General features: G+C 60.5%; 43 protein-coding genes and 3 pseudogenes. 13 read left to right on the forward strand and 33 right to left on the reverse strand.

Annotated elements, in window-relative coordinates:
- The 14 genes from KQ661_RS21560 to KQ661_RS22985 all read right to left on the reverse strand — a co-directional run.
- Positions 1-1,586: lactonase family protein (locus KQ661_RS21560; protein WP_216728108.1), on the reverse strand; the 1,586-nt coding region annotated here is incomplete at its 3' end.
- A 307-nt stretch (positions 1,587-1,893) separates the two neighbouring features.
- On the reverse strand, positions 1,894-2,403 hold the full coding sequence (locus tag KQ661_RS21565) for a DDE-type integrase/transposase/recombinase (protein ID WP_216728140.1): 510 nt from the start codon (positions 2,401-2,403) through the stop codon (positions 1,894-1,896).
- 9 nt (positions 2,404-2,412) lie between these two features.
- The gene (locus KQ661_RS21570; protein ID WP_216728109.1) at positions 2,413-2,820 is read right to left on the reverse strand and encodes an IS3 family transposase; all 408 of its coding nucleotides are present in this window, start codon (positions 2,818-2,820) and stop codon (positions 2,413-2,415) included.
- Positions 2,821-2,849: 29 nt separating this feature from the next.
- A complete protein-coding gene (locus KQ661_RS22670; RefSeq protein ID WP_262898362.1) occupies positions 2,850-2,978 on the reverse strand; it encodes a hypothetical protein in 129 nt (42 codons plus the stop codon).
- Positions 2,979-2,996: 18 nt separating this feature from the next.
- Positions 2,997-3,143, reverse strand: a complete 147-nt coding sequence (locus KQ661_RS21575; RefSeq protein ID WP_216728110.1) for a transposase — start codon at positions 3,141-3,143, stop codon at positions 2,997-2,999.
- Positions 3,144-3,178: 35 nt separating this feature from the next.
- Positions 3,179-3,595 carry a transposase gene (locus KQ661_RS23240; protein ID WP_394369658.1) on the reverse strand — a complete coding sequence of 139 codons (417 nt, stop codon included), beginning with the start codon at positions 3,593-3,595 and terminating at the stop codon, positions 3,179-3,181.
- A gap of 504 nt (positions 3,596-4,099) precedes the next feature.
- Positions 4,100-5,407 (reverse strand): Zn-dependent hydrolase, encoded by a 1,308-nt coding sequence (locus tag KQ661_RS21585; RefSeq protein WP_317196169.1) that lies wholly within the window; start codon positions 5,405-5,407, stop codon positions 4,100-4,102.
- Positions 5,408-6,154: 747 nt separating this feature from the next.
- On the reverse strand, positions 6,155-7,432 hold the full coding sequence (locus KQ661_RS21590) for a dihydroorotase (protein WP_216691022.1): 1,278 nt from the start codon (positions 7,430-7,432) through the stop codon (positions 6,155-6,157).
- Between the two features lie 99 nt (positions 7,433-7,531).
- Positions 7,532-8,512, reverse strand: a complete 981-nt coding sequence (locus KQ661_RS21595) for an aspartate carbamoyltransferase catalytic subunit (protein ID WP_216691021.1) — start codon at positions 8,510-8,512, stop codon at positions 7,532-7,534.
- Between the two features lie 56 nt (positions 8,513-8,568).
- Positions 8,569-8,775, reverse strand: coding sequence for a hypothetical protein (locus KQ661_RS21600; protein ID WP_216691020.1), 207 nt, complete (start codon positions 8,773-8,775; stop codon positions 8,569-8,571).
- A 563-nt stretch (positions 8,776-9,338) separates the two neighbouring features.
- Entirely contained in the window at positions 9,339-10,373 is a 1,035-nt protein-coding gene (locus tag KQ661_RS21605) for a quinone-dependent dihydroorotate dehydrogenase (RefSeq protein ID WP_216691030.1), read from the reverse strand.
- A 464-nt stretch (positions 10,374-10,837) separates the two neighbouring features.
- Positions 10,838-11,713, reverse strand: coding sequence for an alpha/beta hydrolase family protein (locus KQ661_RS21610; protein ID WP_216727056.1), 876 nt, complete (start codon positions 11,711-11,713; stop codon positions 10,838-10,840).
- Between the two features lie 253 nt (positions 11,714-11,966).
- Positions 11,967-12,188 (reverse strand): Gfo/Idh/MocA family protein, encoded by a 222-nt coding sequence (locus tag KQ661_RS22980; RefSeq protein ID WP_317196170.1) that lies wholly within the window; start codon positions 12,186-12,188, stop codon positions 11,967-11,969.
- Between the two features lie 27 nt (positions 12,189-12,215).
- Entirely contained in the window at positions 12,216-12,635 is a 420-nt protein-coding gene (locus tag KQ661_RS22985; protein WP_317196171.1) for a Gfo/Idh/MocA family protein, read from the reverse strand.
- A 1,988-nt stretch (positions 12,636-14,623) separates the two neighbouring features.
- Between KQ661_RS22985 and phhA the strand changes: the two genes are divergently transcribed.
- A complete protein-coding gene (gene phhA / locus KQ661_RS21620) occupies positions 14,624-15,409 on the forward strand; it encodes a phenylalanine 4-monooxygenase (protein ID WP_216728113.1) in 786 nt (261 codons plus the stop codon).
- 511 nt (positions 15,410-15,920) lie between these two features.
- The gene (locus KQ661_RS21625) at positions 15,921-16,469 is read left to right on the forward strand and encodes a hypothetical protein (protein WP_216691017.1); all 549 of its coding nucleotides are present in this window, start codon (positions 15,921-15,923) and stop codon (positions 16,467-16,469) included.
- Between the two features lie 34 nt (positions 16,470-16,503).
- On the opposite strand, the gene KQ661_RS21630 is transcribed toward KQ661_RS21625, so the two are convergent.
- The gene (locus tag KQ661_RS21630) at positions 16,504-17,616 is read right to left on the reverse strand and encodes an IS4 family transposase (protein ID WP_216686426.1); all 1,113 of its coding nucleotides are present in this window, start codon (positions 17,614-17,616) and stop codon (positions 16,504-16,506) included.
- 887 nt (positions 17,617-18,503) lie between these two features.
- Between KQ661_RS21630 and KQ661_RS21635 the strand changes: the two genes are divergently transcribed.
- Together KQ661_RS21635 and KQ661_RS21640 are read left to right on the forward strand one after the other, a co-directional pair.
- Positions 18,504-20,606 (forward strand): M28 family peptidase, encoded by a 2,103-nt coding sequence (locus tag KQ661_RS21635; RefSeq protein ID WP_216728114.1) that lies wholly within the window; start codon positions 18,504-18,506, stop codon positions 20,604-20,606.
- Positions 20,607-21,087: 481 nt separating this feature from the next.
- Positions 21,088-21,648 (forward strand): cysteine hydrolase family protein, encoded by a 561-nt coding sequence (locus tag KQ661_RS21640; protein WP_216728115.1) that lies wholly within the window; start codon positions 21,088-21,090, stop codon positions 21,646-21,648.
- 121 nt (positions 21,649-21,769) lie between these two features.
- Here the strand turns inward: KQ661_RS21640 and KQ661_RS21645 are convergent, their stop codons facing one another.
- A complete protein-coding gene (locus KQ661_RS21645) occupies positions 21,770-22,108 on the reverse strand; it encodes a DUF3471 domain-containing protein (protein ID WP_216728116.1) in 339 nt (112 codons plus the stop codon).
- A 337-nt stretch (positions 22,109-22,445) separates the two neighbouring features.
- Here KQ661_RS21645 and KQ661_RS23245 point away from each other — a divergent pair, with 337 nt between their 5' ends.
- Together KQ661_RS23245 and KQ661_RS23250 are read left to right on the forward strand one after the other, a co-directional pair.
- Positions 22,446-22,865 carry an IS5 family transposase gene (locus KQ661_RS23245; RefSeq protein ID WP_216728117.1) on the forward strand — a complete coding sequence of 140 codons (420 nt, stop codon included), beginning with the start codon at positions 22,446-22,448 and terminating at the stop codon, positions 22,863-22,865.
- Positions 22,790-23,197, forward strand: a pseudogene (locus KQ661_RS23250) (IS5 family transposase). The gene KQ661_RS23245 and the pseudogene KQ661_RS23250 overlap by 76 nt, the downstream one beginning before the upstream one ends.
- Positions 23,198-23,322: 125 nt before the next feature.
- Here KQ661_RS23250 and KQ661_RS21665 read toward each other — a convergent pair.
- The 3 genes from KQ661_RS21665 to KQ661_RS21675 all read right to left on the reverse strand — a co-directional run bounded on the left by KQ661_RS21665 (position 23,323) and on the right by KQ661_RS21675 (position 25,985).
- Complete coding sequence (locus KQ661_RS21665; RefSeq protein WP_216728120.1) at positions 23,323-24,495, reverse strand: replication initiation protein; 1,173 nt, start codon at positions 24,493-24,495, stop codon at positions 23,323-23,325.
- A 370-nt stretch (positions 24,496-24,865) separates the two neighbouring features.
- Complete coding sequence (locus tag KQ661_RS21670; RefSeq protein WP_216691026.1) at positions 24,866-25,147, reverse strand: hypothetical protein; 282 nt, start codon at positions 25,145-25,147, stop codon at positions 24,866-24,868.
- Between the two features lie 46 nt (positions 25,148-25,193).
- A complete protein-coding gene (locus KQ661_RS21675) occupies positions 25,194-25,985 on the reverse strand; it encodes a ParA family protein (RefSeq protein WP_216691025.1) in 792 nt (263 codons plus the stop codon).
- A 922-nt stretch (positions 25,986-26,907) separates the two neighbouring features.
- On the opposite strand from KQ661_RS21675, the gene KQ661_RS21680 reads away from it, so the two are divergent.
- Positions 26,908-27,771, forward strand: a complete 864-nt coding sequence (locus KQ661_RS21680; protein WP_216727059.1) for a sigma-70 family RNA polymerase sigma factor — start codon at positions 26,908-26,910, stop codon at positions 27,769-27,771.
- Between the two features lie 159 nt (positions 27,772-27,930).
- Here the strand turns inward: KQ661_RS21680 and KQ661_RS21685 are convergent, their stop codons facing one another.
- Positions 27,931-28,317 carry a nuclear transport factor 2 family protein gene (locus tag KQ661_RS21685; protein ID WP_216727058.1) on the reverse strand — a complete coding sequence of 129 codons (387 nt, stop codon included), beginning with the start codon at positions 28,315-28,317 and terminating at the stop codon, positions 27,931-27,933.
- A gap of 374 nt (positions 28,318-28,691) precedes the next feature.
- On the opposite strand from KQ661_RS21685, the pseudogene KQ661_RS21690 reads away from it, so the two are divergent.
- Positions 28,692-29,290: pseudogene (locus tag KQ661_RS21690) on the forward strand (IS1595 family transposase).
- Here the strand turns inward: KQ661_RS21690 and KQ661_RS21695 are convergent.
- The gene (locus tag KQ661_RS21695; protein ID WP_216728121.1) at positions 29,278-29,475 is read right to left on the reverse strand and encodes a hypothetical protein; all 198 of its coding nucleotides are present in this window, start codon (positions 29,473-29,475) and stop codon (positions 29,278-29,280) included. The pseudogene KQ661_RS21690 and the gene KQ661_RS21695 sit on opposite strands and share 13 nt — an antisense overlap.
- A 122-nt stretch (positions 29,476-29,597) precedes the next feature.
- Here KQ661_RS21695 and KQ661_RS21700 point away from each other — a divergent pair, with 122 nt between their 5' ends.
- Positions 29,598-30,710, forward strand: coding sequence for an IS4 family transposase (locus KQ661_RS21700; protein WP_216728122.1), 1,113 nt, complete (start codon positions 29,598-29,600; stop codon positions 30,708-30,710).
- Between the two features lie 32 nt (positions 30,711-30,742).
- Here the strand turns inward: KQ661_RS21700 and KQ661_RS22460 are convergent.
- The 10 genes and pseudogenes from KQ661_RS22460 to KQ661_RS21765 form a co-directional block, all read right to left on the reverse strand.
- Positions 30,743-31,717: pseudogene (locus tag KQ661_RS22460) on the reverse strand (DUF4158 domain-containing protein); the annotation flags it as partial.
- A gap of 337 nt (positions 31,718-32,054) precedes the next feature.
- A complete protein-coding gene (locus KQ661_RS21725) occupies positions 32,055-33,500 on the reverse strand; it encodes an efflux transporter outer membrane subunit (RefSeq protein ID WP_216728126.1) in 1,446 nt (481 codons plus the stop codon).
- Between the two features lie 56 nt (positions 33,501-33,556).
- A complete protein-coding gene (locus tag KQ661_RS21730) occupies positions 33,557-36,754 on the reverse strand; it encodes an efflux RND transporter permease subunit (RefSeq protein WP_216728127.1) in 3,198 nt (1,065 codons plus the stop codon).
- 58 nt (positions 36,755-36,812) lie between these two features.
- Positions 36,813-37,964 (reverse strand): efflux RND transporter periplasmic adaptor subunit, encoded by a 1,152-nt coding sequence (locus tag KQ661_RS21735; protein WP_235727374.1) that lies wholly within the window; start codon positions 37,962-37,964, stop codon positions 36,813-36,815.
- Positions 37,965-38,192: 228 nt separating this feature from the next.
- Complete coding sequence (locus tag KQ661_RS21740; protein ID WP_216728128.1) at positions 38,193-38,708, reverse strand: hypothetical protein; 516 nt, start codon at positions 38,706-38,708, stop codon at positions 38,193-38,195.
- A 107-nt stretch (positions 38,709-38,815) separates the two neighbouring features.
- A complete protein-coding gene (locus tag KQ661_RS21745) occupies positions 38,816-39,352 on the reverse strand; it encodes a hypothetical protein (RefSeq protein WP_216728129.1) in 537 nt (178 codons plus the stop codon).
- Positions 39,353-39,444: 92 nt separating this feature from the next.
- Positions 39,445-39,759 carry a hypothetical protein gene (locus KQ661_RS21750; protein WP_216728130.1) on the reverse strand — a complete coding sequence of 105 codons (315 nt, stop codon included), beginning with the start codon at positions 39,757-39,759 and terminating at the stop codon, positions 39,445-39,447.
- Positions 39,760-39,805: 46 nt separating this feature from the next.
- Positions 39,806-40,330 carry a hypothetical protein gene (locus tag KQ661_RS21755; protein ID WP_216728131.1) on the reverse strand — a complete coding sequence of 175 codons (525 nt, stop codon included), beginning with the start codon at positions 40,328-40,330 and terminating at the stop codon, positions 39,806-39,808.
- A gap of 50 nt (positions 40,331-40,380) precedes the next feature.
- Entirely contained in the window at positions 40,381-40,881 is a 501-nt protein-coding gene (locus KQ661_RS21760) for a hypothetical protein (protein WP_216728132.1), read from the reverse strand.
- Between the two features lie 87 nt (positions 40,882-40,968).
- Positions 40,969-41,958 (reverse strand): prohibitin family protein, encoded by a 990-nt coding sequence (locus tag KQ661_RS21765; RefSeq protein ID WP_216728133.1) that lies wholly within the window; start codon positions 41,956-41,958, stop codon positions 40,969-40,971.
- A 291-nt stretch (positions 41,959-42,249) separates the two neighbouring features.
- Here KQ661_RS21765 and KQ661_RS21770 point away from each other — a divergent pair, with 291 nt between their 5' ends.
- The 3 genes from KQ661_RS21770 (at position 42,250) to KQ661_RS21780 (ending at position 44,807) form a co-directional block, all read left to right on the forward strand.
- Positions 42,250-43,734, forward strand: a complete 1,485-nt coding sequence (locus KQ661_RS21770) for an NADP-dependent isocitrate dehydrogenase (protein ID WP_216728134.1) — start codon at positions 42,250-42,252, stop codon at positions 43,732-43,734.
- Between the two features lie 77 nt (positions 43,735-43,811).
- Positions 43,812-44,486: a TetR/AcrR family transcriptional regulator gene (locus KQ661_RS21775; RefSeq protein ID WP_216728135.1), complete on the forward strand. Its 675-nt coding sequence runs from the start codon at positions 43,812-43,814 to the stop codon at positions 44,484-44,486.
- 87 nt (positions 44,487-44,573) lie between these two features.
- Positions 44,574-44,807 (forward strand): hypothetical protein, encoded by a 234-nt coding sequence (locus KQ661_RS21780; protein ID WP_216728136.1) that lies wholly within the window; start codon positions 44,574-44,576, stop codon positions 44,805-44,807.
- Positions 44,808-44,844: 37 nt separating this feature from the next.
- Here KQ661_RS21780 and KQ661_RS21785 read toward each other — a convergent pair whose 3' ends face one another.
- The gene (locus KQ661_RS21785; protein ID WP_216728137.1) at positions 44,845-45,456 is read right to left on the reverse strand and encodes a recombinase family protein; all 612 of its coding nucleotides are present in this window, start codon (positions 45,454-45,456) and stop codon (positions 44,845-44,847) included.
- A 376-nt stretch (positions 45,457-45,832) separates the two neighbouring features.
- On the opposite strand from KQ661_RS21785, the gene KQ661_RS21790 reads away from it, so the two are divergent.
- Entirely contained in the window at positions 45,833-45,997 is a 165-nt protein-coding gene (locus tag KQ661_RS21790; protein ID WP_216728138.1) for a Tn3 family transposase, read from the forward strand.
- A gap of 291 nt (positions 45,998-46,288) precedes the next feature.
- On the opposite strand, the gene KQ661_RS21795 is transcribed toward KQ661_RS21790, so the two are convergent.
- Positions 46,289-46,847: T9SS type B sorting domain-containing protein (locus KQ661_RS21795; protein WP_216728139.1), on the reverse strand; the 559-nt coding region annotated here is incomplete at its 5' end.

The raw sequence follows: 46,847 nt of genomic DNA on the forward strand, positions 1-46,847 counted from the left end.
CCGACCGCCGTGAGCACCACGGGCACCTCGCCGCAAGCCAACTGGCGGGCACTCGCTTGCACCTGAACCGTGGCCAGCGGCGGCACCTGCAGCTGCAAGCGCTGGGCCTGGCGCGTGCCGTCGGTGAAGGTGACGACGACGTAAACGGGCTGCGTTCCGGGCTGGCCGAACACCGGCGCCACCCGCTGCCCGGAAAGCAACACGGGGCTAGCGGCGTTGCCAATGGTCCAGTGCACCTGCTGAATGCCCTGCCGGCCGGGGTCACGAAGCTGGACCGCCAGCTGGGTGGGCTGGCCCGCACAGCCCGGGGTTGTCACGACCACAAAGCCTTCTTCGACGCTGCCGGTGCCGCCGGTCGACCGACCCGGGATGTTGGGCAAACAGTTTTGCGAGCTGGGCAGGCGGCCCACGGGCAAGACCGTACCCGCCAACGGCTGCGCGGCGAAGCGCACGTAAGCGGCGTTGACGCTGTTGCACGAGTCAATCACGGGCAAGGCCGTGGCACCCAACACGGCGATGTATATGCGCCCATTGGGCCCGCGCCGGTACGAGCCGGTAAGGCCGCGGAAGCTCGCCTCGGGCGCCAGCAGGCGTTTCGACCGCAGGAGCGCCGCCGGGCTACCGGCCAGCAAATCGTAGCGCACCAGGCTGCCCCGCTCGTCGGCGTACAGCAGGCTGCCATCGGCCGAAAAATCGGCCCCGAAAACACGGCCGGGAAACTGGCCCGCGGGCACGGCCGGGTGGGTGAACAGGTTAACGGCGTTGCTCACCCGCCCCACCAGCGGGTCGAAATCGAACACGTCCAGACCGCCGAGCAAGCGGGTGGCAACCAACTGCCGCCCCGACGGCGAAAAGCGAAACACCCCGGTCTCCGCCACGCCCAGGCCCGCAAATACCGGCCCCACGGCGCTCACCACCGGTTGAGCCGCCACGCCCGCCGGCGTGAAGGCGTAGGCATAGAAGCTGTTGTTGTCGAGGCCGTGGACCAGAATCCAGTAGTCGCGGCCGTTGGGCTGGCGAATGGCGGCCAAGTGCTCCGTGGCCAGCGTGTTGCCCGGAAGGGGAAGGGGCACATTGCGCTGGCGCACATCGCCGAGGCCGTTGCGCAGGCGCAGGTCCACCACGGAATAGCGCAGGCTGTTCTTTACGAAACTTTCCTTGGCGTCGGTCGTGAACAGGTACACCAGGTTCGGCTGGCCCGGCGCAAACAGGGCCACGGCTCCCTCGCTGGCCGATACATTGCCCCCCAGCGGGAAGCCACTGGGCATGAGTTGGTGCGTGCGGTCCCAGACCCGCTCGCCGTTGGAATACAGCAGCAGCGCCCCCGTGGTAGAGTCGGCCAAGCTGGTGCAGGACTCATACGAATCCATGACGCTGCTGGGCACCACTTGGGGCCAGTAGCGACCGGGCACAAACTGCAGCGCGCTGGCGGTGCCAAAGTACCACGCATCGTATTGGCGCTGCGCGTATCCGAGGCGTGGGCCGGCCAGCAACACCATCACCAGAAGCAGGAGCCAGCCCCAGTGCCGTGCGCCGGTACCGCACAAAAGCCGCCGGGTCGCCCAGCACGAAAGGGGGCTTTCCATGCGTTCCCGTTGGGGCAAACGGGTGCTGAAAAGGGCTTGTGACAGCGGGAGCATTCCCCCCAGATTGGCAGAACGCGAAGCGGATTTTAAGCCAGGTGGAGCCGTTTGCGCCAACGCCGGCGTCAGCGAGGCGCAGGAGGCAACGAAACAACCGACCGCCAAGAGTAGATTTTCTTTCATATAAAGAGGAAAGTAGATAAAAAAACTGTGGTAAAATGAAAGTACACGCTTCCAGCCAATAGGAAAGTAGAAAATAGCAAGGGGCGCGTAAGGGCACGGGAGCTGTTCTATCGTTGAGGTGGTCCAGTTACGCTGGACAGTTTAGGGCATTAAGTTGAAGAAGCTGCTGGTGAGTATGATAGGGCGTTTGGTAGTCAATTATGGAGTGCAGGCGTTCGTGATTATGGTAATCAAAATAGTCGGCGACGCTGCGCTGCGCATCCGCCAAATCGGCAAAAAGGGGCCGCTCGCGGACTTCGGGCACCTCCGTTTTGAGGCCCGACCCCCGGCTTTCGGCCTGGGCGTTGTCGTAGCAGTCGCTGCGGCGGCTTTGCGAGCGTATGGCTCCGTGGTCGTGCAGCAGTTGCCGGTAGGCGTTGCCGCAGTATTGCCCACCCCGGTCGGAATGCACGAGTAGGGCTGGAGCAGCCGGTTGGGACCAAAATGCCCGTTGTAAGGCATTGGTCACCAGTTCTTCGGGCATGGTGGCTCCAACTTGCCAGCCGACGACCTGTTTCCTGGCCATGTCCTGAAAAGCGCATAGGTAGGCCCTACCGGGTACGACCCAGTCGCCGTTGGCCAGCGGCAGGCAGGTGATGTCACTGACCTAGAACCGATTGGCCTGCGTGGGCTTGGGCTGGTCGAGCAGCCGGTTGGGCGTGCAGCGCCGCCCGTGGGTCGAATCGGTGGTGCGCGGCGTGAAGGCCTTGGGTTGCAGCGCGCGCAGGCCCCGGCGGCGCATGGCCGCCCGCAGGCGCTGACGGCCCACCCGGTGCCCCTTTTTTCGCAGCGCTACCGGGAGGCGGCGGGGGCCATAACAGCGTTTATGCACCCCAAACACCTTGACTAGCGCCGTTTCCCAAGCGGGCTCGCCTGGCACGACCCGTTGTTGCTGCGCTTGTTGCCACGCTTGTTGCCACGCGTAGTAACCGCTGGCCGGTACGCTGAGCAGCTGGCAAAGCCGCCGCACGGGGTAGTGGTCGCGCTGCGCTTTGATGAACCGGTAACAGCTCATTGGTCCGGTGTCTGCGAGAGCCTGCGCTTCTAGCAGGCGCTGGCGCTGGCTTTTTTTAAAATATCCAGCTCCTGCGCTTGCCGCCGGTTAGCCGCCCGCAACTGGCGCAACTCGGCGGTAGTGGCCGGGTCCAGTTCCGCCCCGCGAGCGGCTGCCACGGGGGCAAGCGCTTCTTTCTACCACTTGTAGAGGCGTTTGGGGTCAATGTTCAGGGCGCGGGCCGCGGTCTGGGGCGAGCGGCTTCCACCGGCCAGGCGAAGGGCCTCGACCCGGAAGGCGGCGTCATAGCGCCGACGTTTGCTGGGTGGGGGGCTGTCTTTCATGACATTGGAAAGATAAGACCCTATTCTGTCCAGATTTACCCGACCACCTCATAATGCACCGTGCTCCAGCACGGAAATTCGCCGGGTAAATCCCGCCAGCCGCACCCGTTTTTCAGCACGTACAGAATACCATTGACCTCGTCAAGCAACGGCCATTTACTTTTGCGGCGTACGATAATCAGGGGCTCGATTCGGGACCAGTCCCGAAGATGCAAATCAGATGCATATCTATTTATTCGAATAATACTTTTACAACAAGTAGTGCGCTGCAAATTTAACTTAAACACGATTCTTAGGGCCCCGCAGGGCCCGTTGGGGGAGGCGGCGCGGTTTGCGACAGGGTCTCCAGACGGGCCACTGGCACGGGCCGGTCCGCGAGGGCCATGGAAGCGTGCACCGAGCGGACGGCCAGGGCCTTGACGACGGCGGGGTACTGCAGGTGGGAATGGCATTCGCGGAGTTTCATGGCAAAGAGGGGACGTGCAAGGATAAAGATACGGCCCCTTCCCCTGCCCCGCCGCTGGTCCCGCAAGGCTGCTATTCTCCGCACCGTGGGCGGAGAATAGCCCACCTAATCTCCGCACCGTGGGGACTTAGGAAGGGGCCCCGGCCACCGGACTGGGCAGGGGGCGGGCGTGCAAGACCACGCCGCGGTGGTGCAGGTACTTGTAAAAGGTGGCCTTGCAGAGCATCAAAAAGTGTGGGGCAATTCTGTTTACGGCTGCTCTATGCGAAAACAGGGCTAATGGCCGCTTAACCCGTATCTGGACTGCCCCACACTTTTTGATGCTCTCCGGAGTTGAACCACGGCGGCTACCGCATGCGAAGAGAGAAGCTTTTTTTCATGGCCGTCCAGCGCCGGCTCTAGCGCCGGGCACAACCAGCAGGAAAAGCTACCCCGCCACCGGGTACCCGCACGAGTTGATTTGTGCCGCCGCGCCGGCCCCTGGGGCCGCTTATTGTGCTTTCGCCTTGTCAATCGACAGGACCGTTTGCAACAGCACGTTGGCGCCGTTGGCCAGGTCCCCCGGTTTGGTCAGTTCTTGGGGCGAATGGCTGATGCCCCCCACGCTGGGCACGAAAATCATGGCCACGGGGGCAATCGCGGCCATTTCCTGGGAGTCATGGCCGGCCCCGCTTTGCATCAGCTTGGTACTCAACCCCAAGGCCGTGGCCGCTGCCTGGACGGTTTGCTGCAACGCCTTGTCCGTGAGTGCTGGTTTTGAGGCGTTTGCTTGCCGGTCGAACCGGATGACGGTGTTACTGGTCACGGCAATGGCAGTTGCCCGGCGCTCAATTTCCCGAAAGAGCGTTTCGATTTTATCGGCAGCTAAATCCCGGATTTCCAACCCCAAGACCACTTTGCCGGGAATTACGTTGTACGCACTGGGGGTGACGGCCAGTTTGCCCACCGTGCCCACCTGGTTTCCTGGTACCGAGGTGATGACTTCGTTGACGGCGATGACCAGCCGGGACGCCGCCAGCAAGGCGTCTTGCCGCACGTTCATGGGGGTGGTGCCGGCGTGGTTGGCAAACCCTTCCACGGTGACTTCCCAATGCACAATGCCCACGATGCCTTCCACTACCCCAATCTGTACGTTTTCCCGCGCCAAAATCCCCCCTTGTTCGATGTGCAACTCCACCCAGGCGCGAAGGTCCCCCCTCTTCCGGACACTAGACTGAATGTTGTCGGGGTTGCCCCCAATGGCCTTGATGCCTTCCGCCATGGTGGGCCCGCTTTGGCTTTTTTGTTGCAACCCTGCGGGGGTTAAGTTGCCTGCCATGGCCATGCTGCCCACGGTGCCACCTTCCTCGTTAGAAAAAATGATGACTTCCAGCGGGTGCTCGGTGAGTATTTTGTGCTCGTTCAGCACGTCAATCACTTCCAGCGCGCCGAGGGACCCCAACGGGCCGTCGTAGTTTCCCCCATCGGGCACCATGTCAATGTGCGAGCCAAAGGCAATGGGTGGGAGCTTGGGGTTTTTCCCTTGTCGTTTGCCGATGATGTTGCCGGCCGCATCAATGACCGGGTCCAGCCCCGCCCGTTTCATTTGCGCGATAAACCACGCTCTTCCGTCGATATCTCCCTTGGTATAAGCTACTCGGTAGCCATGTCCCCGGTCGTCCCGGCCAAATTTGGCCAATTCGTCCAGGCGGGTCACGATGCGCGCTTCGTTTACCCGCAACGGGTTGCCCACCACCGCGCGTTGGCCATGAGCGCCCAGCAGGCCCAGGGTGCAGACGCTCAAAGCGGTGACAAACACGTTTTTGATAAAGGGTCTTCTTTTCACCATGGGTTTTTTAAATAAGTGGACGAGCCCCATTCCAAGCCCCCAATAGGTGCCTGAAAGATGGCCCTGGTTAAAATGAGGGTCTAAATATTACGTCAAAGCAACGGGATTTCCGATAACGTGGCGTATTTCCGCCCAAATTAGCTCCTGCGGCTAATGCCCAAACAACAGGAGTTGGAGAGCATCAAAAAGGGTGGGGCAGCTGAGACCACTAAGCTCTTGACCACTGCCGGCGGGATGCCTACCCATACCGTTTAACCCAACTGCCCCACTCTTTTTGATGCTCTCCTAATCTTGACTTTAGCCCTTTGAGTAAACGTATTTTTTGAGTACCTGATTACTCGCTTTGCTCTGGAGCCTGTACGGATGGTTTTGTCAGCGCTTGTTGCCGCTATGAAGCCGTGCAGTAACTCAGCAAGTGTTTTTGAGGGAGTCCTATCTGACTCGAACCTGTCAAAAGGGAATGGAAAAGGTCGCGTGTTTTCTCAAACGGTTAACACGCACTTTGTACGCCTAAGACACACATCCTGCTGTATGCCAAAAGGGCTAAAGTCAAGCTAATATGCTAGACGTAAATCATCTTAAATTAGACCACCGACCTATTACTTTATCCGTCAAGCACGCTATGTGGCCATCGTGAAACGGTTTGCCACTTCCCGGAGCCATCAATAAGCCTTAGACCGGACGTCTGCCCTGGGATAGGGCCCGCTCCACTACCTATCAGCGCTCCAGCAGGATTTCCGCCCCCAAAATTACCATATCTACCCGGCCTTTCAGCGTCTGGTCGATGAAGGGCGTGTTCTGGGATTTGGATTTCATAAATTCCTTCGTGAAGGTGGTTTCCGCTTCGGTATCGAACAAGAGGCACTCGGCTTTTTGGCCCACTTCGATGGCGGCTACCGGCAGGCCCATCAGGCGGCGTGGCTCCGCCGAATAGCGCTTCACCACTACGTCCCACCCGAATTTTCCGGGCTCGACGAAGTGGTGGTAGAGCGATACAAGAGCCGTATCCAAGCCGGTGATGCCATTGGGCGCGCTGAGGAAATCCTGGGCTTTTTCGAACGGCGTGTGCGGCGCATGGTCCGTAGCAATGATGTCGAATACGCCTTCGATGAGCCCTTCCAGCAGCGCATCACAATCGGCCTGCGTCCGCAACGGTGGGTTCATCTTATAGTTCGTGTCGTAGTCGCCGATGTGCTCGTCGGTGAACATCAGATGGTGCGGCATCACTTCGGCTGTCACCTTCACATCGCCGCGGGATTTCCACCAGCGGATGGTTTCCATGCCGAGCTTGCTGGACACGTGCTGGATGTGTACATGGGCACCCGCCGCGTGGGCCAGGCGAATGTCGCGGTCAATAATAATTTCCTCCGCGCAGGCCGGCGAGCCCTTGATACCGAGCCGGTAGCTCATCACCCCTTCGTTGAGGGCGCGCGGCCCGGCCAGTTCCAACACCTCGCAGTGGCTGGCGAAAAACATCCCAAACTCGGTGGCGTACTGCATCGCCCGGAGCAGCACCGCTGGGTCGGCGGTGGTATCCCCGTCGTCGGTGAGCATTTTCACGCCGAGTCCGCGCATGCCCTCGATTTCCGCCAGCTCCTTGCCCTCGCGGTTCTTGGTGACGCAGCCGGAGGTGTACACCGGAATGCGGGACCGGACCTTGGCATTTTCCAGCACGGTGGCCACCGCGGTGGCCGAGTCAAGGGCCGGGCGGGTATTGGGCATCATCACCACGCCGGTAACGCCGCCGTTGATGGCCGCTTCGCTGCCCGTGGTGATGGTTTCCTTGTTTTCAAACCCGGGGGCGCGGAAATGGACGTGGGCATCAAACATGCCGGGCATCAGCACCCGGCCGCGCGCGTCGATGACGCGGCCCCCCTCGGGGATGGCCAGTTTGGTGCCGATATTTTGAATGATTCCTTCGACAATCAGGACATCGCTCTCGACAAGCACGGGTGAATTTTCGGTGGCGATGCGGGCATTTTGAAGGAGAATCATGGAGGGAGGAGTGCTGTAAACCGGCAAGGGGTGTGATGGGGATATTCGGGCTGTTGGAGAAGAAAATACACGGGCGGAACCAGCCGCCGCGTCCGGCGTTTAGGGCAGAATGACCTTCGAGCCGGCGCGCGGTTGTGCGGCATACGCTTCCTGCTTCGGGAAGTCGCCGCCCGGCGTGAGCCAGTCGAGCACGGCCATGCGAACGGAGATGCCGTTTTCGACCTGGTTGGTGATGAGGCTACGTTCGTAGTCCATCACGGCGTCGCACAGCTCGACCCCCCGGTTCACGGGGCCGGGGTGCATGATGTAGAGGCCGAGGTCGCTGATTTCCGCCAGCCGGGTGTTGGTGATGCCGTACACCCGGTGGTATTCGCGCACGCTGGGGAAAAACTGCACGTCCTGGCGCTCCAGCTGCACGCGGAGCAGGTACACGACATCGGGCGTCCAGGCCATGGCCGCCTCATAGTCGGTGAAGCGGCGGATGCTTGCCGGCACATACTTAGGCACCAGCGAGCCCGGGCCGAGATAAGCGACCTCGACACCCAGCTTTTGCAGCAAAGTGCTGGTGGAGCGCGCAACGCGGGAGTGCAGAATATCGCCGATGATGAGGACTTTTTTGCCCCGGGGGTCAGGGAATTTTTCCTTGATGGTGAAGGCGTCCAGCAGGGCCTGGGTGGGGTGCTCGTGCGCCCCGTCGCCGGCATTGATGACCGAGGCCGTGGTTTGGCGGGCAATCATGCCGGGCAGGCCGGGGTGCCCATGGCGGACGACGATGTAGTCGGTGCGCATGGCCTGGAGCGTCTCGATGGTCTCGCGCACCGACTCGCCCTTGGTGATGGAGGAGTGGGCGACGTCGAAATTCGTTACCTCCGCCGAGAGGCGTTTCGCCGCGACCTCGAAGGAGGAGTGCGTCCGGGTGCTGGCCTCGTAGAACAGCATGAGCACGGACTTGCCCTCGAGGGCGGGAATTTTTTTCACCGAGCGGGTGAACAGTTTTTTAAAGGACGTGGATTGGTCGAGCAGGAACTCGATTTCCTCCCGGTGAAGGGATGCGATGTCGAGCAGGTCTTTACGTGCCATACTGGAATGGGAAAAAATAAGTACGAAGTCAGTACTTGCGAGTCGGCGGTTTTACCCTAGTTGTTTAACAATGCCCAACTCACTGGACATAAAAAAACCGTTTCGGAATCCGAAACGGTGGCGGGGCAACACGCAGAAAAAATAACGGAAATACCAAAGGCAAAATCGGAAGAACCGATGGTGGCGAAGACCTTCCGGTCCACTCGCGGGTCCCAGCCGAGCAGGGTCCCGCGCTTCATCAACAAGTTTTTTGGTTGAAGCATGATGCAAAATTACGGCATTATCACGCCCGGCAGTTCATCAGCAGTGTTAATTTTTTCGCACCGCTTTTCTCAAATTTTATTTTCGACCTAATGGGCTAAACGACGCGCTTTTTATCATTCATTTCGTCATCAAAAAAATAATGGCGCGCGTAACCAATTGCTTGGCCAGTACCATCCATCTTAACTTTGGCTCTTTATTCCGCAGCCTCCGCTGGCGGGCCGCCATTCTCCGGCGGCAAGCAGCCCATGAACTACTCGGTAGTTCATGGGCTGCTTCATTTTCGGCCGGCACCATGAGTATCGAGGTGGTCTGGTTTGGTCGAATCCGGGCGGGCTGTCATCTTTCGGTTACGGTTCAACCCTAGCAGCGCCCGTTGCCATGGATACCTTCTTGGCCCTCAACCGCTGCCCACACATCGTGGCCGGTTTGACTGGCTTTTTTGCGGCCCCGGCCGTGCGCAAAGGCGGGGTAGCACATCGGCGCTGGGGGGTAGCCTACAATTCTGGGCGTGCCGCTTACCCGCTATTGGCACCAGCGTGGGCGGGCGGGCGGGCGCAGCGCGTTAGCCCCGCACCAGGCTCCGGTTTATTCGGCTCACCAGCGCCGGCCCTTCGTAGATAAAGCCGGTATAAAGCTGAATCAGCGAAGCCCCGGCGGCCAGCTTCTCCTGCGCATCGGCCGCCGAATGGATGCCGCCAGCGCCAATAATCGGCAGCCCGCCGTCGGATTTCTGGTGCAGGTAGCGGATGACTTCGGTGGCCCGTGCCCGTAACGGCCGGCCGCTCAGACCGCCCGCGCCCAGCGAGGCCACATGGCCCGGCTCGGTACTCAGATTATCGCGGCTGATGGTGGTATTGGTGGCTACAAGGCCACTGAGCTGCGTTTCATGGGCTATTTCCAGAATGTCGTCGAGCTGCGAATCGGTGAGGTCTGGCGCGATTTTGAGGAGCAGGGGGCGTGGCACGGCGCGGGCCTGGTTGCGGGCCTGCACCTGCTGCAAGAGCTCAATCAGCGGCTTTTTCTCTTGGAGCTGGCGCAGATTGGGCGTGTTGGGCGAACTCACGTTCACCACGAAGTAGTCGACCACCTCGGCCAGCGCCTCAAAGCCGGCCACGTAGTCCTCGGCGGCGCGCTCGTTGGGCGTGTCCTTATTTTTGCCGATGTTGCCGCCGATGATGAGCTGGCGGTTGCGGCGCCGTGCCAGCCGCGCCGCCACCACGGCCGCCCCGTCGTTGTTAAAGCCCATGCGGTTCACCAAGGCCTCGTCCTGTGGCAGCCGAAACAAGCGCGGCTGCGGGTTGCCGGGCTGCGGCCGGGGCGTCACCGTCCCGATTTCCACGAAGCCGAAGCCCAACGTGGCCAGTTCATCGGTCAGCGCTGCATTCTTATCAAACCCCGCCGCCAGCCCCACCGGGTTCGGAAATTTCAACCCAAATACCTCGCGCGCCAGGCTGGGGTGCTGGAAATTATACATTGCCCGCAGCAGCGCCGGCGTGCCCGGCACCCGCGCCGCCCGGCGCAGGTTGTCGAAAACGAGGTGGTGGGCGCGCTCGGCGTCGAGGTTGAAGAGCAGGGGTTTGACGAGGGACTTATACACGGGAAGCGGGGCCAAATTAGCGGTTAAGGTCGGTGAATAATCCTCTTAAACCAGTCGTAGGCCCGGAATAATATCTTGTGAAATTTGCCACAGCCTTGCCCGAGCACCGCAGGAATCAGGAATGACATTATAGAAGCAGGAAGCCGAACAGGTATGGTGGGCGATGAAACAGGCAAACGCCGGATGCCAGCAAGCCGGCGAAGGTCAATCCGCTACCCGGGAGCAAAGATGGCATAGTCGTGTCAGATTGCTCCCCTGAGCGCCTGGTTTCGAGGTTACGAAACTCATCCCCTCGGCACGTTTCGTAAACTTTGATTCGTAGACGGGTTTTTTAAACTCGCCCCGCGCTACAGCAGCCTGCTGGCACTTGGTACTGGCCAGCTGCCAGGCGTTTAGCGAAAGAAGGCGTTTCAGGGGGCTGGGTTTGGGGTGGCCGCTGCTTGGCTAGGAGCGCCGCCAAGCGCTTACTGGCGCAGAAAATCAAGCACCGTTTTGGTCAGCGCCACGCGCTTGTTGCTGAACGGGTGGTCTGTGGCCCATACTTCATACCGAAAGCCCGCCTTGTTGGCGGCTCCGATGAGCTTAATCCAGGCTTCGTTGCGCCGGTTTTCGTCGAGAAATACCAGTTGCCGCGTGCGCAGTCTCGGGCCCAGGGCCGTGAGCTGATACGCCGACGCATTGGCCAGCACCGGTGCCAGCAGCGCCTTGCCCGAGGTATTGTGCAGCATGAACAGTCCATCGACGTTCTGTTCAAGGGCCGCTAAGCGGGCTTTATCCGTCTCGGTTGCCGCCGTGTAAATATCCCAGGGGGAAAGGATGACGGCTTTTTTGAGGGCCGGCAGTTGGGCCATCGCCTGCAAGCCCGCCCAGCCGCCCATGCTGTGGGCTAACAGTGCCAGCCGGGTCGTGTCGATGCGTAAAGGTTTCGCCTGCTGCTGGCAAAACCGGACCACGCTGGCTACGTCCTCCACGCAATTGGCAAACGAAAAGTCGCCCTCGCTGCCCCAGGAGCCGCGGTAGTCAAAGTAGAGTACGTTCCAGCCCGCGCGCCGCACGGCTTGAGCCACGTCCAAGTTGCGCTCGTTGCCCGGAAAGCCATGTAGTAACAGCAGCGTCGGGTGCAGTTGGCTTCCCGCCGCCGTGTACATGAAAGCGGCTAGGCGGCTGCCGTGCGACGCAATGGTTAATTCTTCGAGGCCAGCCGGTGCTCCTACCACGTCCCGGAGGTCCGTCGTTAAGTGCTCCGTGGCGTTGACGGTTTGTGCGTGGGCCGCTGTTTGCGCCAAACAGGCGGCCAGCAGCCCCGCACACGTGGCGAGGGCCAGGAAAGTGTGTTTCATGCTGACAAGTAACGCCAACTTCGTCTTAATGTGCAAGTAAACACCCCTTTTGGGGTTCTTGTTGCAAACGGGCATATTTACATGCTAAGCCTTTAACACGTTGATTTTAAAATATATACTAGCAACTTGCAATTACTATTATCAAAAAGGAAATCCTTTCTGATAAGCTCGGGCCACCCGCTCAATTGCTTGGAATCGCTCTTTTTACCACTTTTTTGGAGCTGACCTTTTTGATAAGGTGTGGTTGAAGGGCTTAGCGTGTAAATCCGCCCGTTTGCAACAAGAACCCCTGCATCAGCCAGGTCATGAGGTCGGCTCCGTAGCAGCCGAAGTCCGGCAGGGCCCCGCCGTCGTTCTGCACGGGGTCGGTGAGCCAGGCCAGAAATTCGGCGTTGACGCCGATTTCCTTCGGCCCCTGGTGGCCGTCGTGGGCCACCATTTTGCGGATGTCGCCGAGGGCCCGGTCCTCGTTCACCAGCTGATAGGCCCGCCGGTTGGCGCCCTACCACGTGGTTTCGTAGTTGGTGAGCAGGTGGATGTGGTGCTGGCGGACCAGGGCGGCCATTTGCCGGGCGTGGTCGAGATTAACGGCCAAGGGCTTCTCCACCATCACGTGGATGCCCTTCGGCGCGCAGGCCTGCACCACGGCCAGGTGCGCGGAGATGCTGCCAAAGGCCGTGACCGCCTCGGGCTTGGCTTTGGCCAGCACTTCGGCCAAGGAGGCGTACACCAGCGCCATGGGGAAGCCGTACTGCCGGGCATAGCGCTCGGCCAGGGCCCGGTTGGGTTCGGCAATGCCCACGAGGACCAGGTCGCCGTGCTGGGCGCGGCCGAGGAGGCCGTGCACGTGCGTATGCGTCAAGCCGGCGATGCCCACCCGCAGCGGCGGGGCAAAAATAGCGGATTCGCGGAGTACGAGCAACCACAGCGGCAAAGAGACGGGACATCGTGGGTCGGGCAGGAAGTGTAGAGGAAAAGTAGCCCGCCTTTTGATTCACGGGCCCAATGAGTCCCAAAGAGGGAGCAAAAGCGGTTCGTTATCCTTGCACTACTGGGATAAAATGCTGAACTTTAATCAGGCCGCAGCCAGTTTTAACGCCAGCGCCCACGTCGGAGGGGACCAGCGGGCGTTTGGCCCCCGTGCGCGGAAGCTCGTAGCGGGACGCCCCGGTCGTTCGCCGCCCGCTTTTTGTTCCCCCCCCCCTTTTTTTCCTTCTCTGATGGAACCGCAATCCCCTTCCACGCCGGCGTCTCCCCAAAACGAGTACGCCCCAACCCCAAACCCGGCCGTTACGCCCCCCCCTGCGGCCCCGCTTGCCGCCGCCGCTGCGGGAGGGTCCGATCAAGCGCTGCCGGCGGTGGTCCCCGCCGTTCCGGTGGCGCTGGTTGTTCCCGTTGCGGCCGCGGCCCTTCCGGTGCCCGACGCGGCGGTCGGCGCCCCCGGTGCAGCTGCGAACCCGGTGGCGCCGACCGCCGCGGTTAGCCCGGCCCCGCCCGCAGCCCTGCGCGCGGGAAGCGCCGCGCAGCCAGCGGAAACCCCCACGACGCACACCTTTTCGGTCCCAATCGAAATAACCACCAGCACGCCTTTCCAACCGGCCCCGCCGACCGCCAGCGCCCCGGCACCCGCGCCGGTGACGGGGCCGACGCCCCCCTGCCGAGATGGCCAGCCCACCCCACGGCACCGTCGGGTTGCAGTACGCAACGGCCCGCGACAACGCCGAGCCCACCGACCAAGCCCCAGCACCCGAACCACAAGCCCCGCAATAAGCCCCTGGCTACCAGCGTTTCCATCGGGACACGGGTTGGGGCCGGCCCACCGTACCAAGAGCAGAAGCATCCATTAAGGACAGCCCGCTCTTGCTAGTCAGACCCTTTCGCTGAACCCCAGGCATGGAGCTGCGCCCGCCTGAAGAAAAAGCCATCCCCCAGTCCGGGTAGTTAGTAAGCATAATCGCCGTATTTTATTATTATTTGCTGACAAAATTTATTAATCCCATGAAAACAGCCTTCGAACTCGCGTGTGATGCGTACCAATTGCGTAAGGAAGCGGAGCACCGCGCCCGCCTGCGGGCCTTGCAGCACGAAATGGCACGACCGCCCCTACCCGCTCCTCCGCCTGCGGCCGCTTTTCCTCGCCGAAGCCGAGCCTAGGACACCCCAACGCGTCCAGAGAACCAGCTGGGGCACTGGGCCGCACGCGGGGCCCGACTACACGGGAGGTTCGTCATGGGAAAGTACCGTCTTCGTGAACTCAATTTCGCCTAGAAGGAGGGACCATGTAATGCGTGCTGCCCGGAGTTCATTTAAGTTCCAGTACATCCTCTACACTTCATTCATGGGTGGTCGACCACGCACTTTATTATTAGCGCTAGGGGTTCTTTTAGGAAGCAGACATACTCCTACGCCAAGGCCACAAAAGTCAGCTCAAAAGGTCAGTTGCCGTCGTTGAGGCGAGCCATCGATTCGGGAAATGAGTAGTAGAACCGTTTTTAAACGTGCTGGCTGGCCATTTTGCGCATCATTCTATCGTCCCGCCAAACGTGTATTTTCTGAGACGCGCGCTTTGGAAGTACATCCACGCAGTATAAAGGGCCTTTTGTGGGCTTCGGGCAGGCGTTTGCCCGCTTACTGAAAGAACCCCTGCTCTGGCTTTCCCGAGAACGGCGGCGGCGGCAAGCACAAGCCCCCCAACCTCTGTAGCCCGGACAGCATACCCGCCGCTCCAAACAGACGCGTGCTTTCTTCCCGTACTTCCCAGCCTACTTTTGTGTGCTTTCGCCACTGCGCGTATTGCGCAGTAGGCAGCTATTACAGACCAATAAACTTATAAATAACTGGTTAGTTGTCAATCGGCAGGCCCCCCTTTAACGCTTTTGTGTTCTGCCCGGCATCCCCCTTCCCTCGTTCATGCACCTCGACTCCCCCGCGCCCGCTTTCACTGCCCTGCCCCAAGACTACGCCCGCTACACCGCCGACGACCAGTGGGTGTGGCGCATCCTGTTCGAGCGCCAGATGCAGGTCCTGCCCACTGCGGCCTCGCGCCGCTTTCTCGAAGGGCTGCCCCGCATCCATTTCCAGGCCGGCTGCATTCCCGACTTCGCCGCCACCAACCCGCTGCTGGAACAGGCCACCGGCTGGAACTTGGTCGCCGTGCCCGGCATCGTCGACGACCGCACGTTTTTTGCGCTGCTGGCGGTCCGGCGTTTTCCGGCCACCACCTGGCTGCGCACCCCGGCCCAACTCGACTACCTCGAAGAGCCCGACATGTTCCACGACGTGTTTGCCCACGTACCGCTGCTTACGGACCCGTTTTTTGCCGATTTCCTGCAAGCCGTTGGCATCCTGGCGCTCCGCCACCTTCACGACCCCTACGCCGTGGAGCTGCTCTCGCGCCTGTACTGGTTTACGGTCGAGTTCGGCCTCATTACCGAAGCAGGCACGCTCCGCATCTACGGGGCGGGCATTCTGTCGTCGGCCGGAGAGACCCGGTATTGCCTGAGCGATGGGACCGCCCGACGGCCCTTCGACGTGGCCCATATCCTGGCCACACCCTACGTGAAAGACCGGATGCAGGACGTGTACTTTGTCATCGATTCCTACGAGCAGCTCGTGGCCTCGGTGCCTGCCCTGGAAGCCGAGCTGCTCCGCCTGTTGGCCGCGCAGTCCGCGGAGTTGACCCAGGCGCGTGCTTGAAAATAGAGGAGCCAGCGATTGGTTTTAAAGGGCATATCCTCTTTCTTCCTTGGCAGAAAGACGAGTGGTCCGCCGCGTTTCCATCCGGTGAATGGACAATGAAGTACCGGCTGCCCGTGCGGGAGCCAAAGGACAGTCTACCTCCCTTCGTCGGCATTTTGAAACCTTTCTGAAACCTTTTCAAAACTGTTTTGAAACCCCGCTGCCACACGTTTTGGGGTTCTTGTTCCAAAAGGGCGGTTTTACACGCCAAGCATTTAACTAATTGATTAAGTGGTTATTGCCAATATAAAATCCGAGGCTTATCAAAAAGGAGTTCCTTTTTGATAAGCCTCGGATTTTATATTGATTGCTTGGAATCGCCCTTTTTAAGCAGGTTTTTGGGCTACCCTTTTTGATAAAGGACTTAGCGTGTAAAACCACCCTTTTGGAACAAGAACCCCTACAGTAAACCTATCTTCGTGACACACCTGTAAAAAACGGGTGGAGTATGAGGCATCTAAAAAGGGTTTTGCTGTTCTTCTTCTTTCTCGCCCTGGTGCTCTGGAGCCCCATTGGACGGCTAGTGGAGCGCGGCGTCGATGCCCACTTAGTAGGAATACACCGCCGGCAGCTGGCGGACCGGAACACGGTCCTTGACCGCTGGCAATGCCGCCTGCTCTATGGCGGCATCGTGACACTGGGCGGCCTGCGGTACCCCGAGGGCGCCGCCGTCATCGACCATTACCTACACGGCGGCGGCCGGAACCTGTACTTATCGAGTGTGTACATCCGCCACTCCCCGGTGGTGCGCCGGCGGCTCGCGGCCCTGTCCGTGGGCCAGACGGCGGTGGTCACGCTGCAGCAGCAGCAGGATTGGCGGCTGTCCTATGCCCTCAACCCGTTTCGGCTGCGGCGCGAAGCCCACCGCGTGGTCATCTACCAATGGATGGCGTTCGACCCACGGCCGGTGGCCCGCACCGTGCTGGACCTGGGCCTGGTGCGCTTCACGGTTCCGGACGGCCTTGTTCACGTTCTGCACCCTCGGCCGTTTCTAGCCCGTTGCGAATGGACGGAATAAGTGGCTTTGGTTAAAAGTTTGGACCAAAAGTACTCTACCCTACTATTTTTAGTAATTGATTTTTAGCAAGTTGCCTCGTAATCCAGTTCAGTAGCGTTTCAACCAAGCGGGCCAATGGGTCCTCGGGCAGGGTCAGCGGGCGGGCGAGTTGGCGGAGCAGATTGAGGCCGTGGCGGCTCAGGCTGGCGGCCCGGTAGCCGTGGTTTTTGCGGGCAATGGGCTGGCGGCCGCCGTGGGCGGCCGCGCCCACGCCCAGACAAAACGCGTAGGCCAGGCTGACCAGGGCCACGAGCTTGCGCAGCTTTTGGAAACAGCGCAAGTGGGTGGCTTCCAGGTTAAAGCCCCGCCCTTTCAGATTTTGAAAGCATTGCTCAATCGTCCAGCGCTTGGCATAGAGTTGCGCGAGGTGGTTCAGGCCGGCCGTGGCAAACAGGAAGACAAACGCGTCCGCCGCCACGGCCTTGACCCAGGCCTGTCCCCAGACCCCGTCGACCTGCACGTGGGCGAAGCGGCGCACCTGCCCCGGCACCAGGCCCAGGTCGGCCACGGCCTGCCGGCGGCCGTCGGCGTGGGTCAGGCAGTGGTGCTTGGGCACGCGCATGACAAAATTAAGCCCATTGTCTTTGAGCCACTTGAACCACGCATGGCCGACAAATTCCCGGTCGCCCACGACCAGGCCGATGCGGTCTTTGCCCAGCAAGGCCAGGCACTTTTCGAGCACCGCGATGCGGTCGGCGGCGTTGGAGTTGCCGCTGCGGTTGTCGAGCAGGTGCCAATAAAGGGGCACGTGGACCTCGCCCGTGCCGACGGTGACGAGCAGGATGTTCACCTGGCACTGGCCGAAGTCCCACTCCGTGCGGTCGAGGCATAAGCGCAGCTTGCCCTGCGCAGGCAACAAACTCAGTAAAAGCCTGGCCAACAGTACGTAATTGAGGTCTACTTCGCGGAAAAAGTCCTGAATGCGCGTTTCGTTCGAGGCGGGCTTGGCCGCGTCATTGAGGTGCTGGGCCACCTCGCCGAATTGCACGTTGCGGCTCTTTATCAGGCCAAGAATGAACTGGCCCACAAACTTTTGGCGGGACAAGTGGCCCACAAACGGGGCCTGTTGCAAAAGCGTCGTAATTTTAGCAGCGAAGTGTTGCTTCACGGGGCAGAACGGTTTTTTGGTGGTGTCGTAACCCCAAAGGTCGGGCTGCCCCGTTTTTGTACCTGAAAAATAGTAGGGTAGAGTAGTGGTGGGTAAATCGCCCTGGCACCACGGCCGGGCACTGTAGCGACACCCCACAGACCTGTGCCTATCGTCAATCTTATAAGCTCCTCATATATGTTATGTAAGTGACATTTAACCAATAAATTGCATTGGTATATAATAGCATGTTTACCAAACAGACATACTGTTGGCCTTGGTTAAAAGGTTAAACGGGTAGCCGTTCGGTGGCCCGGAGCCGGGGCAGGCCGACGCCCGCTAACGACACCAGGTAGGAGCCAGAAAGGTACACCTTGCCGGCCCCATCCAAGCGGTGGTGGTTGAATAGCCGAAAATGGAGCCAGAAAGTGGGGCCGCTGGTGTCGCTTGTAGGCCCCACCTTATTGACCTGTTCGGCCTTCATCTTGACTCTGACCGCATCTGGACTACAGGCCAGTAACTTAGCAGGATGCCAGAGCAGATGACGGCTTGCTTGTGAGCTGGCAGCTGTGCAATCGGCAAGACAAGCTTAACTGCTGCGGTAAAACTTTGGAAAACCCTATGTTGTAATGTAGAAGCCTTAGCCACATTTACTTGGAAGATGATTCCCAACTCCTCGTTTAACTTTTGGACCGAACTTTTAACCAAGGCCAATTTTATGAAGGATAGTGGTGCAATGAAGCCACCTGCCCCGCAAGCAACCGGCACGCGCTCTGGCTAAGACGGGACCTCGGCTCGTTAGCACAATACCTTTGTTTCGACATTAACGCACTTTTTACCACCTTTTTGCTAGAAACCTGCCCATGCGCTTTTTTACTCTTTTAATATTGCTTAGCGGTTGGGTCAGTATGGCCTCGGCTCAGTCAGCGGAGCTGCTGCAGGCGTATGCCCGAACCAGTGGCGTAACGGGCCGGGAGGAGGAAGCCAGCCAGTTTGTGGAGTCCCTGTTCAAGGCCGGGGCGCTGCAGCACGACCGGCTGGGCAACCTGGTGCTGGTGCTCGGCAGCGGGTTGCCGCGCCGCTTGCTCGTGGCCCCGCTCGACGAGCCGGGCTACGTGGTGAGCCAGATTCAGGATAACGGCTACCTGCGGGTGACCCCCGTGGGCGGCGGGCGGATTGGGCCGTTGTTTCACCAATTTCTGGAAGGTCACGATGTGCGAATCAGCACCGAACGCGGGGCCGTGAACGCCGTTTCGTGCGTACCGTCGTCGCACTACGATGGCCTGCGGGCCGAGCCGGAAAAAAGCAAGGCCCCGTTCTCGTGGCAGTCCGCTTTCCTGGACGTGGGCGCTTCTTCGGCCGCGGACGTAGCCACCCAAGGCATTCGGCTGCTGGACCCGCTGACCCTCGAGAAAAAGCCGGCCGTTATCGGGCAGCAGTGGGTGGCGGCGCCGGCCATGAAAGCGAAAGCAGCGGCCCTGGCGCTGGCCGCCGTGGCCCAAACCTTGGCAGCAGCCCCGGTCAAGGGCACCGTGGTAGTGGCCTGGGTTACCCAGGAGTTATTGAATGGCAAAGGCTTTGAAGCCGTTGCCAACCGGTTTGGCCCGTTCGAGGAAGTGTACCGCTTCGACCGCCACCTCGAAACCGAAGCCACGGGCACCGGACAGTTTCTGGCCAACCAGGCGCTGCCTTCAGTGCTCTCCGGGCAGGTGCTGACGCAGCCGACCCGGCCGGCCCCCAAGCCCGTGCTGCCCAACACGAAGCTGGCCAATGCCCGCACGTACCTGCTGGGCCTCCCCGCCCGGTACCCCAACACGCCCGTGGAGGCCGTGGCCGTGGCCGATGTGCGGCAGCTCGCGCAAGCCTGGCTGCTGGCAGTCGGTTCGCCGGCCCCGGCCCCGGTTGCGCTGCCACAGCCCGCGGTGGCAGCGGGGCCACCGCCCGTGGCATTGCCGGCACCGGCCCAGCTCTTGGCGGGCTTGGTGGGGCAATACGGCGTGAGCAACGCCGAAACCCCGGTGCGGGAGTTCATCGCCCGGCAGCTGCCGGCCTGGGCCAAACCCGTGGTGGACCAGGCCGGCAACCTGACCCTGACCTTCGGGCAAGGCCAGCGCCACCTGGTGTTCGTGGCCCACATGGACGAGGTGGGGTTTGTGGTCGATTCCATTCGACCCAACGGCCGGCTGGTGCTGGCCATGAAAGGGGGCGCGTTTCCCTGGCTGTGGGAAGCCCAGCCCGCCTTGGTGCACATCCCTGGGCAAGCGGCTATTTCCGCCCTGTTTGAGCCCCGGCCGGATTACATGAAGGCCACCAAAAGCGCCCTATCGGTTCCCCTAACCCTATTCGCGGGCTTCACTTCCGCCCAGCAAGCCCAGGCGGCCGGCATCCACCCGGGCAGCTCCACCGTGACCATGCCCAAACGGCTGCGCCCGCTGGGCACGCAGCGGGCCGCCGCGCGGGGCCTCGACGACCGGGTGGGCTGCGCGGCCTTGTTGCTGAGCTTGAAAGGACTGGACCCCGGCAAGCTGCCGTACAAAGTCACGTACGTGTGGTCGATGGCGGAGGAAATTGGAGTGCTGGGCGCTGCGTTTGCCGCGCAGCAGCTGCAGGACGCCACCGTGGTGTACCCCATCGACACCTTTGTGTCGTCCGATGCGCCCCAGGAGTCTCGGATATTTGGCTACTGCCCTTTAGGGCAGGGCGCCGTGATTCGGGTGCTGGAAAACCCCAACTTCGTTCCGCGCCATTTGGTGCGGGAAGTGCACGCCCTGGCCGACCGCCACCGGATACCCATCCAGGAGGGTATGACGGCCGGTGGCACCGATGGACTGGAATTCCTGAATTATGGCATTCCTTCGGTGCCCCTTTCCTGGCCCGGCCGCTACTCGCACTCGCCTGTGGAAGTGCTGGACTACCGCGACATGGACAGCCTCGTGCGCCTGCTGCGGGCGCTGGTGCAAGTGAACGTTCCCGCTAGGGCTGCAACACAGCCCACAAAACCTCGCCGCTAACGGGGGTTCTTCTGGCAAAAGGGCGGATGGGCTTTACCCTCCTTATTTTGAACAACATGCGTTTACCTTGGGACCGTTTTCTTGAACGTCTTTTCCGAAGACGTGTCCTCGCTGTTACGCGCGCCTCCACTACTCCAAGGCACCGCAAAAGGGGTGCACGACGCCGTAGCCCACCGCCGCAACTGTAAAAGCCAAGCCCCTAAATAAGAAGGCGGCCGCCCCAGTCCTGACAAACGGCGAGGCCGTACTCATTGGCTACGGCCCGCTTGCGCAGCGCCGTTTCTTCGCATACGCCTTCGTCCATACCCCTTGCACGCCGCCCCGTCACGCTGGCCCGCTTCGGTTCAGCGGCTGGACTAGCAAAGTGGCCGGACTGACCCGTCATTTGTGCGTCATCAGGCTTTTGGCTCCCCATCATTTCATCCCGTACTTTCATCCCGTACTTTCATCCCGTACTTTCACCCGAACAAAACACCCTAAAATGAGCAAAGTGCTGATTATCGTCGACGTGCAAAACGATTATTTTGATAATGGTGCCATGGAGCTCGTGGGCGCCTTGCAAGCCAGCGAAAACGTAAAACGGGTATTGGCAAAATTCCGCGAAAAAAACCTGCCCATCGTCCACGTTCACCACCTGGGGGTATCTCCCGACGCGACCTTCTTCCTGCCCGGAACAGCAGGGGCCGAGATTCACGCGAACGTGACACCGTTAACTGGCGAAAAAATGGTGGTGAAATACTACCCGAACAGCTTCCGGGAGACGGACCTGCTGGAGCACCTGCACAGGCTAGCGGTCACGGAAGTTGTGGTTACGGGCATGATGACGCACATGTGCATTGATGCCACCACCCGTGCCGCCCGCGACTTGGGCTTTGAATGCACCGTCATCGGAGATGCCTGTGCCACACGAGACCTGGAAGTAAATGGGGCGCACGTGAAAGCCGCTGACGTGCAGACGGCATTTTTAGCCGCGCTGTCCTCTTTCTACGCCAAGGTTCAAAACACGCAGGAGTACCTGGCTGCCGAGGGGCAGACAGCCTAAGAAGCATAGCGGAGCCTGTCACGCTGATGGAATAGCGGCATTAAAAAACGTGATAAGCGGTTGAACGCGTTTACGGCAGGACCGTTTGCGTGAACGCAAGTCTCCCATCTCAACTTGGTTGCTAGGCCGCTTTCGGCAGCACTGTCTTTTGCTTCACCGCGGCGGTTTCCGGGACCCGCTGCAAATCCAGGTCTTGGAAATCGTAAGCGGTGCCGGGGACGTACACCAGATTATTCAGCTTGAGGCTCGTGGCCCGGCCTTGGGCGTCCAGGTTGAAGGTCGCAAATTCATCGGTGGGAATGCTGCGGTCCTTCCAGCGTATCACACGCGTGTTCCCGCGGTACGGCAGCACCTGCCCCACCAGGCGCGGCGAGCGGGCCGCCACCTGATAAATGCGGACCCCTGGCAGGGCACAGGCGGCCACCACGCGCTCCCGCAAATCAATCGAATAGGCTTTCATATCGAAAAATAGATGAAAATCTGTACACGGAACAGGAAACCGCTCTAGCTTCTTTTTGTATAGGACTTACGCACTTCAAAAGCTATGCAACCTGAAAATCAACGACTTGCATTCAAGACGTATATTTGTTATATTGCTGTTTTTCAGTTGGTTAGTGTTTAAACTGCGTAAGTCCTATTGTAAAAGCTTTGCTGCTGGTTTTTGAAGAACAGATGCCTTGACGGCAGATTCGATTTTTCTACCCCCAGCACCTGCTGCTGCATCTATCACTAGAGCGTGAGGACAATTACCTTTGGTTATCTGCTTGTTACCTAGAATAAATTAAGGATTTAAGTATATGCGTCGTCATGAAATCACGGCCCCCCAATGGGTGGCTATTGCCCCTCTGCTCTCGGGCAAAGTCGCCGATTGCGGCGTAACCGCCAAGGATAACCGCCTTTTTTTCAACGCTATCGTGTGGATAATGCGCACCGGCTGCCCGTGGGCGGACCTGCCCGAACGCTTCGGCAAGCACAATTCTGTCTGCAAGCGCTTCCACCGCCTGGCCCAAAAAGGCGTGTGGGAACGGGCGTTCGAGGCCCTGCAAGCCCCCGAGTTGGACTGGGTCATGCTCGATTCGACCGTTGTGCGGGCGCACCAGCATTCGGCCGGCCAAAAAAAAGCACCGCCGACGCCGAGCGCTTGGGCCGCAGCCGGGGCGGCATCGGCACCAAAATCCACGCCTGCATCGAGTCGCTGGGCAACACCGTGCGCCTGATTGCCACCGGCGGGCAAGCCGGCGACAGCCCGCAGGCCCTGCCGCTGCTGGCGGACCTGGCGCCGGGCAAGGTGCTGGCCGACACGGCCTACGACAGCGATGAAACCCGCGCCTATTGCGCCGAAAAGGGCATCGAAGCCGTCATTCCCAGCCACCCCGGCCGGACTTAACCCCTTCCGATGGACGAGGAAACCTACCGCGACCGCAACAAAGTCGAGCGCTTTTTTGGCCGCCTCAAGCAGTACCGCCGCCGGGCCACCCGCTACGAGAAAACCGTCGTCTCCTTCCTGGCCTTCTGGCATATTGGAGCAATGATAGATTGGCTTAGATAAATATATTATTACTTAATTTTTTTACGCTCTAGGGCGTAGAACCGATACCCGTGTTCCTGGTAGCGCCGAGCCATTTCTTCCTGAAAGAAATAATCGTTGAAGCCATGCAGATATAGCACTGCCTATTACTTTACCAGCCACTCTTCGCCGTCCCGTTGTTCGTACGCGAAGCCTTGGTTGAAATAGATTTGCTGCAGGTGCTCTTCAAACGTTGGCGCGCGCTCCAACAGCTTTGCATACGGCCCGGGGTTATCATACATTTCCCGCACTTCGGCAATTCTGTAAGCAACCTCTTCTACCGGTTTAGCGGCCACTGCTTTGGGCTTTTTCTTCGTTTCCCTTGCTTTCAGCAATTCTTGATATTCCTCCAACAAGTACTTCTCCACCAAAGCTTTATAAATGGCTCCAGCCATGCGCTTGACCTTGCCCAGTTGATGTTGCTTCTGGATGCGGTCAAGAACAAAATCAACGTATCCAAGGTCGTAGTCGCCCTCCGCTAATTGCTGCCCGATGCGAGCGATGCTACGGGCATTGAGCCCAATTTGGGCGAGTGCCGCGCCCCACTCCGCCTCCGCCGTTGGCAACGTCTCTTTTGTAGCAGATAGCGCCAGCTGAAACAAAAACTTGATGCGTTCTACCACCTTGCCTTCCCGTTCTAGCTCGAACGTAAACGGCATATCGGTTTCCGCGAGTTCGTTTTGTGCCTTGTCCAAGATGCGCGCTTTGAAGTTGCTGAAACGGGGGTACTCCCCTTCCTGCACATCCAGCACAAAGCGCAGTTGTTCCACCGTCATTGTGCGCCGGCCAAAGTCCGCGTACTCTTTCAGCAGCCAGTAAATCCGCAACGCGTGTGGGCTTTTCAGCTTTAGCACCTCCTTCAAATCTGCAGTGGTGAAGTTGCCGCTTTCCCGCAACTGAAGCAGATAGGGCATAATCTTGGGGTTGAAACTTGCTAGCACCCCCCCCTGCTCGGCCGTGTAGCGGGCTTCTGACATCAGCGGGATGTAGGTAAAGCTGGGCTTGCGGCGCCGGCGCCGGGTGCCTTCCTCCAAGTCCTCGATGTATAGCGTGAACGACGCTAGCTTCTTACACATATCATCTACCTGCTCATAGGCCGACCCGCCCCGGCGGTCAAACACCAGCTCGTTCAGGGGAACGAAGTGCTCCTTGAAGTCGGTATCATCGGGCCTGATACGCGACAGCAGCCCCAAAAACAGGCGCATCTGTAGCGGCACAAAGCTGAAACGGGCGTTTATAAGCGCATTGTGTTGCGCCACAGTTTTATCAAAACTTTCCATGTAAACGTCTTTTTTGTAGCAGCACGTCTTTTTTGTAGCAGGTGAATCAGTTCCAACGTCTTTTTTGTAGCAGATACACGTCTTTTTTGTAGCAGATACACTCCTTTTAACGTCTTTTTTGTAGCAGATACACGTCTTTTTTGTAGCAGATGACCCTTTGGGGCCACTGGTAATCAAATAGTTACAGCACCTATAATACTTATAATAGTAAACTAATAAGAATAAAGCAGCTTTATTATTTTTAATAAAACGTCTTTTTTGTAGCAGATAGAAAAACCTTTTAAGGTAAAAAAAAGCACAAAATCAAAATTTTCACCGGCACTTTTTATGCCATTTTCTACTGTAAAACAATGAGTTAGCGTCCTTACTGTTACCGTTGTTTGGCAGGTATTGCCTGGTGGCTGTCCGGCCGCGAAGCAAAATAGGCTTCAAGGGCATCGTTGAGGATATCCACCTTCGCTTCGCGGCTCCAATAGGCCAGTTGCTCTAGACACAGTTGGTTCTCAGCTGTAATGCGCGAGCTGAAAGGCGAATAGACCCGTTTTCCGGGCTTAGGCGGGCCTATCGGCGCTTGGTGCGAGGGCTGGGCTTTGGTGCCCGGTTTGCGGAGCATAGAGACGGCATCCTGAGTGGCTTTGGGAGGCGTGTTCATTATAATTTGAAGTGAGGTGGGATAGATAATGGAGGCTGGTCATGAATTAGGCCAGCCTGGCCCGGACGATTTCGGCCAAAGCAGCATAATCCATCGCTGCATTAGAGTCCGGTTTGTGGTCGTAAATGGTCTTTACGTGTACTTGAGACTGCACCACAGCTGCGTCGCGCCGCACGCTAGGCAGCAGCGATTCCTCACCGTACTCCTCCCGCACAGCCTGCACCACTGCCGCGTGCATGGAATTGCGTTGCTTGGCGTTGTAGCGGGTGAAGAATACGCCCAGAAACTGCAACCCAGGGTTGATACGTCGTTCAATCTGGTCGGCCAATTCCTTTACCAAGCGCAGGCCATCGAAGGCAAACTTTTCCGGCTCGGTGGGAATGAGGTATGCGTCGGCCGCAGCCAAAGCCATATAGGTAAAAGTCTGCAGCGAAGGCGGGCAATCGACCACCACGTAGTCGTAAGCATCCTGCACTGTTGCCAAAGCCGTAGCTAGCCGCGTATGATAGTCCTTCTGCTTGTAGATGATGGGTTCGTAGCTGGCTAGGCGGAAATCGGCTGGCACCAAATCCAAGCCGGCCTCGGTAGTGAGAATTACTTCAGCCAATGGCACCGCTCCTACCAGTGCATCCCCTACGTGCGAAGCCAATTCCAGCTCGCCGCCAAGGTTGTTGGTCAGGTTGGCTTGCATGTCCAAGTCCACCATCAACACCCGGGCTCCCTGACGTTGCAGCGCCGCGCCGATGCTAACGGCACTGGTGGTCTTCCCAACTCCCCCCTTGTTGTTGGTGATGGCCAATACCCGCATTGGCGGCGGCCCGGTCTTTTTTGCTTTCATGGATTGCAGTGCTTACTGTAGAAGTATTGACAGCAACAAATGTATACAAATTACTTCTTCTAAAGCAATTAATAAAATAATAACATTTATTACATGCAATAAAATTAATACGTGTAATGCATGTGTTTCATGTGGGTCAAGTACTTATTTTATTACTTGTAAGAACTGATAGTGAACAAAAATGCTTCAGAGCATGCATTTAGGGTCTTTTCAGAAACGCATGCATAGACTGGTTTCAGCCTAGAATCCATTAATCGAAGTGGAAAGGCCTAGTTAAGCAGGTATGCAAGTTTGCTGAACCTACATGCAAAGCGGCTTGTAGGTAGTTAGAGAGACGAATAATATTTGCCTCAGTAAAAACAAGCTATGGCTCGTGCCTGAACGATTGGTGTCCGTGAGTAGAAATGTGGTCAATCTATCAGGTTGAACGCATATAAATTTTGAGGACTGAATCCAGCCTGCCAGGGCACTTTTTTATTTTGGACCTGACGCTTTTTTAAAACCTAAAATGCCCTGTGAGACAATGGAGGCCCATGACTCCATTCATATGCGTTCAACCTCCAGGAAGGGATTGAGAACTTGACCCGTTGCGCGACTGGGGTGGGGGAGGGGCCCGCCCCAACATGGCCACAAGACCCGCCAAGCGTTTCGGCACCCGGTGGCTCGGCAGAGTGGCCCAGTAGGGGAGAGGCCGGTATAACGTTTATTGAACATGGCCCCGCAAATATTATGTGAGTAGCACTAGACAGCATGCCATCTTAGCGCAACTAATTCACCCTGAACGACCTCCATCGACGGCAGTCAGACCCTTACCCCAGACATGCGCCTTCCGGCGGAGCATTGCCGCCAGGGCCGTCGAACCAAGCTGCCGCACCGGGAGTTATAGGCAGCTATTCCCTCTTCTAAACAGCGCCGTTCCCGCATGAGACAGCTCAAAATCAGCAAGCAGATTACCAACCGCGAAAGCCAGTCGCTGGACAAGTACCTCCAGGAGATTGGCAAAGTGAGCCTGGTATCCATCGACGAGGAAGTCGAGCTGGCCCAGCGCATCCGCGAGGGCGACCAGATGGCCCTCGAAAAGCTGACCAAAGCCAACCTGCGCTTCGTGGTCTCAGTGTCCAAACAATACCAGAACCAGGGCCTGACCTTGGGCGACCTCATCAACGAGGGCAACCTGGGGTTGATTAAGGCGGCCAAGCGTTTTGATGAAACGAAGGGGTTCAAGTTTATCTCCTACGCTGTGTGGTGGATTCGGCAGAGTATCCTGCAAGCCCTGGCCGAGCAGAGCCGCATCGTGCGCCTGCCCCTGAACCGGGTGGGCTCGCTCAATAAAATCAGCCGCTCGTTTGCGGAGTTGGAGCAAAAGTTCGAGCGCGAGCCCTCGCCCGACGAGATTGCCGAGTTGCTGGAGCTAAGCACCTCCGAGGTGGTGGACACGCTGAAAATCTCAGGTCGCCACGTCTCGATGGATGCGCCCTTCGTGCAGGGCGAGGAAAACGGTTTACTCGATGTGCTGGGAGACGAGGCAGCGGATACGCCGGATGCCGGCTTGCTGCGGGACTCGCTACGCCGGGAGGTGCAGCGCGCGCTCTCGACCCTTACGAGGCGGGAGGCCGATGTCATCACGCTCCATTTCGGGCTCAATGGCCAGGTCGCGCGAACGCTCGAGGAAGTCGGCGAGCAGTTTGGCTTGACCCGCGAGCGGGTCCGGCAGATCAAGGAGAAGGCCATTCGGCGCCTGAAACACACGTCGCGCTCACAGTCGCTGAAATCGTACCTGGGCTAGTCCCTTGGTCCCCTTTCCGTTCCAGTAGAACTGCCTAGGCTATAGGCTGACAATTCAGGCAAGAGGCTCGGGAAGCCGTGGGGAACGCCGCGCCGGTGGCCGTCGCGCATCGGCGGGAATCGGCGGCTTCGTTGCAGCGTTGAGGGGGCGAAATGCCCCCTAAGCCGCCTGCTTTTGGGCCTGCCAGAACACGAGTTGCCAGCCGTTGGCTGCGGGGCGGATGTACACGACCACGTATTTGAGGCGCGTAAAGAGCGGCTGGCCGTCGGCGCCGGGACCCAGCTCAATCCGGACCCGCCCGTTGACCACGGCCGTTTGGTCGTCGTTGTACGCCCGCACCGTCAGGGATTCGATGTCGACCTGGTCATAGCGGCTCTGCCCGTTGGCAATGGAAGCCAAGTAGCTGGCCTTGTCGTCCTGGTGGCCGTTCGAGTGGGTGTAGATGAGGTCGTCGGCAAAGATGGTTTCCAAGGTGGGCTGGTCTTTGGCAACCTGGGCATCGAAGCGGCGGCGCTCGAGCTGTTCAATTTCGCGAATGAGGGGCATTAGACCTAATTCGGAAAGGTGTGCTAAGTTGCTGCCCGAGAGCAGGGCGTAGTTTTGGGTATGGATTACCAGACCCTTCGGGAGCGGCCCCGGCAATTTTTGACTCTGACCAGCCTGCGACCGGCTGAATTTGACGACTTGCTGGCCGATTTTGCCCCAGCCTGGGAGCGTTATCACCGCTACCACACCCTGGAAGGGCGCAAACGGGCATTTCCCGCCCACCGCGAGCGGGCGGCCACTGCGGTGCTAGCAGGCAGCGATACAAAACTCTTTTTTCTACTTAATTACCTTAGGGGCTTAGGAAGCAAAATTCAAAAAATGGGACATAACTCACTGTTACGCAATCAGCTAACTGCTATTATAGGTACAGCAAAATTTCGGAGGTCAAATTTCGCTACTTGCTGCGCCTGTTTGCCTTGGATTTGACGGCCTCGGATACGGCCCGCCTCATGGACCTGAGCGTGCGGGCCGTCAATGACCTCTACCTGCTGTTGCGCCACCGACTCCTAGCCTGGAGCCCCGCGCCGGCCGAACTCGACGGAGCGGTCGAAATTGACGAGAGCTACTTCGGTACGCGCCGGGTGCGCGGCAAACGCGGCCGCGGAGCCAGCGGCAAAACCATCGTCTTCGGCCTGTTTAAACGCGGCAGGCAGGTATCACGGAAATCGTGCCCGACTACTCGAAAAAGACTTTATAGGCCATCATAAGCGGCAAAATCGACGTGGCCGCGATGGTCAACACCGATGGCTGGCGCGGTTATGACGAGCTGGTAGACGTGGGCTTTGACCGCCACTTCCGCGTCCGCCATGGCCAAGACGAATTCGTGCAAGGCGCCTCGCTCATCAACGGCATCGAGTCCTTCTGGAGCTTCACCAAAGCCCGCCTCCAGCAGTTCAAGGGCGTGCCCAGGCACACCTTCTTACTGCATTTGAAAGTGTCTGAATTTCGCTTCAATAAAGCTTATTCGGCGTAGTTAGCGAGTTTCGCGTGGACAGGTGCGCGATAGGCGCGGTGCGGACTGCGCACGCGCAGGTTGTGCAGTCCGCAGGCCACGACCATCACCGTATCGCGCACCCATTCGCCCCGCAAGCGGATAGTGCCCTGCACCATGTGCAGGCGTTTGATACCGCTGTGCGCGTGTTCGATAACCACGCGCAACGGACTCAGCAACTGGTTATACAGCTTTTGGGCAAACGTACTCTACCCTACTAAATTTTAGGGCATAAAAACGGGGCAGCCCGACCTTTGGGGTTCCAACCACCAAAAACCCGTTCTGCCCCGTGAAGCAACACTTCGCTGCCAAAATTACGACGCTTTTGCAACAGGCCCCGTTTGTGGGCCACTTATCTCGCCAAAAGTTTGTGGGCCAGTTCATTATTGGCCTGATAAAGAGCCGCAACGTGCAATTTGGCGAAGTGGCCCAGCACCTCAACGACGCCGCTAAGCCCGCCTCGAACGAAACGCGCATTCAGGACTTTTTCCGCGAATTCGACCTCAATTACATGCTGGTGGCCAGGCTTTTGCTTAGTTTATTACCTGCGCAGGGCAAGCTGCGTTTGTGCCTGGACCGCACGGAGTGGGACTTCGGCCAGTGCCAGGTCAACGTGCTGCTCGTCACCGTCGGCACGGGCGAGGTCCACGTGCCGCTCTACTGGCAGCTGCTCGACAACCGCAGCGGCAACTCCAACGCCGCCGACCGCATCGCGGTGCTCGAAAAGTGCGTGGCTTTGCTGGGGAAAGACCGCATCGGCCTGGTCGTAGGCGACCGGGAATTTGTCGGCCATGCGTGGTTCAAGTGGCTCAAAGACAACGGACTGAATTTTGTCATGCGCGTGCCCAAGCACCACTGCCTGACCCACGCCGACGGCCGCCGGCAGGCCGTGGCCGACCTGGGCCTGGTGCCGGGGCAGGTGCGCCGCTTCGCCCACGTACAGGTCGACGGGGTCTGGGGACAGGCCTGGGTCAAGGCCGTGGCGGCGGGCGAGTTCGTCTACCTGTTTGCCACGGCCGGTCTGAACCACCTCGCGCAACGCTACGCCAAGCGGTGGACGATTGAGCAGTGCTTCCAAAACCTGAAAGGCCGGGGTTTCAACCTGGAAGCCACCCACTTGCGCTGCTTGCAAAAGCTGCGCAAACTCGTGGCCCTCGTCAGCCTGGCCTACGCCTTCTGCCTGGGCGTGGGCGCAGCCGCCCACGGCGGCCGCCACCCCATTGCCCGCAAGAAGCACGGCTACCGGGCCGCGAGCCTGGCTTGTCACGGCCTCAACCTCCTCCGCCAACTTACCCGCCCGCTAATCCGGCCCGATGACCCGTTAGCCCGCCTAGTTGAAACGCTACTGAACTGGATTACGAGACAACTTGCTCGAAATCAAACAATAAAAATAGTAGGGTAGAGTACCTTTGTACCAAACTTTTAACCAAGGCCATGAATGGCCTGGCGCGAGGCCTGGAACTGCTGCTGGTGTTTATTCTTGGCCGCGTTGAACACCTTACCCACGATGCGGTCGTGCAGGTCAAGCAGCTCGTCCAGCATCGTGGCCGTGCCTTTCAGGGCGAGAGCCACCAGCGTGGCCAGGCGATGCGCCGGCTCAAACTTGGCCAAGTCGGCCGGCGTCATCTGCGCCCCCTTCCCGGGCGATTTTGAGCAGCCGGTTTTGGTGCACCCTTCGCGCCAGTTCCGCCGGCAGGCCCAGCTGTTGCCACGCCGCCAGGCGGGCCAGGTGTTCGAGCAGCTGCCGCGATGTGGGGGCGGCGGGGGCTTGCCGCAGCCATACCAGCCACGTCAGGGTGCTGCCCTCGCGGCGCGTGAGCAGGTGTTCCAATGCCTGTTGGGTTTCCGGGGTCAGGTCCTTGGTCAGTGTCTGGTAAAGCCAGCGATTGGCCCGCTTCAGGGCATCCGCGCTGAGGCGTTGGAGGACGGCGACCGTGGGTAACAGGATGCGCCCCGGCGGCGTAAATGCCTCATCAGGGCCTGGACAAGCACCACGCCTTTATCCGTTTGCCGAGCGACTTCGGCCAGCCACGTCACGGCGGCCCGGTAATGCGGCAAGCCAAACGTTTGGAACCCAAACGCCGCTTGCAGTTCCGACAGGTGTTCGCGCCGGGTCTACTCGCGCTGGCCATACACGGACCAGTCCGGGACCGCCAGCTTCAACTGGGTGGCCACAAACGCGAGCAAGGGGGGAGGCGGCAACTGGTCCAACCCCAACACTACACCCGGAAAGCGCAGGTAGCAGAGTTGCACGGCGAACCCCAAGCGGTTGGCCGCGCCCCGGTGTTGGTGAATCAGCGACAGGTCGGCTTCACTGAACGTGTACTGCCTGATGAACTCCTCCGGGCTTTCGGGCAGCGCCAGGAGTTGTTCCCGTTCCGCTGCCGATAAAGTGGAACGACGGAGCATGGGAGCGGAAGGCGTAGCGCAATGGGTGAGCTAAAAGTGATGATTCTGTTCCATTTGGCCAATGGAACCCCAATTAGCCGCTGTTCACCTCTGCACGCTTGTTCAGAAAAACGACCGTGGCTGTTACAGAACGCGGCGCAACGAGCTGAAAAGCCGATTAGGCGGGCATTAAGCGGATAAAATGGCCTGTGAAGCGCTATTTCCGGGCAGCTAGGAGTTTGCACAACCCATCGATGAGGCCTAATAAAGTTCTGCAACAGCCACGACCGTTTTATGGGGCATCCATCGGGTTAGCTTTTCCCTGCCGACATTTTCTTTTCCTACCATAGTATTACCCCTACTGCCAGCCCCCGCCCAGCGCCCGGTACAGGCTCACGCTTTGCAGCAGCTGCGCCTGACGCGACTCGGCCAGGCTCAGCTCGGCTTCCAGCACGCTGCGCTGGGCCGTAATGACTTCGAGGTAAGTGGCGTAGCCGGCCACGTACAGCTCGTTGGACGTGGCCACGGCGCGGGTGAGCAGGGCTACTTCCTGCTGGCGGGCGGCGGCGGCGGCGCGGTAGTTTTCCAGCCCTTGCAAGCCGTTCACCACTTCGCGGAAGCCGGTTTGCAGGGCCTGCTGGTAGCGGTAGTAGCTTTCGAAGTTGCCGGCCACGGCCAGCCGGTAATCGGCCTTGAACTGGGCGCGGTTCAGGACCGGACCGGTGAGGCCGGCCAAGGCTCCGTAGGCCAGCGAGGTGGGGTCGAAGAGGGCGCTGCCGCGAAACGAGTTGAAGCCCACGTAGGGCGTGAGGGTGAGCGAAGGCAGGAAGGCGGCGCGGGCGGCGTCGACGTCGGCGCGGGCGGCTTGCAGCTCCAGCTCGGCCTGGCGCACGTCGGGGCGGCGCAGCAGGGCCATGGCGGGCACGCCGGCCCCGAGGCGGGCGGGCAGCACCTGGCCTGGGAGCGGCAGCCCCCGCGTGATGGGCCGTCCGAAGCGCCCCAGCAGCTGGTTGAGGCCGGTTTCGGCTTCGGTGATGCGCTGGCGGGCCTCGTGCGCGAGGCTTTCGGTGCGCAGCACCTGGGCCCCAAACTGCTGCACGGCCAGCTCGGTGGCGCGGCCGGCCTGCTTCTGAATGCGCATCAGCTTCAGGGCTTCGCGTTGCAGGGCGAGGTTGCGCGCCAGTACGGCCAGCTGGTTGTCGGCCGTCAGCAGCTCGTAGTAGAGGCGGGCCACTTCGGCCACCACGGTGGTCGTGACCAGGTGGCGGCCCTGCTCCGAGGCCAGCACGCGCAGGTACGCGGCCTGCCGGCGGCTGCGCAGCTTGCCCCAGAGGTCAATTTCCCAGTTGCTGCGCAGGCCCACGAAGAAGTCGGGCGTCAACGTTTCCGGGATGCGGCGCGCGCCCTCAACATTGGGCGAGAAGTTGGTGTCGTAGTTGCCCACGCCGTTCAGGGTGTAGCGGCCGAAACGGTCGGCCCCGGCCGAGCCCACCGCCGATACCGTGGGCAGCAGCGCCCCGCGCCGGGCCAGGTAATTGGCGCGGGCACCTTCGACGCGCTGCAAGGCCACCTGTAAATCCAGGTTTTGGCGCAGGGCCGTGTCGAGGAGGGCGGCCAGGGCGGGGTCCTGAAAAAACTGCCGCCAGGGCTGCCGGCCGGCATTGAGCGTGTCGGCGGCGGGGCGGTTATTGACGAAGGCGGTGGAGATGGGGCTGTTGGCCATCGGCTCTACGGGCGCGGCCACGCGGCAGCCGGTGACAAGTAGCAGGAAAAAGCTGATAGTGAAGGAAGAAAACAAACGCATGGCGTGGGTTGAAGGGCTAAAAAACGGAACGGGTAACAACGGGTCGGCCGGGCTTATCAGGCCACCAGCTCCGGCTCCCGGACCTGCGGCGGGGCTTCCGCGTACAGGTCGTTCTCGTGCTCATTCGCATCCGGGTTTTTCACTTTTTCAAACGAAGCAAACAGCACGTACAAGCCCGGAATGAGCACCATGCCGAACAGCGTACCGACGAGCATCCCGCCCGCCGCCGCTGTGCCGATGGAGCGGTTGCCCAGCGCCCCCGCGCCACTGGCCATCACCAGCGGAATGAGGCCTGCGATGAAGGCAAACGAGGTCATCAGAATAGGTCGCAGGCGTGACACGGCGCCTTCCACGGCCGCCGCCAGCACGGTGGCCCCGGCCCGGCGCCGCTGCTCGGCAAACTCGATGATGAGGATGGCGTTTTTGCCCAGCAGGCCCACCAGCATCACCAGCGCCACCTGGGCGTAGATGTTGTTTTCGAGGCCCAATAGCTTGAGGCTGAGAAAGGCCCCGAAAATGCCGGTGGGCAAACTCAGCAGCACGGGCAGGGGCAGCAGCAGGCTTTCGTACTGCGCGGCCAGCAGCAGGTACACGAAAATGAGCACCACTCCGAACACGTACAGGGCCTGGTCGCCGCTCAGAATCTGCTCCCGCGTCATGCCGCTCCACTCGTAGGCGTAGCCGCGGGGCAGGGCCGTGGCGGCCACTTTCTCGATGGCCGTGATGGCGTCGCCCGACGAGAAGCCGGGGGCGGCGTCGCCGTTGAGCATGGCCGAATTGTACATGTTGTAGCGCGTGAGCTGGTCGGGGCCGAACACGCGCTCCAGGCGCACGAAGGTGGAGAAGGGCACCATCTCGCCCCGGTCGTTTTTCACGTGCAGGGCCAGCAGGTCGTTGGGGCGGCTGCGGTAGTTGGGGCCAGCCTGCACCATCACCTTGTACATCTGCCCGAAGCGGATGAAGTTGGAGGCGTAGTAGCTGCCAATCAGGGTTTGCAGCGTGCTCATGGCCGCGTCAACGGTCACGCCCTTTTTGGCGGCCATGTCCTGGTCGACGTGGATGAGGTACTGTGGGAAGTTGGGGTCGAAGCTGGTGAAGGCCCCGCCGATGGCCGGGTCTTTGCGCAGCGCGGTCAGGAAGGTCTGCGAGACTTCGGCGGTTTTTTGCAGGTTGCCCGTGCCCGATTTGTCCAGCAAACGCAGCTCGAAGCCGCTGCTGTTGCCGAAGCCCGGCACCGTGGGCGGCGGCAGAAACTGAATGTCGGCATCGGCGATATCTTTGGTTTTTTCTTCCAGCTCTTTGATGAATTCCGGCACCGACTGCGGGCGCTGGTCCCAGGGCTTGAGGTTAATCATGCCCATGCCGTAGCTGGAGCCGGCCACCTCGTTCACCAGGCTGTAGCCGGCCAGCGTCGAAACTGACTCCACGGATTTAAGCTTACTGGCAATGCGCTGCACCTGCGCCAGCACGGCCTCGGTGCGCTCCACGGTGGCCCCGGCGGGCGTGGTCACGTTCACGTACACCATGCCCTGGTCTTCGGTCGGGATGAAGCCCGCCGGCAGCACCCGGCTCACGCCCCAGGTGCCCACGCAGAAGGCGGCCAGCACCGCCAGCGTCACCACGCGCCGCCCGGCAATGGCCGAGAGCAGCCCCTGGTAGCGCCCGGCCAGGGCCTCATACCGTTTGTTGAAGCCCGCGAAAAACCGGCTCATCAGCCCCTTCGGCTTTTCGCCCTCCGCCAGCGGCGTGTGCTTGAGCATGAGAGCGCACAGGGCCGGCGTGAGCGTGACGGCATTGATGCCCGAAATGACGATGGCAATGGCCAGCGTGAGCGAAAACTGTCGGTAGAATACGCCCACCGGCCCGTCCATGAACGAAACCGGAATGAACACGGCCGACATCACCAGCGTAATGGCAATGAGCGAGGAGCTGATTTCAGACATTGCCTCGAAGGTGGCGGCGCGGGCGGGCAGGTGGGTTGAGTGCATTTTGGCGTGCACGGCCTCCACCACCACAATGGCGTTATCGACCACGATACCGATGGCCAGCACCAGCGCAAAGAGCGTGAGCAGGTTAATCGAAAAGCCCAGCATCTGCATGAACGCCAGCGTGCCGATGAGCGCCACCGGCACGGCCAGCGCCGGAATCAGCGTCGAGCGCCAGTCCTGCAAAAACAGGTACACAATCACGAACACCAGCAAAAACGCCTCCACCAGCGTGCGCAGCACTTCGTGAATACTGGCATCGAGAAACCGCGACACGTCGTAGGCAATGCTGTATTTCATGCCCGGCGGGAAGCTGCTGGCCTGCAGCTCGGCCATGCGGGTTTTCACGTTGGCGATGACTTCCGAGGCGTTGGAGCCGGGGCGCTGCTTGAGCATGATGGCCGCTGAGGGCTTGCCGTCGGTTTTGGACGACATGCCGTAGGTGAGCGAGCCAAATTCCACGTCGGCCACCTCGCGCAGGCGCAGTACCGAGCCGTCGGGGTTCGAGCGGATGACGAGGTTGCGGTACTGGTCGGGCTCGAACAGCTTGCCGGTGTAGCGCAGCACGTACTGCATAGATTGGGCTGCGCCCGCGCCCGCGCTTTCGCCCGATTTGCCGGGGGCCGCCTCCACGTTCTGCGCCCGGATGGCGGCCACGATTTCGTCGGTGCCCACTTCGTAGGCCGCCATACGGTCGGGCTTGAGCCACACGCGCATCGAATATTCGCGCGAGCCCATGATTTCGGCGAAGCCCACGCCGTTGATGCGCTTGAGCTCCTGCAACACGTTGATATCGGCAAAGTTGTAGATAAACTTTTCGCCCGCCGCCTCGTCGTCGCTCGTGATGTTGAGGTAGAGCAGCATCGAGTTCACCTCCTTCTCGGTGGTCACGCCGGCCTTGATGACTTCCTCGGGCAGCTCGTCGAGAATGGTCGTCACCCGGTTCTGCACGCCCACGGCGGCCAGGTCGGGGTCGGTGCCTACTTTGAAGAACACCGTGATGAGCGTCACGCCGTTGTTGGAGCTCACCGAGTTCATGTAGGTCATGCCCGGCACGCCGTTGATGGCGCGCTCCAGTGGCGTGGCCACGGCCTTGGCGCACACCTCGGCGTTGGCCCCGGTGTACTTGGCCGTCACCGTCACGGAGGGCGGCACAATGTCGGGAAACTGCGTGATGGGCAGCGTGAAGAGCGCCAGCGTGCCCAGCAGCACCAGAAACACCGAAATAACCAGCGAAAGAATCGGCCGGCGAATGAAGATATTGAACATGAGGGAGTTGCTGATTAAAGTGCTGGCGCGCGTTAAAAACGCGCGCCAGCGTTTTGGCTTATTGCGAATCCAGCGTCACGGGTCGGGGGGTGATTTTCTGCCCGTCTTTCAGGCCCGCCACACCTTCGTATACCACTTGCTCGCCGGCTTTCAGCCCGTCCTTCACCACGTAGAAATCCCCGGTGCGGGTCTGCGGATGGAAGTTGCGCATGCGCACCGTGCCCGCCTTGTCCACCACGTACACGTAGTTTTTATCCTGAATCTCGAATACCGCTTTTTGCGGCAGCAGCAGCGCTTCGGGCAGGCTGTTGGTGAGGCGGATGCGGCCCGACGCGCCGTGCTTGAGCACCCGCTTGGGGTTGGTAAAGCGGGCCCGGAACGCCAGCGAGCCGGTGTTGGGGTTGAACTCGCTCTCCGTGGTTTCGATGCGGCCCATCTGCGGGTACGCGGTGCCATCGGCCAGCGTGAGGCGCACCGAGTCGGAATGCCGCTCCGGGTGCTTTTCCCGGGCCTTCAGGTATTGCAAATACTCGCTCTCGCCCACGTTGAAATACGTGTACACCTCGTGCAGGTCCGATACTGTGGTCAGCAGCGCACCTTCCGCCACGATGCTGCCCTGCTTGAGCGGAAGCCGGTCGATGATGCCGTCGAAGGGGGCGCGCACCAGCGTGTAGTTCAGGCTGAGGCGGGCGGTGGCTTCGGCGGCGCGGGCATCGGCCACGCGGGCTTCGGCATCGTGTACCTTGCTGGTAGCCAGGGCCAGCTCGGTTTTGGCGATGATGCTCTTCTCCACCAGCAGCCGCACCCGGCCCTGCTCCAGGCGGGCCGAGCTGGCTTGGGCGCGGGCGCTGGCCACGGCCGCCTGGGCCTGGCTCAGCTTGTTCTGGTAGGCGCTGGCATTGAGCCGGAACAGGGGCTCACCCTTTTTCACGGCCCGGCCCTCATCCACGTAAATATGCTCCAGGAAGCCCGCCACCTGGGCCCGTACTTCCACGTTGCGCACGGCCTGCACATCGGCCACGTAGTCGTGAAACAGCTCCTGCTCCGTGGTTTTCAGCGTCACCACGGGCAGCACATCCAATACTGCTGCCGTTGGGTTTTTGCCATTGGCGGAGCAGCCGTTCAGCGTTGCCGCCAGCATGCTCATCCCCGCCCCGCGGCATAGCACCGAGGTCAGGGTATTGTGTAAGAAATTTCGGGACGTTTTCAACGGCAATAAGCTCATTTAGTGGAGTAAGAAGCGGGTTGGGAACTGGCCTGAGCGGCGGAAAACTGCCGCCCTATCAGCAGGCTGCCCTGGTGCGGGCGCTGCCCTGGGCATTGCGTGAGCAAGCGCTGTTGCCCCACGCGGTAAGGGACTCGACGTGCGATGTTTTTATGAATGAGTGCCGTTCTTCCATGCCCGCCCCGGGCCGCCAAGTGGGTGGGGCAGCTACCATCAGCGGACCCGTTTTCCGTAGGGGGTCATGCTGTGCAAAATCCGCCGCACTTCGGCCTGGTGCGCCACAAAGGCCTCAGGAGTTCCCGTAACGTAGACGAGCAGCAGGTGCCCGCGGTGCTCGGCGGCCAGTGCCTGGTAGCGCTGCGGCTGGCCGTCGAGGCGGCCCGTGCCGGTGGTTTCCAAGAATTGAACGCCATCGTAGGTGGCTTTTACCGGCGGGGTTGCGGCTAGCCCATACTGCCGGGCCAACCGCTTCAGGGCTTCGGCGGGCGTAGTGCGGGCGGCGGCATCCCGGACCTTGCCGGCCGTAAAGCGCAGGGTGCGGTCGGGGTTGAAATAAGTGACGACGAGACTACTGTCGGTGGTTTGGTGCTCCGGAGTCCAGTCGACCGGCACGTGGTACTGGAGCTGGTACTGCGGCAGGCGTACCCACTGCAACGGCCCGTCGGGCTCGGTTTGGGCGCGTGCGCCCAGCGGGAGCAGAAAAGCGAGGAGAAAAAGCAAGCGGTTCATGGCGAGGGGGAAATGAGGTGGAACAAGAAAAAATAAAGCGGCCGCATTCTGTACTTAAGGGCAGTATGGCCGGACAGGCCCTATCGCGGGCACCGGAGCGAGTCGGATTACCCCTGGACGGGAATCGGTAGGCGGCCCGGCCTGTCTGGCTGGGCCACCTCCGCCCCGTTGGCGGCACGCAAGGCCCGGTGCGCCATGTAAATGGCCAGCGGCGCTTCCACTAGCAGCAGCGCTTTCCGCACCCAGTCGCTGCGCAGCAGGCGCTCCATCAGGTCGGGCGAAAAGCTGCCTTGGTTCAAGGCGTCTTCCAGGGGCCACTGCACGAATAGGGTGGAGGCCCAAAATACCGCGTGGCACGCCACGGCCAGCCACAGCGCAGCGCGGGGCACGGCGGGGGGCAGATGCCAGTAAAGCATTACGAGCACCCCACTCAGCAGTACGGCCGGCACCGTCAGAAAGGGCACGGTGTGTTGGGCAGTGGCCACGTGCCAGGCGGCAAAGTCGGCGGCGCTGAGGTACGGGCCCAGGTCGGCCCAGCTTTGGTACTCCACAAACTCGTTCATGGCCGCCGCGCCCAGGCAATAGAATATGAGCACCAAATAGGCGATAAAAATCCAGGGCGAAGGAGCAGGGGACGTTTTCATGAGAATAAAGAGAATAAAGGGTGAGAGAAGGGGCGTTGGCGGTCGGGAGCTGCGGGGTGATTGGGCAGACCCGCGCCGGTTACCGCGCCCCCTCAGGCGGGAAGCAACAGGCGCACCCGGTCGGCTTCGGAGTCGTTGACGTGGGTGACGGGCGTGGCATAAATGCGGAAGTCATTGCCTGGGAATTGGGCCTGCAGCAGCAGCTCGATGCGGCGGTAGAGCAGGGCTTTGGTCAGGAACAGCACCCGGTACAGAGGCTGGGTGCCAATGGTGCCGTCGGCGGCCAGGCAGTGGTTACCAATGGCCTCATCGAGAAAAACATCCGTCGCCAGGCACTCGGTCAGTACCAGCTCGGTGGCGGTTTGCGCGTGCTGCGCGCTCAGGGTGAGCAGATTGAATAATATCATGTTTGACGTAAAAGAGGGGGTTTGAATGAGTAGTCCCGGCGAGCCACTAGCGGTTAGGCTCCCGGCGAGCTTTGGCCGGGGCCAGGCTGCGCAGCACGTGCTGTACCAAGGGCTCATGGGTCGTAAAAGCGTCGGGGGTGCCCGACACGCAGATAAGCAGCACGTGGCCCCGGTGCTGAGCGGCCAGCGCATCGTAGCGCAGCACCTGGCCATCGCGGTTACCCGAGCCCGTGGTCTCCAGAAACTGAATGCCGTTGTAGGCGGTGGAAAACTGTTTGTTGACCGTGACCCCGAACTGCTCGGCCAAGTGGTACAGGGCCTGGTTGGGCGTCATGCGGGCGGCGGCACCGCGCAGCTGTCCGATGAAGAGCATCATGTCGCGGCCGGGGCTGATATGGGTCACCGACACCGTGGTGTCGTTCGTTTGGCGCAGCTGGTCCCAGCCGGCCGGTACCTGGTATTGGAGCTGGTACTGGGAACTGCGAACGGACTCGTAGTGGATTTCGGGTTCAGATTGGGCCCGCAGGCCCAAAGGCAGTAGCAAAGCGAGCAGCAGGAGCAGCGATTTCATGGCGATGGGCGAAAAAAGGTGATGCAAAGGGGGATGGCCGGCCGGAGCGCTTACTTGCCCCGCAGCGGCGTGAGACTGTCCAGGACCCGGTGCAGCAGCGGGGCCTGGGTGGTGAAGACGGCGGGGGTGGCGTACAAGTACACGAGCAGCATATGGCCCTGGTAGGTGGTTACCCGGGCATCGTAGCGCAGCTCCCGCCCCCCCACGAAGCAGGTTCCGGTGCTCTCCAGAAAGTCGAGCCCGTGCGACGACACCCGGTGCTCCTCGTGGCGGGTGGCTCCCAGGTGGCGCAGCAGCCGCTGCAAGGCGCGGGCGGGCGGCAGCGCGGCATGGCGGCCCCGGAGCTGGCCCACCCACAGCCGGGCGTTGTCCTCGGGGTTGTGGTAGCGGAGCACTTCCAGCGAGTCGGTGCGCTGGTGCGTCACGGGCCAGTGCGGGGGCACGGCGTAGGTCACCTGAAAAGCCCGGTTTTGCACCAGTTCTAACCCCTGGGCGGCGGCGGGCCGGCCGGGCAGCAGCAATGCGAAAAGCAACAGCAGCAAGCGGTACATGGCGAAAATGGGTCAGGAGATGAAATGGGAAGGAGTCTCGGGCAACTCAGGGTGGACCGGGCCGCGTCGCCGCCGTTGCGAGCGGCATCATTGGGCCAGCGTGTTGAGCAGGGGGATGTTGCCCCCGCCGGTAATGATGGTTTTCGAGTTCTGCGACTTCGCCAGCTCCCGGAACGCCTCGATGGACTTGTACCTGAGCACGGCCGGACTCAGGTCGCGGTTGATGAGCTGGTTGGTCAGGCGCACGGCCTGCGCCTCAATGCGCATGGCCTCGGCCTTGCCCCTGGCCTGGATAATGGCGGCTTCCTGCTCGCCCGTGGCCCGCACCACGGCGATGCGCTTCTGGCCCTCGGCCTCAATCACGCGGCGCTCGGCGTCGCGGGTTTCGCGCTGCTTGAGAAACTCCATGCGCAGGGCCTCCTGCTCCGATTCGAGCTTGTCCTCAATGGCCTTGGCCAGGCCGGCGGGCAGGACAATGTTCTTGAGCAGCACGTTCTCAATCTCAAAGCCCCGGGTGATGAGCACTCCGTTCATCTGCGTGAGAATGGCCTTCTCAATCACCGAGCGCTCGGCGCTGTGCATGTCTTTGGCGAGGTAGCGGGCGCACACGTCGGCCGCGGCCGAGCGGAAGACGGGCAGAATCAGGATGTTCTCGTACGCGAGACCCGTGGTTTGCAGGACGTTGGGTACCTGGTCGGCTTTCACGCGGTAGAGAATGGAGATGTCGGAGGCAATCGAGAGGCCTTCCTTGGAAGGCAGGCTGGAACGGATTTCCAGGTTCTGAGTCGTGACGGGCACCTTGATGATGGTGGTCAGGAAGGGGTTGAATGCCTTGGGGCCCGACACCACAATTTGCTGGTCGAGGCGGCCGAGCGTGCGCTTCACGCCTACCTCGCCCTGGCGCACCGTGGTGCAGCTGCTCATCAGGCTGGCCCCAGCCAGCAGCAGCAGCGCCGCCGGGCGGCGCAGCAGCAGCAGGGGGCGGTGCAGGCAGTAGGAACTGAACGTTTCGACCACCGCCCGCACCAGCTCGCGGCCCAGTACTTTTTGCGCGGACAGCGCCGTAAGCGGAAGCACGGGGCGGGGAGTGAACGAGCGCAGCCTGCGCAGACGGGGGCGGAAAAAAGGGAACTGCGTCATGGCGGTGGGTTTTAGTTGAACTACCACTATTAATAGTTTTGCTATCATATACAATAGTCATAATCGAAAGGTTGCAGTTTTTGAAAATTATTTTTAGTAAAGCTATCCAAATAAATTGTTTTACTTTTTTTTAGAAAAGTAAAGCTATTAATTAGAAAAGCGTGGCTAAGTTTGCAGCCGCTTAGCTCGGTCGGGCCGAGGCTCCGCTTCCACTACAATTCATCCGTTATGCACCTTCCCGTTCCCATCACAGTAGCCACCGGCGACGGCATCGGCCCGGAAATCATGACCCAAACCCTGCGCGTGCTCGAAGCGGCGGGCGCGGCCCTGGCCCCCGAGTTTATTGAGGTGGGTGAACAGATGTACCTCGCCGGGCATGCATCGGGCATCGGACCCGAGGCGTGGGAGTCGTTGCGGCGCACACGGGTGCTGCTCAAGGCACCCATTACCACACCGCTGGGCGGGGGCTATAAAAGCCTGAACGTGACCTTACGCAAGACCCTGGGCCTGTATGCCAATGTGCGCCCGTGCCGCTCGTTGCACCCGGCGGTAGCCACGCGCCACCTCAAGCTGGACGTGGTCATCATCCGCGAAAACGAAGAGGACCTCTACGCCGGCATCGAGCACCAGCAGACCCCCGACTTGGTGCAGTGCCTCAAGCTGGTGAGCCGGTCGGGGTGTGAGAAAATCGTGCGCTACGCCTTTGACTACTGCCGGCAGCACGGCCGCCGGAAGCTCACGTGCATGACCAAGGACAACATTATGAAGCTCACCGATGGCTTGTTTCACCGGGTTTTCATGGAAATTGGATGCGAGTATCCGGACATCGCGCAGGACCATCAGATTATCGACATCGGCACGGCCCGCTTAGCCGACACGCCCGAGCGCTACGACGTGGTGGTGACCATGAACCTCTACGGCGACATCATTTCCGACGTGGTGGCCCAGCTCACGGGCTCGGTCGGGCTGGCCGGTTCGGCCAACATCGGCGACGGTGGGGCCCTGTTCGAGGCCATTCACGGCTCGGCCCCCGACATCGCCGGCCAGAATATCGCCAACCCCTCGGGCCTGCTGCAGGCCGCCGTGCTCATGCTGGGCCACCTGGGCCAGCACGACGTGGCCGCCCGTCTGCACAACGCCTGGCTCTGCGCCCTGGAGGACGGCCTGCACCCGGCCGACATCTACCACCCCGAAACCAGCCAGCGGCAAGTCAGCACCGTGGAATTTGCCGATGCCGTGATTGCGCGCCTCGGCCGGGAGCCGCGGCAGCTGGCGGCCATGCCCGTGCGCGCCTCGGCCGCGCCAGCCCCCGCCGCCAGCCCCGTGCCCTTGTACGGCAAGGCCCCTGTTGAGCAGCAGCTGGTGGGTGTGGACGTGTTTCTGCGCTGGGACGGCAAGCAGGCCGACGCGCTGGGCCGGCAGCTGGAAACCCTTACCGGACACCGCATGCAGCTCAAGATGATTACCAACCGCGGGGTGAAGGTGTACCCCGACGGTCACCCCGAAACGTTTTGCACCGACCACTGGCGCTGTCGCTTCGTGGCGGCCGACGCGCGGGTGAGCGGAACAGCGTTAAAATTTACCCCCGTCTCATTTCTGGACGTGCTGGCCTTGCTGCACCGCCTGGTCGATTTTGACCTCTACATCATCAAGACCGAGCACCTATACCTGATGGATGGCCAGCGGGCCTTTTCGCTGGGCCAGGGCGAATAAGGGCTGACGCGACAGTCTGTGGTGAGTACTGCTAGTAAAACCCTCATATTTGGGTGCAAAACCCTTTTCCCGACCGTATGAACGCGCACCTCCGCATCGACCTGAACGAAAAACTTTACCTGCGCGACCCGCAGGCCACCGATTTGGGCCGCCGGCTGGTGGCCGAAAGCGTGCTGCTGATTGACGAAATCGGCTTCGAGCAGTTCACCTTCAAGAAGCTGGCCCAACGGATGGAGTCTACCGAGGCTTCCCTCTACCGCTACTTCGAGAACAAGCACAAGCTGCTTGTTTATCTCGTGAGCTGGCACTGGGCCTGGCTGCGCTATCAGATTCGGTTTCACACCCACAACGTGCCCGACGCCCGTGAGCGGCTGCGCCTGATTCTGGGCATCCTCACCCGAGCCCATGAGGACGACCCGGCCACCACCCAACTCGACGAAGCGGCGCTTTACCGCATCGTGGTGCACGAGGCGTCGAAATCCTACCTGACCCGCGACGTGGACGGCGACAACCGGGAGGGCCTGTTTCGGGAGTACAAGCAGCTGGCGGCCGGTATCGTGGCCGTGGTGCAGGAAATAAACCCCGCCTACGCCTACCCCCACGCCCTGGTGAGCACCCTGCTGGAGTCGGCGCGCAAGCAGCTTTTCTTCGCCCAGCACCTGCCCTCACTCACCGATGCCATCACCGGGAACAAGGACGAAAACACCCTGCAAGACTTCCTGGCCCAACTGGCTTTTGCCACCCTGGCCTAACGGCCGCACCCGCGCGCCGGGCCAGCCGCCGGGGTCGGTCCCGGTCCCGGCTTCTTTTTCCCTGCCTAATCCGACGCTTTTTCCCTCATGGCGGACCTGCCCCCTTCTTCCCTTTCCCTCACGCCCGGCCAGCGCCTGTGGCGACTGCTGGCCACCAAGCGGCGCGACATTACCTATCTCTACATGTACGCGGCGCTGGCCGGTATTATCAACCTGTCGCTGCCGTTGGGCGTGCAGTCGGTGATTGGCTTTGTGAGCAGCGGGGCCGTGAGCACCTCGCTGGTAGTGCTCATCGCCTTCATCGTCAAACGGAAAAAATAGCACGTTAAGGAATTGAACCGAGCGCTTGGCACAAAACTCACTCGGTCTGCTTGCCCACAGCAGCTTTGCGATGACTATGAATGACGACGCCCCGGTGGCGTAAGTACTTATAGAGTGTGACCTTAGAGATGCTCAGGCGCTGGGCAATCTCGTTGACGCCGAGTTGCTGTTCGCGGTAGAGCGTCTCGGCGATGATGGCCGTGCGTTCGGCCTGCTCCGAGAGGCCCCGCTGGCGGCCGCCCACTCGGCCCCGGGCGCGCGCCGAAGCCAGTCCGGCGTGGGTACGCTCGCGAATCAGCTCCCGTTCAAATTCGGCCAGCGAGGCAAACAGATTAAACACGAGCCGGCCCTGGGCGGAGGTGGTGTTGATGGCATCGGTCAGCGAGACCAGGCCCACGCCCCGAAACTCCAACTCCGCCACCATATCCAGCAAATGCTTGAGCGAGCGGCCCAACCGGTCGAGCTTATAGATGTAGACGGTATCGCCTTTGCGCAAGCTGGCCAAGAGCCGGTCTAATTCCGGGCGGGCTTTGGTGGCCCCGGACGCATGTTCCTGAAAGATGGTTTCACACCCGGCCTTGTTCAGGGCATCAAGTTGCAGTTCCAGGTTCTGGTCGCGGGTCGAGACGCGGGCGTAGCCGATTTTCATGGGGCAAAGTACAAGTTATCGGTTGCGAAGGTACCCTTGTTTGTACTTTGATTGCTGAACAAGTTTTCTGTACTAAATCAACTGGTTTTAGCTTTGCTTCCCCGGGCTATAGGCGGTTGACGAACTTGTACATAAATACGTTCGTTTTGCTGTACAAGATGGCTGGCTATTTTTAGGATTTACTTCCTTCAAATGGTCCGCCACCTGCCTTTACTCGATGCGACCCCGCGTCGCACGTTTGACCAGCCCCCGGTCTTCAATCAGCCGCAACGGCAACTCTTTTTTGCCCTGCCCGACTGGGCCGCCCAGTTTCTGGATACGCTGCTGCGGCTGCTGGTGAGCCTCAAGCAAAAACACGTCACGGCTTCCACGCTGCTTGCGCCGGCTCAACTCCTATTCCCAGCAGCACCCCGTCTACCTGGCCCTGCGCGAGCTGGGCCGGGTGGTGCGTACCGAATTCCTGCTCCGTTATATGGACGACCAGACCCTGCGCAAGCGCATCGACGACCAACTAGGGTCATTGCACCAAATGCGTAGTTAGCGTTTTCTGGTTGAGCTTAAAAAAACATGTGTCGATTGCTGAATCGGAAGGCCCTTTCCGGCGCCAGGATTCGGTGAAATGATTTACTGGCTGCTCAAATAGTTACAACAGCCTCCTCACAACTTGCCTTGTTCAAAGCATGTTATTGGTCAATGCGTTGTGAATATTAGCTCAACTATAGCAACGCTAACTACGCATTTGGTGCAATGGCCCTAGTGTGGTAATCCCCGCCCTTGTTCTGCCAGGGCCGCTAACAGCCGGACCAGAGCTAACAGCACTGGTCCTCGCACATCAACGCATTACTTCTACCCACCCCCGAAGCTTGGTGCCGGTTTGGGGGTGTTGAAGCAGGTAGAAGTACACGCCGGCGGGCTGGCCCTCGGCGTCCCACTCGTTGGCATAAAGCGGGTTGGTGTAAACGGCCCGTCCCCAGCGGTTGTAAATGCTTAGACTCCAATATCCAAGCTGGTATCCTGCCAGCACAAACCGCTGGTTCAGGGGGTCGCCGTTGGGCGTGATGACGTTGGGAACGAGGCACGTTCCCGGGGCCAAGGGGCTGATGGTAATGGAATCGGTCGCCAGGCACCCCCCTTGGGAGAGAAAGCGCACCCGGTAGGTCCCGGCCTGGCTCACCACGCGCTGGGGCCGGGAGGTGGAATCGTCGGCCCAGGTGTAACGCCCCGTGGTGCTGCCGACCGCCGTGAGCACCACGGGCACCTCGCCGCAAGCCAACTGGCGGGCACTCGCTTGCACCTGAACCGTGGCCAGCGGCGGCACCTGCAGCTGCAAGCGCTGGGCCTGGCGCGTGCCGTCGGTGAAGGTGACGACGACGTAAACGGGCTGCGTTCCG

This window comes from Hymenobacter siberiensis (genome assembly GCF_018967845.1).
Lineage (GTDB): Bacteria > Bacteroidota > Bacteroidia > Cytophagales > Hymenobacteraceae > Hymenobacter > Hymenobacter siberiensis.

What these genes read in the sequence shown, in the direction of transcription:
- KQ661_RS21570 (WP_216728109.1), bottom strand. Translation starts at nt 2,820, where the DNA reads ATGAGCTGTTACCGGTTCATCAAAGCGCAGCGCGACCACTACCCCGTG.
- KQ661_RS21575 (WP_216728110.1), bottom strand. Translation starts at nt 3,143, where the DNA reads ATGAAAGACAGCCCCCCACCCAGCAAACGTCGGCGCTATGACGCCGCC.
- KQ661_RS23240 (WP_394369658.1), bottom strand. Translation starts at nt 3,595, where the DNA reads ATGCCATTCCCACCTGCAGTACCCCGCCGTCGTCAAGGCCCTGGCCGT.
- KQ661_RS21590 (WP_216691022.1), bottom strand. Translation starts at nt 7,432, where the DNA reads ATGATTCTCCTTCAAAATGCCCGCATCGCCACCGAAAATTCACCCGTG.
- KQ661_RS21595 (WP_216691021.1), bottom strand. Translation starts at nt 8,512, where the DNA reads ATGGCACGTAAAGACCTGCTCGACATCGCATCCCTTCACCGGGAGGAA.
- KQ661_RS21600 (WP_216691020.1), bottom strand. Translation starts at nt 8,775, where the DNA reads ATGCTTCAACCAAAAAACTTGTTGATGAAGCGCGGGACCCTGCTCGGC.
- KQ661_RS21610 (WP_216727056.1), bottom strand. Translation starts at nt 11,713, where the DNA reads ATGAAACACACTTTCCTGGCCCTCGCCACGTGTGCGGGGCTGCTGGCC.
- phhA (WP_216728113.1), top strand. Translation starts at nt 14,624, where the DNA reads ATGCACCTCGACTCCCCCGCGCCCGCTTTCACTGCCCTGCCCCAAGAC.
- KQ661_RS21635 (WP_216728114.1), top strand. Translation starts at nt 18,504, where the DNA reads ATGGCCTCGGCTCAGTCAGCGGAGCTGCTGCAGGCGTATGCCCGAACC.
- KQ661_RS21640 (WP_216728115.1), top strand. Translation starts at nt 21,088, where the DNA reads ATGAGCAAAGTGCTGATTATCGTCGACGTGCAAAACGATTATTTTGAT.
- KQ661_RS21645 (WP_216728116.1), bottom strand. Translation starts at nt 22,108, where the DNA reads ATGAAAGCCTATTCGATTGATTTGCGGGAGCGCGTGGTGGCCGCCTGT.
- KQ661_RS23245 (WP_216728117.1), top strand. Translation starts at nt 22,446, where the DNA reads ATGCGTCGTCATGAAATCACGGCCCCCCAATGGGTGGCTATTGCCCCT.
- KQ661_RS21665 (WP_216728120.1), bottom strand. Translation starts at nt 24,495, where the DNA reads ATGGAAAGTTTTGATAAAACTGTGGCGCAACACAATGCGCTTATAAAC.
- KQ661_RS21670 (WP_216691026.1), bottom strand. Translation starts at nt 25,147, where the DNA reads ATGAACACGCCTCCCAAAGCCACTCAGGATGCCGTCTCTATGCTCCGC.
- KQ661_RS21675 (WP_216691025.1), bottom strand. Translation starts at nt 25,985, where the DNA reads ATGAAAGCAAAAAAGACCGGGCCGCCGCCAATGCGGGTATTGGCCATC.
- KQ661_RS21680 (WP_216727059.1), top strand. Translation starts at nt 26,908, where the DNA reads ATGAGACAGCTCAAAATCAGCAAGCAGATTACCAACCGCGAAAGCCAG.
- KQ661_RS21685 (WP_216727058.1), bottom strand. Translation starts at nt 28,317, where the DNA reads ATGCCCCTCATTCGCGAAATTGAACAGCTCGAGCGCCGCCGCTTCGAT.
- KQ661_RS21725 (WP_216728126.1), bottom strand. Translation starts at nt 33,500, where the DNA reads ATGCGTTTGTTTTCTTCCTTCACTATCAGCTTTTTCCTGCTACTTGTC.
- KQ661_RS21730 (WP_216728127.1), bottom strand. Translation starts at nt 36,754, where the DNA reads ATGTTCAATATCTTCATTCGCCGGCCGATTCTTTCGCTGGTTATTTCG.
- KQ661_RS21740 (WP_216728128.1), bottom strand. Translation starts at nt 38,708, where the DNA reads ATGAACCGCTTGCTTTTTCTCCTCGCTTTTCTGCTCCCGCTGGGCGCA.
- KQ661_RS21745 (WP_216728129.1), bottom strand. Translation starts at nt 39,352, where the DNA reads ATGAAAACGTCCCCTGCTCCTTCGCCCTGGATTTTTATCGCCTATTTG.
- KQ661_RS21750 (WP_216728130.1), bottom strand. Translation starts at nt 39,759, where the DNA reads ATGATATTATTCAATCTGCTCACCCTGAGCGCGCAGCACGCGCAAACC.
- KQ661_RS21755 (WP_216728131.1), bottom strand. Translation starts at nt 40,330, where the DNA reads ATGAAATCGCTGCTCCTGCTGCTCGCTTTGCTACTGCCTTTGGGCCTG.
- KQ661_RS21760 (WP_216728132.1), bottom strand. Translation starts at nt 40,881, where the DNA reads ATGTACCGCTTGCTGCTGTTGCTTTTCGCATTGCTGCTGCCCGGCCGG.
- KQ661_RS21770 (WP_216728134.1), top strand. Translation starts at nt 42,250, where the DNA reads ATGCACCTTCCCGTTCCCATCACAGTAGCCACCGGCGACGGCATCGGC.
- KQ661_RS21775 (WP_216728135.1), top strand. Translation starts at nt 43,812, where the DNA reads ATGAACGCGCACCTCCGCATCGACCTGAACGAAAAACTTTACCTGCGC.
- KQ661_RS21780 (WP_216728136.1), top strand. Translation starts at nt 44,574, where the DNA reads ATGGCGGACCTGCCCCCTTCTTCCCTTTCCCTCACGCCCGGCCAGCGC.
- KQ661_RS21785 (WP_216728137.1), bottom strand. Translation starts at nt 45,456, where the DNA reads ATGAAAATCGGCTACGCCCGCGTCTCGACCCGCGACCAGAACCTGGAA.